Annotated in this window: 42 protein-coding genes (2 of these 42 cut by a window edge); 21 read left to right on the top strand and 21 right to left on the bottom strand. The window is 59.9% G+C overall.

What is annotated here, in order from left to right:
* From pgm to SOP95_RS18875, 4 genes are all read right to left on the bottom strand, one after another.
* Positions 1 to 685, bottom strand: the start of a protein-coding gene (gene pgm, locus SOP95_RS18890; RefSeq protein ID WP_323607913.1) for a phosphoglucomutase (alpha-D-glucose-1,6-bisphosphate-dependent). The gene continues 962 nt to the left of window position 1, outside the view; only the first 685 of its 1,647 coding nucleotides appear in the window; its start codon is at positions 683 to 685; its stop codon lies beyond the left edge, outside the window.
* 100 nt (positions 686 to 785) lie between these two features.
* Positions 786 to 2,186, bottom strand: coding sequence for an aminotransferase-like domain-containing protein (locus SOP95_RS18885; protein WP_274075797.1), 1,401 nt, complete (start codon positions 2,184 to 2,186; stop codon positions 786 to 788).
* A gap of 67 nt (positions 2,187 to 2,253) precedes the next feature.
* Positions 2,254 to 3,732, bottom strand: a complete 1,479-nt coding sequence (locus tag SOP95_RS18880) for a hypothetical protein (RefSeq protein ID WP_323607912.1) — start codon at positions 3,730 to 3,732, stop codon at positions 2,254 to 2,256.
* Between the two features lie 570 nt (positions 3,733 to 4,302).
* Complete coding sequence (locus tag SOP95_RS18875) at positions 4,303 to 5,325, bottom strand: zinc-dependent alcohol dehydrogenase family protein (RefSeq protein WP_274075799.1); 1,023 nt, start codon at positions 5,323 to 5,325, stop codon at positions 4,303 to 4,305.
* 269 nt (positions 5,326 to 5,594) lie between these two features.
* Between SOP95_RS18875 and SOP95_RS18870 the strand changes: the two genes are divergently transcribed.
* The gene (locus SOP95_RS18870) at positions 5,595 to 6,512 is read left to right on the top strand and encodes a LysR family transcriptional regulator (RefSeq protein ID WP_274075800.1); all 918 of its coding nucleotides are present in this window, start codon (positions 5,595 to 5,597) and stop codon (positions 6,510 to 6,512) included.
* A 43-nt stretch (positions 6,513 to 6,555) separates the two neighbouring features.
* Here the strand turns inward: SOP95_RS18870 and SOP95_RS18865 are convergent, their stop codons facing one another.
* The 8 genes from SOP95_RS18865 to SOP95_RS18830 all read right to left on the bottom strand — a co-directional run bounded on the left by SOP95_RS18865 (position 6,556) and on the right by SOP95_RS18830 (position 17,434).
* Complete coding sequence (locus tag SOP95_RS18865) at positions 6,556 to 7,815, bottom strand: type II toxin-antitoxin system HipA family toxin (RefSeq protein ID WP_323607911.1); 1,260 nt, start codon at positions 7,813 to 7,815, stop codon at positions 6,556 to 6,558.
* Positions 7,808 to 8,125, bottom strand: coding sequence for a helix-turn-helix domain-containing protein (locus SOP95_RS18860; protein WP_274075802.1), 318 nt, complete (start codon positions 8,123 to 8,125; stop codon positions 7,808 to 7,810). Before SOP95_RS18860 ends, SOP95_RS18865 begins: the two co-directional genes overlap by 8 nt.
* Positions 8,126 to 8,294: 169 nt before the next feature.
* Positions 8,295 to 10,196, bottom strand: coding sequence for an acyl-CoA synthetase (locus tag SOP95_RS18855; protein WP_323607910.1), 1,902 nt, complete (start codon positions 10,194 to 10,196; stop codon positions 8,295 to 8,297).
* A gap of 49 nt (positions 10,197 to 10,245) precedes the next feature.
* Entirely contained in the window at positions 10,246 to 11,658 is a 1,413-nt protein-coding gene (locus tag SOP95_RS18850; RefSeq protein WP_323607909.1) for an amidase, read from the bottom strand.
* 61 nt (positions 11,659 to 11,719) lie between these two features.
* Complete coding sequence (locus tag SOP95_RS18845) at positions 11,720 to 12,898, bottom strand: M20 aminoacylase family protein (protein ID WP_323607908.1); 1,179 nt, start codon at positions 12,896 to 12,898, stop codon at positions 11,720 to 11,722.
* 45 nt (positions 12,899 to 12,943) lie between these two features.
* The gene (locus tag SOP95_RS18840; RefSeq protein ID WP_323607907.1) at positions 12,944 to 14,248 is read right to left on the bottom strand and encodes an MFS transporter; all 1,305 of its coding nucleotides are present in this window, start codon (positions 14,246 to 14,248) and stop codon (positions 12,944 to 12,946) included.
* A 44-nt stretch (positions 14,249 to 14,292) separates the two neighbouring features.
* Positions 14,293 to 15,654 (bottom strand): DUF1329 domain-containing protein, encoded by a 1,362-nt coding sequence (locus SOP95_RS18835; protein WP_323607906.1) that lies wholly within the window; start codon positions 15,652 to 15,654, stop codon positions 14,293 to 14,295.
* A gap of 28 nt (positions 15,655 to 15,682) precedes the next feature.
* Positions 15,683 to 17,434 (bottom strand): DUF1302 domain-containing protein, encoded by a 1,752-nt coding sequence (locus SOP95_RS18830; protein ID WP_323607905.1) that lies wholly within the window; start codon positions 17,432 to 17,434, stop codon positions 15,683 to 15,685.
* A gap of 125 nt (positions 17,435 to 17,559) precedes the next feature.
* On the opposite strand from SOP95_RS18830, the gene SOP95_RS18825 reads away from it, so the two are divergent.
* The 4 genes from SOP95_RS18825 to SOP95_RS18810 all read left to right on the top strand — a co-directional run bounded on the left by SOP95_RS18825 (position 17,560) and on the right by SOP95_RS18810 (position 24,706).
* Entirely contained in the window at positions 17,560 to 18,498 is a 939-nt protein-coding gene (locus tag SOP95_RS18825) for a LysR family transcriptional regulator (protein ID WP_323607904.1), read from the top strand.
* A gap of 338 nt (positions 18,499 to 18,836) precedes the next feature.
* A complete protein-coding gene (gene mexE / locus SOP95_RS18820; RefSeq protein ID WP_274075804.1) occupies positions 18,837 to 20,090 on the top strand; it encodes a multidrug efflux RND transporter periplasmic adaptor subunit MexE in 1,254 nt (417 codons plus the stop codon).
* 15 nt (positions 20,091 to 20,105) lie between these two features.
* Complete coding sequence (locus SOP95_RS18815; RefSeq protein ID WP_323607903.1) at positions 20,106 to 23,285, top strand: efflux RND transporter permease subunit; 3,180 nt, start codon at positions 20,106 to 20,108, stop codon at positions 23,283 to 23,285.
* On the top strand, positions 23,285 to 24,706 hold the full coding sequence (locus tag SOP95_RS18810) for a TolC family protein (protein WP_323607902.1): 1,422 nt from the start codon (positions 23,285 to 23,287) through the stop codon (positions 24,704 to 24,706). Before SOP95_RS18815 ends, SOP95_RS18810 begins: the two co-directional genes overlap by 1 nt.
* A 209-nt stretch (positions 24,707 to 24,915) precedes the next feature.
* Here the strand turns inward: SOP95_RS18810 and SOP95_RS18805 are convergent, their stop codons facing one another.
* From SOP95_RS18805 to SOP95_RS18795, 3 genes are read right to left on the bottom strand one after another with little or no spacing between them, the layout of a single operon-like run.
* Positions 24,916 to 25,863, bottom strand: a complete 948-nt coding sequence (locus tag SOP95_RS18805; protein ID WP_274075807.1) for an efflux RND transporter periplasmic adaptor subunit — start codon at positions 25,861 to 25,863, stop codon at positions 24,916 to 24,918.
* Between the two features lie 4 nt (positions 25,864 to 25,867).
* Positions 25,868 to 26,068: a DUF1656 domain-containing protein gene (locus SOP95_RS18800; RefSeq protein ID WP_274075808.1), complete on the bottom strand. Its 201-nt coding sequence runs from the start codon at positions 26,066 to 26,068 to the stop codon at positions 25,868 to 25,870.
* Entirely contained in the window at positions 26,058 to 28,193 is a 2,136-nt protein-coding gene (locus tag SOP95_RS18795) for an FUSC family protein (protein ID WP_323607901.1), read from the bottom strand. Before SOP95_RS18795 ends, SOP95_RS18800 begins: the two co-directional genes overlap by 11 nt.
* Positions 28,194 to 28,340: 147 nt before the next feature.
* Between SOP95_RS18795 and SOP95_RS18790 the strand changes: the two genes are divergently transcribed.
* The 3 genes from SOP95_RS18790 (at position 28,341) to SOP95_RS18780 (ending at position 32,806) form a co-directional block, all read left to right on the top strand.
* Positions 28,341 to 29,396, top strand: coding sequence for a tetratricopeptide repeat protein (locus SOP95_RS18790; protein ID WP_274075810.1), 1,056 nt, complete (start codon positions 28,341 to 28,343; stop codon positions 29,394 to 29,396).
* A 240-nt stretch (positions 29,397 to 29,636) separates the two neighbouring features.
* On the top strand, positions 29,637 to 31,139 hold the full coding sequence (locus tag SOP95_RS18785) for an ATPase domain-containing protein (RefSeq protein ID WP_274075811.1): 1,503 nt from the start codon (positions 29,637 to 29,639) through the stop codon (positions 31,137 to 31,139).
* On the top strand, positions 31,136 to 32,806 hold the full coding sequence (locus SOP95_RS18780; RefSeq protein WP_323607900.1) for an ATP-binding protein: 1,671 nt from the start codon (positions 31,136 to 31,138) through the stop codon (positions 32,804 to 32,806). Before SOP95_RS18785 ends, SOP95_RS18780 begins: the two co-directional genes overlap by 4 nt.
* A 108-nt stretch (positions 32,807 to 32,914) precedes the next feature.
* On the opposite strand, the gene SOP95_RS18775 is transcribed toward SOP95_RS18780, so the two are convergent.
* The 5 genes from SOP95_RS18775 to SOP95_RS18755 form a co-directional block, all read right to left on the bottom strand.
* Complete coding sequence (locus SOP95_RS18775) at positions 32,915 to 33,292, bottom strand: response regulator (RefSeq protein ID WP_274075813.1); 378 nt, start codon at positions 33,290 to 33,292, stop codon at positions 32,915 to 32,917.
* A 77-nt stretch (positions 33,293 to 33,369) separates the two neighbouring features.
* On the bottom strand, positions 33,370 to 34,551 hold the full coding sequence (locus SOP95_RS18770) for a hybrid sensor histidine kinase/response regulator (protein WP_274075814.1): 1,182 nt from the start codon (positions 34,549 to 34,551) through the stop codon (positions 33,370 to 33,372).
* Positions 34,545 to 35,138 (bottom strand): chemotaxis protein CheB, encoded by a 594-nt coding sequence (locus tag SOP95_RS18765; protein ID WP_274075815.1) that lies wholly within the window; start codon positions 35,136 to 35,138, stop codon positions 34,545 to 34,547. Before SOP95_RS18765 ends, SOP95_RS18770 begins: the two co-directional genes overlap by 7 nt.
* Positions 35,135 to 35,968 carry a CheR family methyltransferase gene (locus tag SOP95_RS18760; RefSeq protein ID WP_274075816.1) on the bottom strand — a complete coding sequence of 278 codons (834 nt, stop codon included), beginning with the start codon at positions 35,966 to 35,968 and terminating at the stop codon, positions 35,135 to 35,137. Before SOP95_RS18760 ends, SOP95_RS18765 begins: the two co-directional genes overlap by 4 nt.
* Positions 35,968 to 39,456, bottom strand: coding sequence for a response regulator (locus SOP95_RS18755; protein WP_323607899.1), 3,489 nt, complete (start codon positions 39,454 to 39,456; stop codon positions 35,968 to 35,970). The genes SOP95_RS18760 and SOP95_RS18755 overlap by 1 nt, the downstream gene beginning before the upstream one ends.
* Before the next feature lie 261 nt (positions 39,457 to 39,717).
* On the opposite strand from SOP95_RS18755, the gene SOP95_RS18750 reads away from it, so the two are divergent.
* The 13 genes from SOP95_RS18750 (at position 39,718) to SOP95_RS18690 (ending at position 57,000) form a co-directional block, all read left to right on the top strand.
* On the top strand, positions 39,718 to 40,101 hold the full coding sequence (locus SOP95_RS18750) for a response regulator (RefSeq protein WP_323607898.1): 384 nt from the start codon (positions 39,718 to 39,720) through the stop codon (positions 40,099 to 40,101).
* 225 nt (positions 40,102 to 40,326) lie between these two features.
* Positions 40,327 to 41,649 (top strand): hypothetical protein, encoded by a 1,323-nt coding sequence (locus SOP95_RS18745; protein ID WP_323607897.1) that lies wholly within the window; start codon positions 40,327 to 40,329, stop codon positions 41,647 to 41,649.
* A gap of 115 nt (positions 41,650 to 41,764) precedes the next feature.
* Positions 41,765 to 44,722, top strand: coding sequence for a hypothetical protein (locus SOP95_RS18740; protein ID WP_323607896.1), 2,958 nt, complete (start codon positions 41,765 to 41,767; stop codon positions 44,720 to 44,722).
* Positions 44,723 to 44,867: 145 nt separating this feature from the next.
* On the top strand, positions 44,868 to 46,169 hold the full coding sequence (locus SOP95_RS18735; protein ID WP_274075821.1) for a glycosyltransferase: 1,302 nt from the start codon (positions 44,868 to 44,870) through the stop codon (positions 46,167 to 46,169).
* Positions 46,170 to 46,292: 123 nt separating this feature from the next.
* The gene (locus SOP95_RS18730; RefSeq protein ID WP_323607895.1) at positions 46,293 to 47,183 is read left to right on the top strand and encodes a phospholipase; all 891 of its coding nucleotides are present in this window, start codon (positions 46,293 to 46,295) and stop codon (positions 47,181 to 47,183) included.
* A gap of 66 nt (positions 47,184 to 47,249) precedes the next feature.
* Complete coding sequence (locus SOP95_RS18725) at positions 47,250 to 48,155, top strand: AraC family transcriptional regulator (protein ID WP_274075823.1); 906 nt, start codon at positions 47,250 to 47,252, stop codon at positions 48,153 to 48,155.
* A 245-nt stretch (positions 48,156 to 48,400) separates the two neighbouring features.
* Positions 48,401 to 49,711: an ABC transporter substrate-binding protein gene (locus tag SOP95_RS18720; protein ID WP_274075824.1), complete on the top strand. Its 1,311-nt coding sequence runs from the start codon at positions 48,401 to 48,403 to the stop codon at positions 49,709 to 49,711.
* A gap of 172 nt (positions 49,712 to 49,883) precedes the next feature.
* Positions 49,884 to 50,783 (top strand): carbohydrate ABC transporter permease, encoded by a 900-nt coding sequence (locus SOP95_RS18715; RefSeq protein WP_274075871.1) that lies wholly within the window; start codon positions 49,884 to 49,886, stop codon positions 50,781 to 50,783.
* A gap of 10 nt (positions 50,784 to 50,793) precedes the next feature.
* A complete protein-coding gene (locus tag SOP95_RS18710) occupies positions 50,794 to 51,624 on the top strand; it encodes a carbohydrate ABC transporter permease (protein ID WP_274075825.1) in 831 nt (276 codons plus the stop codon).
* A gap of 175 nt (positions 51,625 to 51,799) precedes the next feature.
* Complete coding sequence (locus SOP95_RS18705) at positions 51,800 to 52,903, top strand: ABC transporter ATP-binding protein (protein ID WP_323607894.1); 1,104 nt, start codon at positions 51,800 to 51,802, stop codon at positions 52,901 to 52,903.
* A gap of 15 nt (positions 52,904 to 52,918) precedes the next feature.
* Positions 52,919 to 54,391 carry a mannitol dehydrogenase family protein gene (locus SOP95_RS18700; RefSeq protein ID WP_323607893.1) on the top strand — a complete coding sequence of 491 codons (1,473 nt, stop codon included), beginning with the start codon at positions 52,919 to 52,921 and terminating at the stop codon, positions 54,389 to 54,391.
* A gap of 154 nt (positions 54,392 to 54,545) precedes the next feature.
* Positions 54,546 to 56,042: a xylulokinase gene (gene xylB, locus SOP95_RS18695; protein WP_323607892.1), complete on the top strand. Its 1,497-nt coding sequence runs from the start codon at positions 54,546 to 54,548 to the stop codon at positions 56,040 to 56,042.
* A gap of 13 nt (positions 56,043 to 56,055) precedes the next feature.
* The gene (locus SOP95_RS18690; protein WP_323607891.1) at positions 56,056 to 57,000 is read left to right on the top strand and encodes a carbohydrate kinase family protein; all 945 of its coding nucleotides are present in this window, start codon (positions 56,056 to 56,058) and stop codon (positions 56,998 to 57,000) included.
* Positions 57,001 to 57,136: 136 nt separating this feature from the next.
* Here the strand turns inward: SOP95_RS18690 and SOP95_RS18685 are convergent, their stop codons facing one another.
* A protein-coding gene (locus SOP95_RS18685) for an OprD family porin (protein ID WP_323607890.1) crosses the window boundary here: on the bottom strand, positions 57,137 to 57,671 show its final stretch. It continues 767 nt past the right edge of the window; the window shows 535 of its 1,302 coding nt (coding positions 768-1,302); its start codon lies beyond the right edge, outside the window — the gene reads right to left on this strand; it ends in the stop codon at positions 57,137 to 57,139.

Raw genomic sequence — 57,671 nt, 5'->3', positions numbered from 1 at the left:
TGGCATCACGGATGGCGTCGAAATCGATCACATTGATCAGGTCGGCGACATAGGTGTTGAGGTAGTCGTGACGATGGGTGGTACTGGCCTTCAGCGCCTGCTCGTAGCTGATGCGCTTGACCCCGGCGAGTTTGTTCGCCAACAGCTCATTGGCTTTGGCTTCGATCCACTTGGTGATGTGGGTATCGGCCGGGCCGCCATTGGTCGGGTTGTATTTGTAGCCCCCGCTTTGCGGCGGGTTGTGGGACGGGGTGATGACGATGCCATCCGCCAGGCCCGAGGTACGCCCGCGGTTGTAGCACAGGATCGCATGGGAAACGGCTGGGGTCGGCGTGTATTCGTCACCTTCGGCGATCATCACCGTCACGCCATTGGCAGCCAGTACTTCCAGGGCGCTGGCGCCGGCCGGCGTGGACAAGGCGTGGGTGTCGATGCCGACGAACAAGGGGCCATCGATGCCCTGGGCCTCGCGATACAGGCAGATGGCCTGGCTGATCGCCAGGACGTGCCATTCGTTGAAACTCAAATCGAACGAGCTGCCCCGGTGCCCGGAGGTGCCGAAGGCCACTCGCTGGGTCGAGATGGCGGCATCGGGCTGGCCGGTGTAATAGGCCGTGACCAGTCGCGGGATGTCTACCAACAATTCTGCCGGTGCCGGCTTGCCCGCAAAAGGACTGAGTGTCATGCGCAACCTCTGAGATAGAGTTCAGGAATTGGAACGGAGTTTACTGGCAGTTTGACCTAAGCGCGATGGAATCGATCCATCGGCATGATTTTACCTGGGCTCAATCAATGGCTTCCAGGCGCAAGGCGTCCCCCAGCAAGCCCAGCGCGGCGGCCAGGTCCTGATCGCTGCCAACGCCATGGCTCAAACGCAAGTGTTGCCCATGCAAGCCTTGCAGACTGAACAGCTCGCCGGGCGCAACCACCACCTGTTGCCTGAGCAAACGCTGGAACACCCGGCTCATATCGACCCGGCGCAGCGAACGCAACCAGATCGTCGCGCCGCCCTGGGGCTCGACGTACTGCAAGGCGTCGCCCAGTCGTTCCTGGAGCAGCCGGGTCATCTGGTCCTTGCCGTCCTTGAGGCGCCGACGCAATACCTGCAGGTGTTGATCGATGCGTCCGTTGCTGTACAGGCGAGCGATGGCTTTCTGGCGAATCGGCGACAGGCGAAAGGCTCGTAATAGAAATTGCCGCTGCAGCTCGCCGCTCATATGGCGAGACAGCAGATAACCGTAAGGCGCTTCCGGGCCGATGATCTTTTCGAATGCGGAAAACACCATCAGGCGCTCCGGGGCCAACAGCTCGCGAAATCGCAGTAGATCGGGCTCAAACCCGAGTTCGCCATAACTATCGTTTTCCAGCACCCAAGTGTCATGTCGGCCCAGCAATTGCGCGATCGCTTGCCGGTTATCATCGGGTGCCTTGCTGCCCCGGGGCATGTTCAGCCCGGACGACACCATCACCAATCGCACCGGCTGCTCTTCCAGCAGGTCCCTGAGGCGCTTGCAGTCCAGGCCACCGTCGCCCAGCAGCGGCCATTCGATCACCTTCACGCCGGCTGCCTGGAACAGGCGCAGGATCGCCCAGTCACACGGCGACTCGACCACCACCGTCGCGTCCTTGAGAGCCAATACGACGATCAGTATTTCCAGCACACCGCGTAGATCGGCGCCGATGTAGACATCATCGGCATGCCAGCAGCGCACCGGCGAGGTGGTATAGCGCGCCGCCAACGCGGTACGCAGCTCCAGTTCGCCGCAGGGCTGCGCAGACGGCTGCGGCTGGCGCGGGTATTGGCGCAGCAGCTCCCTTTCCAGCAGCAACAGCGGGCTGTCGAGCGGTTGCAGCAAGGCCGGTTCATCCGCGCTGAGGACCAGCATGGCGGGAAGACGGGCGTTGACATAGACGCTCTCGAGCAAGTCATTGCCATCGTACAGCGTACTGCTGGGCGCGACCGGTAGCGCGTAATAACCGGACTTGGCCACCGAATAGACCCGCCCCTCCTTTTCCAGAAGCGAATAAGCGTACTGGATGGTCGAGATCGACACGCCCAGGCGCTCGGACAGCTCACGCAAGGATGGCAGGCGTACGCGACTGTCACTCACGGGTTCGCTGATCAGGCAGGTCAGGTAACGGTAGACCGCCTGGTAGGCGAAATCGGTTTCACGCTGTCCTTTCATGACAAGGGGCCCCATCCGTGGCGGTGGCCGCCACGCACATCCGAAAGGGCCGGCAACATGCGCACGATCAACGTCCTGCCGACCATTGAGCGGTCATCGACGCCTCGTCGCTTGCCTGCACTGGCACCGAGGCCTCGCTCGCGGGCGGGTTCATCGGCCTGCCCTGCTCTGCCACCGGCCCCATGCGATACAACCTGCCGATCAGGCTCACAGGCAAGCCGCTGACATCGACCATCCACTGCAGGATCTGCTCCGCGACCGGATGCCCCTGCATGGCCCGGTGCAACTCGGGCAAGGCCACGAGCATGCCCGGGTGACATAGACGCAGGAAGCGCTCGAGGGCCGCGCCCTGCTCGACAAAAGGGGCAAACAGCAGGCACACCCATTGCGCCTCGTTCAGGCCGAAGTTCTGCTGCGCCTCCTCGGCGATGCGTGCGCGCTGGCCGGCCAGGGTCGCCGGGTTGCCGTACGCCTCCTCTGCCCGTTCGTACAAGTATTCCTCCAGTTGGTTACGACGCATCATCACCAGGGCGCGCTGCAGGTAGTGGGCAACACCTGCCTCATAGGTGCCGCCCTGGACGAAGCCGGCTTGCAATCCGCGCAGGTGCGCCGAGACAGCCACGCTGACGAACTGGTTTTCGCCAAGATGAACCGCCAGTTCATCGGCCTGGAAGCCGAGAAACTCGGTCAGCAACGGCCAACGATCTTCAAGGTGGCTGACCAGTACGTCGTGAATATCGATGTAGGTAGTACGACGACAGGCTTCAAACTGTTCAGCCGGACGCCAGGTCTCCTGGCCGTAGTCGGCATAAAACGCCTGGTAACAGTCACTGCCCAATTCATCGAGCAGCATGAACAACCCGCCGTAATCCGCCTCGTGACGGTTCGACGTCTCGAGACCTGCCTTGGCGGCCGCGCGCTTGAGCCCTTCGATAAAGCGCTTCTGCTGGCGCGGCGAGTCGCCACTGACCAAGGCATCGACACCATGATTCCAGCGGGCGATCTGTCCATGGAACTCGCCCGTGGCCAGATACCCGTCGTCCAACAGGTCAAGAGGTCCGTCCACGGCACGACGATGGCCGATCATCAGAAGGTTCGTCCGATTGGCTTCACGCCCGGCGCTGGACACCGGTGCCTGGTGATCGAACGGCAGTACCTCACGGTTATCCACCATCAACACTTCGACTCGGGGATCGTCGTAGAGGAACAAAGCGCTGTAGCTGCGATGGATGTTATCCAGCGCCAATTGGCTCATGCCATTGAGCCGCAGGGTCGCGACCCGCAACTGGAATGTCGCGGGCGCCCGACTGGCGATCGTCAGCTGCGCGGCACGCAGCAGTGCCAAGGTGTAGCAACTGTCACGCGAGCCACACTGGATGGCCAATACCTTGAAGCCACCGATCCGATCCATTCCTCCGGCGGCGACAGCCAGGCGCTGTATCAATAACTGCAATGCCGTGCGCTCGGCACGGGAAAAAAAACTCAGCAGTCGTTGCAGCACTTGTTGATAGACATAGTTCATCGCCTGATCATGGATATGGGTCATTTTCTATTTACCTGATATTCGTAAGTTCGACACAGCGCAAACAACTGCACGCACAGCGCAAAGGGATGCCTGAATGGGGATTAATTACTGGACTTTATTACCAAATGCTAACGCTAAAGTTTTTGGTCAACATTTGAAATAATTGATCGCCAGAAGCGAGACAGCCACGCAATGGCTTGCGCGCAGGCTCTTGGCCGCAGCTTGTGACGATTGCCTTCGGCATCCTAGGAAATGTCTGACAGCGTCCCACAGACATTTAATACAAATAATGAGGAAAGAAGCTTCTCGAAATAATGTGGCGACCGCACAACGATTCACTAGTTGTCGAACATGGGTCAACGACGCGCATTGAAAAGTTTCGGCTAGATACCTGGCCATGACTCATTCCTTGAGATGAAAGTAATCATGCAATTATCAGTACTTGGATGTTGATTAGAAGCTACAGATCGAGAGCAAAAACCGGTTCAGTTGCTGAACCGACCCACCTTCAGGCTGGTGGGACGTCTCATGTCGGGGGGAAAGGCGCTCAAACGCAAGAGTCCGTGCAGGCACGGACTCTTTGAGGGGGGATCAGGCAGGTTCGACTTGCAGGGCAACCCTTTCCCGGCATGGGCATTCGTCCATGTAGCGGTGCGCCTCGACAAACTCGGCAAACGGGAAGACCCGGGTCTTGAGCGGCAGCAATACGCGATCGGCAGTCATCTGGTTGATGTCGCGCAAGGCACGTTGCAGTGCGACCTGATCCTGGATGATGCCCAATTCCGGCTTGCCGGTGAAGTTACCGATGCAGTGCACGAAGAACTGAATGTTCTTCTGGAACGCCGCACACGCCGGGAATGGCGTCTGGTTGCCGCCTTGCAGGCCGTACAGCACCAGGCTGCCGCGAGGCGCCAGTACGTCGCCGAGCAGGGACATCTGAGGGCCACCCAAACCATCGAACACCACGTCGACGCCGCGGTTGTCGGTGATCTTGTTGATCCGCATCAGCAGGTCTTCTTCCTCGGTGACGATGACTTTCTCGGCACCCAGCGACAGCAGGTATTCACGCTCGTCCGCGGTCTTGGTCGCGGCGATCACTCGAACACCCAGGGCCTTGCCCAATTGTACGAACGAAGGGCCGGCGCAGTGACTGGCGTCGGTGACCAGGGCAAATTGCCCGGGTTTGACCCGCGCCAGATCAACGTAGCCAAAATAGGCAATCAACAGCGGCGTGTAATGCACGCTGGCTTCGATCGGGCTGAGCACGTCCGGGTAACGCGACAGCGACGAGCGCGGCAGCACGATCAGCTCGCCGTAGACCGGATAATCGTTCGGGCTCTGGGCCGGGAAACTGGCGACCTTGTCACCGACCGCAAGGTCATCGACACCCTCACCGACAGCGGTGACGATACCGGCCATTTCCTGGCCAATACCGGCTGGCAAGCGAGCGTGTGACGACGCCAGGTTCTGCCGCCAGAGCGTGTCGTACCAGCTGATGCCAATGGCTTCGACGCGCACCTGCACTTCGCCCGGTGCAGGCAGGGCCGCCGCATGCTCTTCGCATTTGAGCACCTCGGCTGAACCAAACTTGTGAAAACGGATCGTGCGGGACATCGCAAACCTCGCCAATTGAACCTCTAATGCCTTGAACTCTAGCTGGGCTTTCAACCCAACACTATCAGTGGCTATTAATAGTCGACATGCCTGTCATTGATTCCGCAGCTGCGGCGACATCGTCAAATGTCGCAAGAAACCGAAGCAGCCTTTTTGGGAAAACTGAATTACCCGGTGCAGAGTACCAGCCTTTGCCCGTAATATTCCTGCTGGCCATTGTTCCCATATGGCCGCTCACGTCAAGTTTGCTGACTCTGCCAGGACTCAAGATGAATCGTAATGACCTGCGTCGTGTCGACCTGAACCTGTTGATCGTATTCGAAACCCTGATGCACGAACGCAGCGTGACCCGCGCCGCGGAGAAGCTGTTCCTCGGCCAGCCGGCCATCAGTGCGGCGCTCTCGCGCCTGCGCGGGCTGTTCGACGACCCGTTGTTCGTGCGCACCGGTCGCAGCATGGAACCGTCCGCGCGGGCGGTCGAGATCTTCGCCCTGCTCTCTCCGGCGCTGGATTCGATTTCCACCGCCGTCAGCCGTGCCGCCGAGTTCGACCCGGCCACCAGCACCGCGGTGTTTCGCATCGGCCTGTCGGACGACGTCGAATTCGCCCTGCTGCCCATGCTGCTCAAGCGCCTGCGCGCCGAATCGCCGGGCATCGTGCTGGTGGTGCGACGGGTCAACTACATCCTGATGCCCGGCTTGCTGGCCTCCGGCGAAATTTCCATCGGGGTCAGCTACACCACCGACCTGCCCGCCAACGCCAAGCGCAAGGTGTTGCGCCGCAGCATGCCAAAACTGTTGCGCGCCGACACCGTGCCTGGCCCATTGAGCCTGGATGACTTCTGCGCCCGCCCCCATGCGCTGGTGTCGTTCGCCGGCGACCTCAGTGGCTTTATTGACGAAGAGCTGGAAAAGCTCGGGCGCAAACGTCACGTGGTGCTGGCGGTGCCGCAGTTCAACGGCTTGAGTACCCTGTTGAGCGGTACCGATATCGTCGCCACCGTGCCGGACTATACGGCCGATGCGCTGACGGCGGCTGGCGGGGTGCGGGCGGAAGATCCGCCGTTGCCGGTACGCAGTTTTGAATTGCATATGGCGTGGCGTGGGTCACAGGATAATGATCCGGGGGAGCGTTGGTTGCGGTCGCGGATTCAGATGTTTTTTGGGGATCCGGATAGCCTGGCGTAGGCGCCTGAGCGTCACCCGTGACGCTGGCCGAATTAAAACGGCGTTAGCTCAGCAACTCGACGTTCTCGTCGATTCGGCCTTGAATGGTATCAAGGGTGTCCTGGGTAATATCGCGCGGGTACATGTCCTGGGCGATGGCAACGAACTGGCTCGCGACGCGGCAAATGCTGTCAATGATGCCGCCAGCAATCTCCACTGAGACCTCTGCCTCATCTGCAAGCCTGATCATCGCGCCTCGATCAATCTCCAGGGCCTCGCCCATCACGTCCATCTGGTGATAACCGCCCGGTCCCTCGCAGAACGTCACGTCGTAGGCTGGCGTCAGCTGCCAAGCACCGGACCGCGACATGACGTAGGCGAAGTTTTTGGGGTGGTCGTCCCGGTTGTTGAACGCGACATTGAAGACGGCACGCTCGAAGGCGATAGCTTTCTCTCGTACGTCGTTGGTGCACATATGTGTCGCCCGCAAGAAGTTGACATAGTCCAGGGCTCCCGGCGACCTGTAGTCAGCCCCGGTAAAGGCTGCAAGGCTTTGCATGGGCACGCGCTGGCCGTCCAGGCGATCAAAGCGTTTACTCGCGAAGGCTGCCAGCCCATTGGGCAGATTGAAGTGCTGCGTGTCCGGGGTCTGGATGCCGCACCTGCGCAGGCACTCGGCATAGACCATTTCGATAGCGCAGACTTCAGGATGCTCTTCCTTTGCCGGGAACTTGATCAGCCAGGCTTCGAGGTCCGGCTTGGCGGCGGTGGTAAAAGCCCCCGTTTGAGGATTGCGATAGACCAACGCCTTTGGCCTTGCGCCTTGTGGCGAGCCCCCCACCAGAAGCAATGTCTGCAGGAATTCCCCGCCTTCACCCTTGAGAACTTCCTGAACTTCAGCCGCCAGCAACTCAAGGGGGATATGCGCTTGCGGCTGCTGCCCCTCGGGCGCTACGGGCTCGAACGACATTGCCCCCATGGCGTTGTTGCCAATAAAAGCCAGCCGCTCCAGAGGTCCTATGCGTGCCGTATTGAGGCCGCGGCGCCGGATCAACCGGTCCATCAGCAACATGCCCCAGCCGTCAGGCAGTGAGTCATAAACTGGCCCTGGCAGTGCCAGCTGGTGGGACGCAAAGCCTCGACGCAACTGGGGTCCCGCCAATGGAAGCGTGTAGGACGAAAGCTCCAGGCCTCTAGTCTTCGCTTCATTGCTGTACTCAAACACAATCTGTGGGCGACCGGTGATGGCAGTCGTAGACACGAGCGTGCCCCACAACCAACGCTCACCCCAACCATCGTAGTAGACGTCAACCTGCTCAAGCATGGTCGGTCTTCCTTTTGATCCGATGACGATTGACGGTGTTCTCGTAGCGGCGAATGTCTTCAATGCTGTCCAGCTTTGGCAAGAACAGTGCTTCGAGCTCCTTGGTTCGTCCAAGGACCATGGCCACACGAATCACGTTCTCCAACCCGACATTGCGCCCGGCTTCGAGGTTCGACACGGTATTGGTGCCGATACCGGCGCGACCGGCCACATCGGCTTGTGTCATCTGCTGAGCCAGCCGCTCCGTGCGCAGGCGCTCGCAGAGCCGCTTGACGATCTCATTCGGCTTACTGAAGCTTAAATCCAACATAACGGGTCTTCCGTCGATTTACGCGACTTAATACCCAAAATTATAGAATTATCATCCATCGAATTCAAGAAACATAATTCCCTTTAACTGTGGCTTATCTTCAAATGAACCGGATAAACCACAGAATTCAGGAATTAATATTACTTTGGGGTTCACCCTGCCGAATGGCTCACGCCGAATGCAGCACATAGTGCAAGGAGTAGCCTCCAAGCCGTTGCTCCAGCTGTTCGCGCTGCCCAGCATCCAGACCAGCCACTCGAATATCCACCCGCTGCCCATGGCGATCATCACTAAGCACTTCCACCTGGCCATCGGCTGCCACCTGCCAGACCTCCTCCTCGAACACCCGGCGGATCGCATCCAGGCGCAAGGCGGGCTTGAAGGTCTTGCCCACGGCCGTCAACGGGATCTGGTCGATCAGCCAGATATTCTTGGGGAGCGCGGCACGCTCGTGAATGTGTTGTATGGCGTGCTCCATCAACTCGGCTTCGCCCACCTGCTCACCGGCCTTGAGCTGGACGTAGACCACCGGCAGCTCGCCGGCCTTGATGTCAGGCTTGCCCACCGCAGCGGCCAGCGCGACCGAGGGGTGGTGATGCAGGGCTTCCTCGATCACCTGCGGGTCGATGTTGTGGCCGCCGCGGATGATCAGGTCCTTGCTGCGACCGGTCAGCCAGATGTAGCCATCCTGGTCGATGCGCCCCAGGTCGCCGGTGTTGAACCAGTCGCCGTCGAGCCACAGACCCTGGTTCTTGTCCGCTTGCAGGTAGCCCTTGAATACCGTGGGGCCGCGCAGGCACAAGGTGCCGGCCTCATCCGTCGCGGCGTCACGCAGGTAATGGCCGTCACCATCGAGCACGACGATCTTGACCTGGCAATACGGCAGGCGCAGGCCAATGGAGCCGGGCCGGCGCTCTCCGTCGCTGGGGTTGCACGCTGTGGCGCAGGTGCCTTCGGTCAAGCCGTAGCCTTCGATGATTTTCAGTCCCGTGCGGGATTCGAACTGACGGATCAGTTCCACGGGCATGGGGGCCGCCCCGCACAGGGCAAAGCGCAAGCTCGAGACATCGATGCCGTCGTTGGGGATCTGGGCCAGTGCCGCATAGATGGTAGGGACGCCGCTGAAACTGCTGACCCGGTATCGCTCCACCAGCTTCCAGAAATCCTTGATGAGGGTCGGATTGCGATAGCCCTGCGGACCGGCGAGCAAGACTTGGGCGCCATAGGCAAAGACGGCGAGCCCGGAGACCATCACCCCATTGACATGAAACAACGGCAACCCGCATAGCAGCACGTCATCGGGCACATAGCGACCGTGCAGGCCAATGATCTCGGCCATCGCCACCTCGTTTGCATGGCTGTGGGGTGCCAGCTTCGGCGTACCCGTGGTGCCGCCCGTGTGGAAGTAGGAGGCGATGTCGTCCGGGCGGATCACTCGCGCGCTTTCCAGATGGTCATCGGGGCAGGCAGCCAGCAGTTCGTCGAAGTCCAGCACACCTTCCGGCATGGCCGGGCGCTGGGCCTTCACGGCACTGCGTTGCGGCTCTGGCAGCAGGTTCGCCAGATCGACGGTCACGATAGTCGCCAGCTCTGGCAGGCTCTCGCGCAACGTGGCGACCTTCTGCCACAGGTCAGTACCGGGGAACGGCGCCAGGGTGACCAGCACCGTGGTATTGGAAGCGCGGATCAGTTCGGCGATGTGTTGCGGCTCCAGCAGCGGATTGATGGCATTGACGATCCCGGCCGCTTCGCCACCCCAGATGACAAAGTGGGTGTGTGGCAGGTTGGGTAGCAGGAAGGACACCGCCTTGCCTGGACGCACACCCAGGCGATGCAGGGCATTGGCGGTTTGCGTGACCTTGGCGAACAGCTCGGCGTAACTGATAGTCCAGGGCTGGTCCTCGATACTGCCGGTCGGCAAAAAGCTCAGGGCGGGCAGCTCGGCGTAGCGGCGTGCCGAACGTTGCAACAGTTCATAGGTGCTGGAAGGCAGGTCGCGCTGTGCCAGTGGCTGTTGTTGTTCCAGGGCTTCGATATCAATCAGCCGGGCGAGAGATACGGGTGCAGTCATGGTCTTGTCGTTCCGTCAAAGAAGGTCCGCAGGTGTCAGCCAGCTTAGGTCAGTTCCTGATTATTGGCGCCGGCGGATGCGTGGTTGGAAACGCCTGTTCAAAGGCCCGGCATACCCGCAGCACCTGATCATCGTTAAACCGCGCGCCAACCACCTGTAACCCGATGGGCAAACCTTCGCTGGAAAACCCACAGGGCACTGAAGCGGCAGGTTGCTGGGTCAGGTTGAAGGGATAGCTGAAGGGCGACCACTTCATCCAGTCATCAAGCCCGGAGCCTGGCGGTACATCGTGACCGGCCTCGAATGCGGTAATCGGCATCATCGGGCACACCAGCAGATCGTAACGGGCGTGAAAGGCGTTCATGTGCGCCATCAGCTCGGCACGTGCTTGCTGGGCGGCGGTGAAATGCGCCAGGGTGGTGTGTTGGCATTGTTCGGTAAAGCGCAGCAGGCCCGGGTCGAGCAAGTGCTTCTGGGCCTCGCTCAGTTGCCCGGCCAAACCGACGGAACCCGCATGGACCACCGTCTTGAACAGTTCAAACGGGTTACTGAAGCCTGGATCGACCGCCTCGACCTGTGCGCCCAATTGCGCCAGCCTTTCAACCGCCTGATCGACCACTCGCGCCACCTGTGGATCGACGTCCACATAGCCGAAATCCGCACTGTAGGCGATGCGCAGGCCACGCAGGTCGGTGTTTTGCGCTAACCATGGCGTATGCCGTGGAGCCCCCAACAGGGCATCTCTCGGATCAGGACGAGCGACGGTCTGCAGGAACAGCACCGCATCCTCTACGGTGCGGGTCATGGGTCCCAGGTGGGACACCAGGGTGGTGGCGCTGGCCGGCCACTGGGGAATATAGCCAAATGTCGGCTTGAAGCCGAAGGTGCCGGTGAAACTGCTGGGTATGCGAATCGAGCCACCTGCGTCGCTGCCCTGGTGCAACACACCCAGATTGAGCGAGGCCGCGACAGCCGCGCCACCCGAAGAGCCACCCGAGGTCATGCGGGTGTCCCAGGGGTTGCGTGTAATGCCGTAGATCGGGCTGTCGGTCACACCTTTCCAGCCGAACTCAGGGCTGGTGGTCTTGCCCACGATGACGGCGCCTGCTTCACGTAGAAAGCCGGTGATGGGCGCGTCGACATCCCACGGCCCTTCCTCGCCAATCAGCAACGATGCTTTGCGGGTGGGCATGCCACAGGTGGCCGTCAACTCCTTTATCGAAATGGGCAAACCGTCCAGGGCACCGCAAGGCTCACCCTTGAGCCAGCGTTGTTCGGCACCGCGTGCCGCCTCGAGTGCGCCTTTCGGATCGGTGTAGCAATACGCGTTAACCTGCGGATTGAAGCGCTCGATGCGGGCCAGTGTGTCTTCGGCAACCTCCACCGGCGACAGTCGTTTGGCACGGTAATGCGCGAGCAGCTCGACGGCGCTCATGTCCGCAATGGCAGTAGCCTGTGTCATGGCAATGATCCTTGTGTTGCGCAGCAGGGGGACAGCCCCCTGCCCTCGCCAGTCAGTGATGTCAGGACAGGTAATCTTCGACCAGCGCCACCCAGCAGGCAGCCCCCAACGGAATCAACTCATCGTTGAAGTCATAATGATCGTTATGCACCGAGCAGCCATTGAACTCACCGGTGCCGTTGCCCAGTCCGAAGTAGCAGCCAGGCACTTCGTGCAGCATCCAGGCGAAGTCTTCACTGCCCATGGCCTTGAGTCCGACTGCGTCCATGATATTGGCACTGCCCAGCGCTGACCGGGCCGCATTGAGCAGGTGTTGTGTCTCGGTGACCGTGTTCACCAGGACCGGCGCCAGCAACTGGTAATCGATCGTCGCCGTCACACCGAACGAAGCGGCCTGGCATTCGACCAGGGTGCGAATCCTTTGCTCGACGAAATCACGCAACTGGGGGTCGAGCGTGCGCACGCTCAACTCCAGCGTGGCCGTCTCCGGGATGATGTTGACTGCGGTCCCGGCATGCACCTGGCCAATACTGACGACCGCCGAATCGTTGACCCCGATGTTGCGCGAGACCACGGTTTGCAGGGCGCTGATAATGCCGGCCAACGCCGGAATCGGGTCAATGCTGCGCTCCGGCATCGCCCCGTGCCCGCCGCGTCCGGTGAGCGTGATGCAAACACGCTCGGATGAAGCCATGACGGCGCCGCTCTTGATGATCGCCTGCCCCACGGGAAACCCCGGCATGTTGTGAAAGGCATACACCGCATCACAGGGAAAACGGCGGAAGAGCCCGTCTTCCATCATGGCCTTGGCCCCGGTCAAGCCTTCTTCGTCTGGCTGGAAAATCAGGTTCAGGGTGCCGTCGAACTGCGCGTGCAACGCCAGTTGCTCGGCGGCGGCCAACAGGGTTGCGGTATGTCCATCGTGGCCACAGGCGTGCATGACGCCCTCGCGCCGGCTGGCCCAGGGCAGTCCGTTTCTTTCCAGGATCGGCAAGGCATCCATGTCCGCCCGCAGGCCCAGGGTTTTCGTGCCGTTGCCTCGGCGCAGCACCCCTACCACACCACTGCCGCCGATGTGGGTATGCACCTCGTAACCCCAGTCTTCAAGGAGGCCCGCCACCAGCGCGGCAGTGTCGCGGGTGTTTTGCCCGAGTTCAGGCTGGGCGTGAATATCGCGGCGAATCGAGACAAAACGTTCGGTGCTGGCGTGCAGTCGGGTTTGCAGAAGGGCTTGGTTCATGGCGCATTCCTTGTTCTTGGATTCAGGGCAGAAGAAACGGCGTGCTCAGGCACGCCCGGGGTGTTCGGGGTAGAACCACAGCGCTACACCACTCAACACGATGGCGGCGCACAGATACCAGGCAGGGACGAGCGCGCTGCCCGTCACAGCAATCAGCCAGGTCACGATCAACGGAGAAAATCCGCCGAACAAGGTCACGCCGAAGCTGTAGACGATCGACAGGCCCGTGACTCGCTCATCTCGGGGAAAGGCTTCCATCATCAGCGCCAGGCCTGCACCGCCACCGGCGGCCATTGGCGCAATCAGCAGCACCACGGCAAGCAGGCACAGCAGGGTGTTTTGCTGGTCGAGCAACATGAAGGCCGGATAGGCGAACACCAGTTGCAAGCCGCCCAACCAGTACAACAACGGCTTGCGCCGCAGCAGGCGATCGGCGAAGCGCGACGCCAGGGGCGGAATGACGGCCAGCAGCACACAGGCCAAGGCCACCAACGCGTAGGCGAAATTGCCGGGGTAGTGCAAGGTCCGGGTCAGGTACGTCGGCATGTAGAACACCACCACGTAGGAGGTTACCGTGGAACTTGCCATCAGCAACATGCCCAGCCCCAACGTCCTGGCATGGGTTTTCACGAAGTCGCGAAATGGCTGTGGGTGGTCGATCTTCTCGTGGGTTTCATCCAGGTGCTTGCGGATGTACCAACCCACTGGGCCGATCAGCAAACCGATGATGAACGGCACTCGCCAGCCCCAGCTGTGCAGCGCCTCCTGGGACAGGACAGTGGTCAGCACCAGCCCGGTCAGTGCACCCAGCAAGGCAGCGGCTCCTTGACTGGCCCCCTGCCAACTGACCATGAAGCAGCGATTGTCAGTGCGCCCGGACTCCATGAGAAAAGCCGACGCCGCCCCCACTTCACCGCCGGCGGAAAAGCCCTGCAGCAAGCGCCCCAACACCAGCAACAAAGTGGCGAAGATCCCGATGCTGGAATACGTCGGCGCAAACGCGATGATGCCTGTGCCAACGGTCATCAGGCTGATGGTCAGGGACAAGGCTTGCTTGCGTCCGTAGCGGTCGGCAAAGCGCCCGATCACTACCGCTCCCAGGGGCCTGACCAGAAATCCCAGGGCGAACGTCACCAGCGACATCATCAAGGATGCCAGGGTCGAGTTGGCCGGGAAAAACAGCTGGCCGATGATCACGGCGAAAAAACTGTAGACGGTGAAGTCGTAGATCTCCAGGCCGTTGCCCAGTGACGAAGCCACCACCACACGGCGCATCTTGCCGCTAGGCGGTGCGGCAAGGTCTGCGGGTGCGTAATCAAACGACGAGGAAGGAGCCGATGTGCTTTTCATGAATACGTCCCAAAAAAGTGGCGAGTGACAAAAAACACGCAGGCTCAACGCACCCCGGCCTGGCGCAAGGCATTCGGGGTGAACTCGGCCTCCACCGCCTTGACGTCAAACTGGAAGCTGCTCTTCTCTTCATTTTTCAGGCCCAACACCAGGTACCTGCCGCTGACCATGTCATTCAAGGTCTCGGCGGTGTAGAACGGCACCTGGTGGTTGTAGTAGGACTGCTGATGGGCTTCGGCGACGCGCCACAGGGTGTTGCGCCCGTCGTAGTGATCGATGACGGCGGCCTGCCACGAGTCTTCGTCGATGTAGAAGTCGCGCTTGGCGTACACGTGGCGCTGGCCCGGTTTCAACGTCGCGACCACATGCCATACGCGGTGAAGCTCATAACGCGCCAGCGCCTGATCGATATGGCCGGCTTTGGTGATGTCGGCGTATTTGAGCGTGGGAGCGTCGAGCTTGTAGCTGTTGTAGGGAATGAACAGCTCCTGTTTGCCCACCAATTGCCAGTCGTAGCGGTCCGGGGCACCGTTGAACATGTCGTAGTTGTCCACCACGCGCTGGCCATCGGTGCTGGCGGCCGGCCCGTCATAGGCCACCTGCGGTGCCCGGCGTACACGGCGTTGCCCGGCGTTGTAGATCCAGGCTTGGCGAGGTTCCCTGACCTGATCGAGGGTCTCGTGGACCAGTTCGACGTTACCCGCAAGGCGCGCCGGGGCGGTCACCGTCTGCTTGTTGTAGAACAGCACATTGCTCGCTTGGGACGGGTCGTAATCGGCCAGGCTTTCACGCAGTACGTATTGATGGTCGAAGGTCACCGGTGTCCCGACACCCCTGACGTCCGGGACAATCTGCACCATCTGGCGCTTCATGCTGTCGCCACGATAGCGAGCGAGGTGATTCCAGATCACTTCAAGGCCGTCCTTGGGAATGGGGAATGGAAACGCCTTGGTGAAGTTCTCCAGGCCATTGCCGCCGGCGACCAAGCGGGTATTCAGGGCATTTTTTTGCGCGGCCTCGACGATGCCCGGCGGCACGTTGGCGCTACGGTGGGTGGGATACACGTTCATCGTGTATTCGGGGTAGCGCTTGAACATGGCCAGTTGGCCTGGGGACAAGCGGTTTTTGTACTGGTCAGCGCTCTGCGCGGTAATGGTGAATAACGGACGCTCGTTGGCGAAGGGATCAGCCAGGAAGCCTTTACTGTCGATGGCCGCGGCGTTTTTCGGCAATCCCCCAGCCCAGGCTGGTATCGAGCCATCGGCATTGGCGCCCCGCTCGGCCCCTATCGGGGTCAATGTGGTGCCCAGCTTGGCGGCTTCCTCGGGCGGGACCGCCGCCAACGCGCAGGTACTGAACAGTAAGGTGAACGCACCGCCATGAAAAACCGAGTTCGAAAATCTCATCACTTGCTTCCCTGTTCTGATTGCGGGTTCAAAAGCTCACGCCGACGCTGAGCGCAACGAAGTCGCGATCCGTCGAAGTGTTGTAGGTGCCATCGAAAAAATCGGTGTACGAGAGGCTCGCGCTGTAGGTATTCCTGAGGTCGGCATCGAGTCCCACGCTGACGGCCTTGCTGCCCTCGTTGAAGTTGGGTCCGTACCCGTCCACATCGTGGGACCAGGCCACGCTGGGCTTGAGATTCACCCCGGCGAACACATTCGGGTAATCGAGATTGGCGCGGGCCCGGTAGCCCCATGAATTGGCGGTGTAGAAACCTTTGTCGTCGCAGTTTTGCGGGTTGACCGGGTTGGCGATGGTCGTGCAATTACGGTTATCGGGCAGTTCGCCGTTACCAAAGATGCTGTCGCGTCCGAATCGCAGGGCGCTGCCGTCGATATCGCCCAGATGGTTGAAGCCAACTTCGGAAACCAGGGTCAGCCGCTCGGCCGCCAACACCTGATCGAAAAATTGTGTGACGGTTACTTGAGCCTGGCTCACCGGCTTGCGCACATAGCCGTGGAATTCCTCGCCGGGCCGGGGCTGGGCGAACCCGCTGGTAAAAATCGGGCTGCCGAGGGCCGCCGCCATCGAGCCGGCGAGCGCAGAAATGGTCACATCGCTACTGTTGAGGGCCAACGGCATGTTGGGCCGGTAGCTGATTTCGCCCGCCACGGCGATCGCCCCTGCCGTCGTCGAAAAGCTCAGGCCGTAAAGCCGGATATCCTCCGGGTACTCGAGAAAGTACTCAGCCGTCGCCGCATGGGTGCCCGGCTTGATGGCAAAGGGGCTCACCCCCACCTTGCCACCCATGTAAGGCGCGCGGCTGTGATAGTTCAGCGCATAGGCGCCGAACTCGGTGTTGTCCAGCGCCTCGACTTGCCAGCGCAGGGCAATACCGAACTGGCCGCTGTCACGAGCGTCACGATCACTGCGGCGGGTGAAGTGGTACTGGCCGTTGGGGTCCGAGGGTGGCGAAAAGCCCATGCGGGTGTCACAGCCGTCTGCCAGCACGTCCGAGCCGAAGAACGTGCCGCAGTTGTCGACAACCGTCTGATCCCACTCCAGTTGATAGAAAACCTCGGCAGACAGGCTCTCGCCCAGGCCCTGAGACACATACACCATGTTGACGGGGATCAGCCCCTCTTTGATCTCCGCGCCCGGCCGGCGAAACGCGGCGACATCCGTGGGGTTGATCACGTTGATGCCGTTGCCGATGAAGGTGCTCTCCCCCCAACTGACCACTTGCTTGCCCAACCGCGCATTCCCCGGCTGATCGGCAATGAAGTAGTTGTGGTAGACGAAGGCGTCGAGCACTTGCGCGCCGGACGACTTGGCCGCTTCTTTGCGATTGTCGTCGCTGATCTGCAGGTAACGCCGGGTTTCATCCTTGAGTTCGAAGTCGTACCAGTACTTGCCCCGCAGGAACACACCGGTTTCGCCATAGCTGAGTTGCAGGTCGTGCACACCCTTGAAGATCTTCGAAAAGGTTTCACCCTTGCGAAAGTTCATGCGGCCATCGTCAGCACTTTGGCTGGAGGCGTGACCGCCATTCCAGGTACCGACGAAACTCGGGTCTGCATTGCGCAGCGCCCAACTGGTGCCGATGGATAACGAAGAATCGAAATGCCCCTGGACTTCGCCGACGTTGAAAGCGACGGCCTGGGCCTGGGTGCAAACACCGACCGCAAGGAGCGTGGTCAAGGTCAAAGACTGAAGCCGATCGAACTGGAACTGGTCTGCCATAAGCTTTCCCATCGTTTTTATTATTACTGGCAGTGCCTGTGGCCTGCCGGGCGATGTTGGCGCTGGTGAATCTTCTGGCAGCGTGATAAGAGTGTCCAATGCAAAGGTGAGCGGCTATTTATGCAATGAACGACTCAATCGATTTGAAACGGGTTCGCCATCTGGTCTACCTGAGTGAAGAACTGCACTTCTCCCGGGCGGCCGCGCGAGCGCACTTGTCACAGACTGCCTTCAGCCGCAGCATTCAGTCGCTGGAGGCGGATCTGGGGGTTCGGTTGTTCGATCGGGATACGCGCACGGTGCGGCTCACCACTGCGGGACAGCAACTGATCGGGCGGGCTCATGAGCTGCTCAGTTGTGCCAGTAAGATGTTGGCGCAGGCCAATGACCTGTCCGGCGCGGAAGGTGGGGAGTTGAGTTTTGGCGTGACCCCCATGGCCGCCAACCTCAACACGACCAGCGTGCTGGTCAAGCTAAGGCAGGAAATCCCCCGGCTGGTGTTGAACGTCCAGGTCAACTTCTGGGAGCATCTGTCCCATCAGCTGGAAACCAATCGGCTGGAGTTTGTGGTGGCAACCTTAAGGGCTGATCAGGAGTTTGATCCGCGCTTGTCCATTACTCATCTGCCGCCGCAACCGGCGTCGATCTTCTGCCGTCGCGACCACCCCTTGGCGCAACAGCGCCAACCGGTTTCACGTGCACAGATCCTGGAGTATCCGTGGAGCGGTGTCGTCGCCTCCACCGAGGCATCGGTGTACGCCTTGTTCGACCTGGAGCCAGGCACCCTGCTGCCCTGGACACTCAGCTCAAACGATCTGGATCTGCTGCGCGAAACCACACTCACCAGTGATTCGCTGCTGATGACCTGGCGCTCCTGGCTCGACAAGGACCTGCGCGACGGCCGCCTGGTGGACCTGATGCCTTTCATACAGCCGGGCTGGCCGGCGGATTTGCTGACGATCAGGAACGCCGTGGTGTGCCATGCGGGGCGAACGCTTGCGCCCATCGCTCAATTGGCGGTCGATCTGATTGTTGAGGATGCCCATAGATTGAGCTCCGTGTAGGAGCAGCCGGTCGACGCTCGATTGCTCGCGAAAAACCTGAGATCACCGCGGGGGGTCAGGCGACCCGCGTCATCGTTGACCTCCATCGCGAGCAAGCTCGCTCCTACAGTAGATCGGGTACAGTCGTGAGGGGATTGGTACAGGGGACCATTGCGAATCCGGAAACACACAATTTCCATCAACCGGGTTGATTGCCTCCTGACGCAAGGCGCAGGCTAGAGAGCTGCCCAGGCCTCTCCTATCATTCCGAATGATAGTTACCTTCGCCCCATTCGATTCGTGCGATACCACCCTGCCGAGCATCATTCGCCAATCTTAATACATTGGCGGATGCATCCATGGAACAGTCATTCAAACATTTGCGCTTGCCGTTGGCCCTGTTGGCCGTCGTGGTGATGAGCGCCTGCGGCAAGGCGCCAGAGACTGCCGCCAGCCTGCCCGCAGCCAAGGTCAGCGTGGCCAAGGTGCTGGAGCAACCGGTCAACGAGTGGGACGAATTCACCGGACGCCTCGAAGCACCGGAAACCGTGGAGATTCGTCCACGGGTCTCGGGCCAGATCGATGAAGTGGCCTTCACCGAAGGCGCCCTGGTCAAGAAAGGCGACCTGCTGTTCCAGATCGACCCGCGTCCGTTCCAGGCTGAGGTCCGTCGCCTCGAAGCGCTGGTCGCCCAGTCCCGCGCCAACGCCACTCGCAGCGAAAACGAAGCCCAGCGCGGCGAACGCCTGCGCACCAGCAATGCGATTTCCGCCGAATTGGCCGACTCGCGGACCAGCGCTGCCCAGGAAGCCCGGGCCGCCGTTGGTGCCCTGCAAGCACAGCTCGACCTGGCCAAACTGAACCTGAGCTTCACCCGTGTCACCGCGCCCATCAGCGGTCGCGTCAGCCGTGCGGAAATTACTGCCGGCAACCTGGTGACTGCCGATACCACCCCGCTGACCAGTGTGGTCTCCACCGACAAGGTCTACGCCTACTTCGATGCCGACGAGCGTGTGTTCCTCAAGTACACCCAGCTCGCCCGCCAGGGCAAACGCGGCGCCACCACCCCGGTGTACATGGGCCTGTCCAACGAAGACGGCAACCCGCACCAGGGTGTGATGAACTTCGTCGACAACCAGGTCAACCCGAAAACCGGCACCATCCGCGGTCGCGCCGTGTTCGACAACAGCGACGGCAGCTACACCCCGGGCCTTTACGCGCGCCTGAAACTGGTGGGCAGCGGCACCTACAACGCCATGCTGATCAACGATGAGGCGGTGGGTACGGACCTGGGCAAGAAATTCGTGCTGGTGATGGATGCCGACAACAAGACGGCTTATCGCGCCGTGGAGCTGGGTCCGAAAATCGAAGGCCTGCGCATCGTGCGCAACGGCCTGAACAAGGACGACACCATCATCGTCAAGGGCCTGCAGCGGGTACGCCCGGGCTCGCCGGTCACCCCTGAAGTGATCCCGATGGCCACCGAGCAAACCCTCGCGGCCCTGGCCCAACAACGACAAGCGCTGGAAGCCAGCAACCTGCCCCAAGTCGCGCCTGCCAAGGTCGCGCCGGGTACGGTTGTGAAAGTGGCTGCCGCGACTCCACGCGGTTAAGGGATAACGACTCCGATGAATTTTTCCCAATTCTTCATTTCACGGCCGATCTTCGCAGCGGTGCTGTCGCTGCTGATCCTGATCGCCGGTGCGATCTCGCTGTTCCAATTGCCGATCAGCGAATACCCGGAAGTGGTACCGCCGACCGTGGTGGTGCGCGCCAACTTCCCGGGTGCCAACCCGAAAGTCATTGGTGAAACCGTCGCCGCTCCCCTGGAGCAGGCGATCACCGGCGTCGAGAACATGCTGTACATGTCCTCGCAGTCGACCGCCGACGGCAAGATCACCCTGACCATCACCTTCGCGTTGGGCACGGACCTGGACAACGCTCAGGTACAGGTGCAGAACCGCGTGACCCGCACCGAGCCGAAACTTCCCGAGGAAGTGACGCGCATCGGTATCACCGTGGACAAGGCGTCGCCCGACCTGACGATGGTGGTGCACTTGACCTCGCCGGACAAACGCTACGACATGCTGTACCTGTCCAACTACGCGATCCTCAACATCAAGGATGAGCTGGCGCGCCTGGGCGGTGTCGGTGATGTGCAGCTGTTCGGCATGGGCGACTATTCGCTGCGTGTCTGGCTCGATCCGAACAAGACCGCTTCGCGCAACCTGACTGCAACTGATGTTGTAACAGCCATTCGTGAGCAGAACCGTCAAGTGGCCGCGGGTGCACTGGGCGCGCCCCCTGCCCCGAATGCGCAAAGCTTCCAGTTGTCGGTCAACACCCAGGGCCGTCTGGTCAGTGAAGAAGAGTTCGAGAACATCATCATTCGCTCTGGCGAAAACGGTGAAATCACTCGCCTCAAGGACATCGCCCGCGTCGAACTGGGTTCCAGCCAGTACGCCTTGCGTTCCCTGCTGAACAACCAGCCGGCGGTGGCGATCCCGATCTTCCAGCGCCCTGGCTCCAACGCCATCGAGATCTCCAATGAAGTCCGGGCGAAAATGGCCGAACTGAAGAAGGGCTTCCCCGAAGGCATGGACTTCAGCATCGTCTATGACCCGACCATCTTCGTGCGCGGCTCCATCGAGGCGGTGGTTCACACCCTGTTCGAAGCGCTGATCCTGGTGGTCCTGGTCGTGATCCTGTTCCTGCAGACCTGGCGCGCCTCGATCATTCCGTTGGTGGCGGTGCCGGTCTCGCTGATCGGTACCTTTGCCGTGATGCATCTGTTCGGCTTCTCGTTGAACGCCCTGTCGCTGTTCGGCCTGGTACTGGCGATCGGTATCGTGGTGGACGATGCGATCGTGGTGGTGGAGAACGTCGAGCGCAACATCGAACTTGGACTCACGCCGGTGGAAGCCACCAAGCGCGCCATGCGTGAGGTGACCGGCCCGATCATTGCCACGGCGCTGGTGCTCTGTGCGGTGTTTGTACCGGCCGCGTTCATCTCCGGGTTGACCGGGCAGTTCTACAAGCAGTTCGCCCTGACCATTGCCATTTCGACGGTGATCTCGGCCTTCAACTCCCTGACCCTGTCGCCGGCCCTGGCTGCCGTGTTGCTCAAAGGCCATGACGCACCGAAAGACCGTTTCTCCAAGGTCCTGGACAAGCTGTTTGGCGGCTGGTTGTTCCGTCCGTTCAACCGCTTCTTTGAAAAGGCCAGCCATGGTTATGTCGGCACCGTTGCCCGGGTTATCCGCTCGAGCGGCATCGCCCTGCTGCTGTACGCCGGCCTGATGGTGCTGACCTTCTTCGGTTTCTCCAGCACCCCGACCGGTTTCGTACCCGGCCAGGACAAGCAATACCTGGTGGCCTTCGCGCAACTGCCGGATGCCTCGAGCCTGGACCGCACCGAAGACGTGATCAAGCGCATGTCCGACCTGGCCCTGAAACAGCCAGGTGTGGAAAGCGCAGTGGCCTTCCCTGGCCTGTCGATCAACGGTTTCACCAACAGCCCGAACGCCGGCATCGTGTTCGTGACCTTGAAACCGTTCGATGAGCGTAAAGACCCGAGCATGTCCGCCGGTGCGATTGCCGGTGCCTTGAACGGCCAGTACGCGGACATCCAGGAAGCCTACATGGCGATCTTCCCGCCGCCGCCGGTACAAGGCCTGGGCACCATCGGTGGTTTCCGCCTGCAGATCGAAGACCGGGGCAACCTGGGCTACGAAGAGCTGTACAAGGAAACCATGAACATCATCGCCAAGAGCCACAGTGTTCCGGAACTGGCGGGCCTGTTCACCAGCTACACGGTGAACGTGCCGCAGGTCGATGCCGCCATCGACCGGGAAAAAGCCAAGACCCACGGCGTGGCCGTCAGCGACATCTTCGACACCCTGCAGATCTACCTGGGTTCGCTGTATGCCAACGACTTCAACCGCTTCGGCCGCACCTATCAGGTCAACGTCCAGGCTGAGCAGCAGTTCCGTCTCGAGTCCGACCAGATCGGCCAGTTGAAAGTGCGCAACAACAAGGGCGAGATGATCCCGTTGGCGACCTTCATCAAGGTCAGCGACACCTCGGGCCCGGATCGCGTCTCCCATTACAACGGTTTCGTCACCGCGGAAATCAACGGTGCCGCAGCCCCCGGCTACAGCTCCGGCCAGGCGGAAAAAGCCATCGAGAAACTGCTCAAGGAAGAACTGCCTAACGGCATGACCTACGAATGGACCGACCTGACCTACCAGCAGATCCTGTCCGGCAACACCGCGCTGTTCGTGTTCCCGCTCTGCGTACTGTTGGCGTTCCTGGTGCTCGCGGCGCAGTACGAAAGCTGGAGCCTGCCACTGGCGGTGATCCTGATCGTGCCGATGACCCTGCTGTCGGCGATTACCGGGGTGATTGCTTCGGGCGGCGACAACAACATCTTCACCCAGATCGGCTTGATCGTACTGGTGGGGCTTGCGTGTAAGAACGCGATCCTGATCGTCGAGTTTGCCAAGGATAAACAGCTCGAAGGCATGAACCCGCTGGCCGCGGTCCTGGAAGCCTGCCGCCTGCGTCTGCGGCCGATCCTGATGACCTCGTTCGCCTTCATTATGGGTGTAGTGCCTCTGGTGTTCTCCAGCGGTGCCGGTGCCGAGATGCGTCACGCCATGGGTGTGGCGGTGTTCTCCGGGATGCTCGGGGTGACCTTCTTCGGTCTGTTGCTGACGCCGGTGTTCTACGTACTGATTCGCAACTTTGTCGAACGCGGCCAAGCGCGCAAAGCAGCCAAGGCCAACTTGAAGCTGGAGTCGCACTGATGAGTTTGAAAGCTTTCCTGCCGAGCCTGCTGGCATTGGCGCTGAGCGCCTGTGCCGTGGGCCCGGACTACCAGACCCCAGCCACTGAACCGGCCCACATCACCACGGCCACCGACGGCGCTGCCGGCCAGAAGAACTTCGACCGCTCGCGATTCGAAGGTATCTGGTGGCAGCAGTTCGAAGACCCGACGCTCAACCAGTTGGTGACGGAGTCCCTGAAAGGCAACCGCGACTTGCGCGTCGCGTTTGCCCGCTGGAAAGCGGCACGGGCGATTCGCGATGACGTTAGCAATGACGCCATGCCGACCATCACCAGCCGCGTCAGCAGTGACATTGGCAAAGGGCAGATTCCGGGCGAGACCACCGACCGGGTCAATCAGGAGCGCTACGACCTGGGCCTGGACATGGCCTGGGAGATCGACCTGTTTGGCCGCATCCAGCGCAACCTGGAATCGGCCAACGCCGAGCAACAGGCGTTCGAAGCCGACCTGTACCAACTGCAAGTGACCATGATTGCCGAATTGGTCGATGCCTACGGCCAACTGCGGGGTGCGCAGCTGCGTGAGAAAATCGCCCTGGCCAACCTGCAGAACCAGCAGGAGTCGCGCAAGATCACCATCAGCCTGCGCGATGCCGGCGTCGGCGATCAGCTCGACGTGGAACGCGCCGACGCGCGCCTGGCCTCGGTCGAAGCCAGCGTGCCGCAATTGCAGGCCGAGCAGGTGCGGCAGAAAAACCGCATCGCGACCCTGCTGGGTGAGCGTCCGGACAAGCTCACGGTCGACTTGCGTCCGAAGGACTTGCCGGCCATTGCCAAGGCCCTGCCGATCGGAGATCCGGGCGAACTGCTGCAACGCCGTCCGGACATTCGCAGTGCCGAACGCCAACTCGCATCGGCCACGGCACGGATCGGTGTGGCCAAGGCGGATCTGTTCCCGCGCGTCAGCCTCAGTGGCTTCCTTGGTTTTACCGCCGGGCGTGGCTCGCAGATCGGTTCCTCGGCGGCCAATGCCTGGGCACTGGGCCCGAGCATCACTTGGGCGGCCTTTGATCTGGGCAGCGTGCGCGCCCGTTTGCGCGGCGCCGATGCCGATGCCGAAGGCGCTCTCGCCACTTACGAGCAGCAAGTCTTGCTGGCCCTGGAAGAGTCGGAAAACGCCTTCAGCGATTACGGTAAACGTCAGCAGCGGCTGATTTCGCTGATCCGTCAAAGCGAATCGAGCCGCTCGGCTGCCGACCTCGCCGAGATCCGCTACCGCGAAGGCACCGCCGACTTCCTCGTGCTGCTCGATGCCCAGCGTGAGCGCCTGGCCGCGGAAGACACCCAGGCCCAGGCTGAAGTCGACCTGTACCGCGGCATTGTCGCGATCTACAAGGCCCTTGGCGGTGGCTGGCAGCCGGAGACGGTCGCCAGCAAGTAACACGATTTTCTACAGAGCTCCTTTGGTTGGCCGCAACCAACCAATTTTTTGGCCCCGCGTCTCATTCGGTCGCGGGGCTTTTTTTTGCTTGCGCGGTGTTGAATCCACAACACCCCCTGTAGGAGCTGGCTTGCCAGCAAAGACGGAGGCACATTCACCATTGAGGTGACTGAACCACCGCATTCGCTGGCAAGCCAGCTCCTACAGGGTTAGTGGTGTTCCTGGACGGTGACGGTCGCTGTTGTTCCCGCCCGTAATTTCGCTTTACCGGCATAGTCATCATCGATCCTGATCCTTACCGGGACCCGTTGCGCCAGCTTGACCCAGGTGTAGCTGGGGTTGATGTTCGCCAGCAAGCGTCCACCCGGCAGGTTTTCCCGGTCGGCGATGGCGAAGGCGATGCTTTGCACGGTGCCACCGAAACGTTCGCCGCTCATCAACTCGATGTCGACCCGATCACCCTCCTCGATGCGCGGCAGCTTGGTTTCTTCGAAGTAGCCGCTGACATAAAACGAATCGCTGTCTACCAGTGCCACCAAGGGACCGCCTGCGGTGGCGTAGTCGCCCTGGCGGGTCAGCAGGTTGGTAACGTAGCCGCTGATGGGCGATTCGACCCGGGTGCGTTCCAGGTCGTGTTCGGCTTCGGCCAATGCGGCGCTCGCCAGTTGCACATTGGCCTGGGCAAACCCCAGGTTGGCCTGGTTGCGCAGCAGATCAGCCTCGGCCACCGCCACATCGGTACTGGCTTTTTCCCACTCTTCGCCGGAGATCGCCGAACGCTCCTTGAGCGTCCGCCGGCGACGCTCCTCGCTTTGCCGCTGCCTGAGCAACGCCTGGCTGGCGACAATGGTCGCCTGCGACTGCCCCAACGAGGCCTTCGACACTTCCACCGCGCGCTTGCCGTGTTCCACCGCCAGGGCATAACGCGAGGGATCGATTTCCAGCAGCAACTGGCCCTTCTCCACATGCTGGTTATCGTGCACGGCAAGTTTGACGATGCGTCCGGCGACATCGGCGGACAGGGTCACCACATCAGCCCGCACCCGTGCGTCGCGGGTCCAGGGGGCGCGGGTGTAATGCTCCCAGGCAAACCAGCCGAGCACGAAGGCCAGTAGTACCACCGCCAGCGTGGTGAGATGGGCAAGGATCTTCTTCACGGCATCAGGCTCCCATCACCAGGATCAGCGTCGCGCACACGCAGGCGTACAACGCGCCTTCGAACAAGGCTTCATGCCAGACGAACTGCAACACACCGAGGCGCCGCAGCAGCCAGTCCAGCACCAGGAAAATCGGCAGCCCCAGCAATAGCGCCTGGGCGATCGGCGGCAGGTAGACGCCGCCTATTTCCACATCAATGGGCAAGTTCAGGTACTCCTGGCGAGGGTTCGGGCTCAAAGTGGGCACGGTGGCGTTCGAGGAACGACACCACGATCAACAGGGCCACGCGCATGCGAAACACTGACCACAGGTGTTCATGGACACTGCAGTGCAGCGCGTCCAGTTCATCGCCCAGGCCGTGCAGGCTGTCGAGCACGCGATCGACGTCGATGCCGGGCCGCCCGGCGACCAGCCGACCGGTTTCGCGCACGGTGGCGGACAGTCGACCCTGCGTCTCGGGACTCAGCAGCGCGTTGCCCTGCCCCTGCTGCCGGAGCTGGTTCAAGGCGATGCCCAACGCCATGCAACCGAGACTGACTTCGAACAGGTCCCTCGTTGGCTTGTCCTGGATGGCCGGCAGCAGGCCGAGCATCGTGGTCAGGCGGTCGACGATGCGGCTTTCGAAGGCGAACTGGTTTTTATCGGTGGGCGGGGATTTCAACAACGCGTAGACCTGCTCGCAATTCTCCTGATGCAACCGGCGCAGGCGCAGGACCGGCCGGAACGGAAAGATCAAGGCATACACACTCAATGCCAGCGCGGCGGCGCAGGTGTAGGCACCGGCAAACTCGAACCACTGGATCGCGGTGTTTTGCCCCAGACCGGTGTTTGCCGGGCCCAGCAACAGGAAAGTCGTCAACCCCAGGCCAATCCCCGTGCCCGTGGTCGGCGGGCTGGACAACCCCACCGCGACGGCATAGAGCAACGGCACCAGCAGCAGGGCCAGCAGTTCGAAACTGCTGATCATCGGCACCAGCGCGAACTGCAGCACCGACGACACCACCAGCGCCAGGCCCAGCCCCCGGGCATAGCTCTGCACAGCCAGCAACGGCCGGGGAAACGTCGCCATCAGCGAGCACAGGATCCCCGTCACCACCATCCCGCCCCGCGCCCCGTCCCAACCGGTTTCGATCCAGATCAGGCCGGCGACCATCAGGGCGCACCAGGCGCGGATGGCGTTCATCGTCGCCAGGGTGAAATCCAGGTGCAGCGGATTGGCCTGGCCGCGAAACACGCTGCTGGCCTTGCGTCCGCTCTGGATCACGTCGCTCAGTTCCAGAATCGTTTCAAGCTGCTCGAGCATTCGCGCCTGTTCCCAACGCAATGACCAGGACAGTGAGCGCAAGGTCGCCTTCAAAGGCTCGGTCAGTTGCTCGGACCGGTAGGCCAGCGCATCGAAACGCTGCTGCAACGCTGCAAACTGGCGCCGCTGCTCAGCCGGCAGCGCACGTCCCTGGCGGGCCAGTTCATCGAGGAACACCAGTTCTTCGCCGAGCAAATGCTGTATTTCGCTCGGGATCTCGCCTTCCCAGCGCTCCAGCAGCAACTCGCGCTGGTGGCGCAAGGCGGTGAGTCGGGCGGTCAGCAGCAACAGTTGGTTGCCGAGCAATTGCACCAGGTCGTCGGCGCTGCGCAGTCGCGGCGCGTCGTAATACAGATGCCGGCGTACCCCCTCCAGCGCACTGATCTGCCCCAGCAGCTGCATTTGCCGACGGTGAAAGTCTGCCTCGCTTTCCTCGGTGCGGATGACGGCACTGGCATGGGTTGCCAGCAGCTTGATAACCTGATCGATCCTGTCGAAATACTCCTTGGCCACCGCCTCCGGGCGCGCGGTCAGCAGGCTGACGACGCAGACGCAGGCCACCGCCAGCAGCGTCTCGGTCACGCGGGTAACGGCGAGCATGAAGGTGCCGTCCTGGTCGGGGACCGCCAGCAGGCCCACGACCACCGCCGTGTAGCCGCTGAGGACAAAAGCCTGGGAGCTGGTGTAGCGCAACAAGGTGCCACCGGCGGTGCACAGCGCCAGCCACAGGGACAAGGTGATGAGGAAAGGCAGCGGCGCCTGGGGGAAGATCGCCATGATCACCACGGCCACCGCCGCCCCCAGGGTGGTGCCGATGACCTGGCCGAAACTGCGCGCCAGCACCATGCCGGCCAAGGGTTGGCTGATGATGACCACGGCCATGATCGACCACTTGGGCTGCTCGAGATCGAATACGAACGCCAGGTACAGGGTCAACAGCCCGGCCGCGATGGTGCGCAGGGCGAACAGCAGCACGCCGCGCCCGGGGTTGAGCATTGCCTTGAAGTATAACAACAGCGCTTGCATGGGCACGCCTGTCCAGTCCAATCCAGCAAGCGTAGTCACTGCGGCGCAGTCTCGACAGGTTTGAGTATCGCAGTCAGGGTTTGACTCCAGGCCGTGCCTGACCGAAGCTGACAGCTTTGCCCAAGCCTGCCAGCTTCCGGATTCTGCATGCCCCAGTCCCGCCGCTATCTGCTCATCAGCCTCTGTGTCCTGTTTGCCGTCGGCCTTGCCTGGATGTTCCTGCGCAGCAGCGCCCCGGTGGTGCCCGAAGCGATCAAGCGCGGCTACAGCGAAGCGCTGACGGCGGCCCGCAATGGCCAACCGGGGGCCGCGCGGGTGCTCTACCAGCAATTGGCCCGCCCGGACATTTCGCCCAAGCGGCGCGTCTGGCTGCATGCCGAACTGCCCAACTACCCCAGTTCCGTGGCGCTGAAACTGGCGGATGCAGACTTGCAGAATGAGGCGCCGCAGGTCCGTGTCGCGGCGATCAGGAGCATCAGCGGGCTGGTGCCCAGCGGTCAACGCAGCCTGTTGCTGGGGCCGTTGCTCGATGACGGCGAGCAGAGCGTGCGCTTCGCTGCCGTCAATGCGCTGCTGGGCTTGTCGCCGGATGATCTTGGCCTGTATTTTGGCCCGCTGGAGCAGGCCATCGATGCCTGGCAACAGGTACTGAAAAGCGCCCCGGAAAGCGCCGACAACCAATATCAGCTGGCCCGGTTGTACCTGCACAATGCCGAATTCAAGGAGGCCCAGCAGGCCCTTGAGCATACCTTGCGCCTTGCGCCAGACAACCTGCCGGCACTGGTGATGCAGATCGAGGTCCTGGACAAACTGGGCCAGGTCGACGCCGCCCGCCAACTGTTGGCCAAACAACTCAAGGCCCAACCCGATTCGGCCTATCTGCAACATGCGCTGGGGATGTGGTTGCTGCATCACGGCCAAAACGAGTTCGCCCTGCTGGGTTTGTCCAAGGCGGTGGAGCTGGAGCCGAACAACAGGGATTACCGCTACGACCTGGCCACGATGCTGCATGACGAACAGGAGCTGGAAGCGGCGCAGAAACAGCTGCAGGAAATCGTTCAGCGGCATCCGAACGATCGTCGGGCACGGGTGCTGCTGATCAATTACTGGAAGGAAAGCGGGCAGTTGCAGAACGTGCAGATATTGTTGGCGCAGCTGGAACAGATGAATCCGGATGATCCAGCGTTGCAGCAAGGGCTCTAGAAGACCCGTTACACAACACCATGCCATGTTTCTGCGCGCTTCTGTAGGAGCCCGGCTTACCGGCGAAGGCGTCCTTGAGATCGCCTTCGCCGGCAAGCCGGCTCCTACAATGGTTGCGAACACCCAACGCCATCTCCTTACAAAAAGTTGAACGCTCATTGCCGCCAAAGGTCAAGTGAACAGGTAGCCGGCTATGCTTTACGTGCTGCCTCGCTTCCCCTAGTCATGAGAGGGCATTTTTTGTCTACATCCAACGAGTTGATCAGCGTAAAAGCCGCCACAGGGATTGATGGTCTCGATGACATCCTCAATGGCGGACTGTCCCGCGGCCACGTGTTTTTGCTTGAGGGAGAACCCGGTACCGGCAAGACCACGGTCGCCCTGCACTTTTTGTTGGCCGGCGCCAAAGCCGGCGAGCGCTCGTTGTACATCACCCTGTCGGAAACCGAACGCGAATTGCGCCAGGGTGCGCGCTCCCATGGCTGGGAGCTGGACGACAATGTCCATATCTTCGAACTGACGCCCCCCGAAAGCCTGCTGACGGCCGAGCACCAGCAATCGCTGCTGTACTCCTCGGACCTGGAGCTGGGTGAGGCCACCAAACAGATTTTTGAAGTGGTCGAACGCGTCAGGCCAACCCGCGTGGTGCTCGACAGCCTCTCCGAGATTCGCCTGCTGGCGCAAAGCTCGCTGCGTTACCGCCGGCAGATCCTCGCCATCAAGCACTACTTCGTGCGCTACGAGGCCACTGTGCTGCTGCTCGACGACCTGACCACCGAATCCCTGGACAAGACCGTGCACAGCGTCGCCCACGGGGTGGTTCGCCTGGAGGAGCTGACGCCCAACTATGGCGCCGAGCGCCGGCGGGTTCGCGTGGTGAAGTACCGTGGCCAGAAATACCGCGGCGGTTATCACGACTTCACCATCATGGGCGATGGCGTCCACGTGTTCCCCCGCCTGGTGGCCGCCGAGCACCGGGGCGATTACCTGCGCCAACAATTGACCAGCGGCATCCGCGAAATGGATGCGCTGCTCGGCGGCGGTATCGAGACCGGCTCAAGCACGCTGATCCTCGGCCCGGCCGGCACTGGCAAGTCGTTGATCTCGATGATTTTTGCCGCCGCTGCCGTCTCCCGAGGCGAGAAAGCGGCCCTGTTCATCTTCGATGAAGAACTGGGCCTGCTGTTCGCACGCATGAAGAACATCGGCATCGACTTGAAAGTGCTGCAAGACACCGGCAATTTGCTGATCGAGCAAGTGGATGCTGCCGAACTCTCACCTGGCGAGTTTTCCCATCGGGTGCGGCGCTGCGTCGACGAGGGCGACATCAAGACCGTGGTGATCGACAGCATCAACGGCTATCAAGCGGCGATGCCCGAAGAAAACGCCCTGGTGCTGCACATGCACGAGCTGCTGCTGTACCTCAATCGCAAAGGCGCTGCGACTTTCATGACGGTCGCCCAGCATGGCCTGGTCGGTGACATGCAGGCCCCGGTGGACATCACTTACCTCGCCGACACGGTCATCCTGTTGCGCTATTTCGAAGCCCTGGGCAAGGTACGGCGAGCCATTTCGATCATCAAGAAACGCACCGGCAGCCATGAATCGACCATCCGCGAATACAAGATCAATGGCAACGGCATGACCATCGGCGAGCCGCTGGAAACCTTCCAGGGCGTGTTGCGCGGTGTGCCAACCTACCTGGGCGCGAGCAATCCCCTGCTCGGGGATGAAAGCCCGTGATCGTCCATGAAGCGACGTCCGAGCGAGCGATCATTCTTGCACCGCTCGGGCGCGACAGTCAGATCGCCATGATGCTGCTCAACGAGGCAGGCTTCGCCGGAGTCGTCAGCAACGACCTGCCGGGGCTTTGCCAGGAACTGGAGCAAGGCGCCGGCTTGTTGCTCATGTCCAGCGAAGCCTTGCTGCACAGCGACCTTGAGCCGCTGCTCGGGCTGATCGAGCAACAACCGGCCTGGTCCGATTTGCCGATCGTGCTGCTGACCCACCACGGTGGCCCGGAACAAAATCCGGCGTCACGCTTTGGCCCCCTCCTGGGCAATGTCACGTACCTGGAACGGCCCTTCCACCCGGAAACCTTGATCAGCATGGTCGCCGCCGCCCTGCGCGGACGCCGACGACAATATGAAGCCAGGGATCGGCTGGTGGACCTGAGCCAAAGCGAGCTGCGCCTGCAAAACACCCTCGAGACCCTGGAGCAGCAGGTCGAAGAGCGCACCGCACAACTGCGCCACAACGAGGAAGTGTTGCGTCAGTCGCAAAAAATGGAAGCGGTCGGCCAACTCACCGGTGGCATCGCCCATGACTTCAACAACATGCTGACCGGCATCATCGGCAGCCTGGAACTGTTGCGCCGACGCCTGGCCCGGGGGCGCACCGAGGATCTCGACAGCCTGATCGACCTCGGCGTGACCTCGGCCAACCGCGCCGCGAGCCTGACCCACCGGCTGTTGGCGTTTTCCCGGCGCCAGTCGCTCGATTCCAAGCCCGTGCAGATGAACACTCTGGTGGTGTCCATGGGCGAACTGTTGCAGCGCAGCATCAACGAAAGCATTCACCTGGACATGCAGTTGGACGAGCAGCTGTGGGTCGCCGAAGCCGACCCCAATCAACTGGAAAGCGCCCTGCTCAACCTGGTCATCAATGCCCGCGACGCCATGCCCAATGGCGGAAAACTGCTGGTGCAGACCTCCAACCGCCACCTGGACGCCGAATTCACCCAGCCCCACGGCAACCTCAAGCCCGGCGACTACGTGGTACTGAGCGTCACCGACAATGGCTGCGGCATGCCGCAAAGTACGATCAATCGAGCCTTCGATCCGTTCTTTACCACCAAGCCCATTGGCCAGGGCACCGGCCTCGGGTTGTCGATGATCTATGGCTTCAGCAAACAATCGGGCGGGCATGTCGCCATTCATAGCGAAGTCGGCACAGGCACCACGGTTAACCTGTATCTGCCGCGTTTTGGCGGAGACCTGCCCGAGGACCAGCCGATCGACACGGAACATCCTCCCTACGCGCAAAACGGCGAGACCGTGCTGATCGTCGAGGACGATCCGGCGGTGCGGCAATTGGTCAGCAACGTGCTGGGCGACTTGGGCTATGCCTTCGTCGAGGCCTGCGATGCCGACACGGCGATGCCGATCCTCGACTCGGCCCAGCGTATCGACCTGTTGATCAGCGACGTCGGCCTGCCCGGCATGAATGGTCGGCAACTGGCGGAAATCGGCCGGCAGCTGCGGCCGGACCTGAGGGTCCTGTTCATCACCGGGTATGCCGAGCACGCGGCGGTGCGCGGCGGGTTCCTCGATCCGGGCATGCAGATGATCACCAAGCCATTCACCTTCGACCTGTTGACGGCCAAGGTGCAGGAGATGATTCGCGCCTGATCCCGTTCAGAACACACCACTCCCTGTGTAGGAGCTGCCGCAGGCTGCGATCTTTTGATCTTGATCTATAAAAAAGCAAGGTCAAAAGATCGCAGCCTTCGGCAGCTCCTACGACAGCATTTCCTGCATCATTTCCTGCAATCGGTCGAGATCGAAGGGCTTCTCCAGAATCGGTGCCTTGCGCGTGATCGGGCTGTCCGTCTCGCGGATTTCCTGGGCGTAGCCGCTGATGAAAATCACCTTGAGCTCGGGCCGCAGCTTCACCGCGGGTTCGGCGATCTGCACGCCGGAGATTCCGCCCGGCAGGCGGAAGTCGGTGATCATCATGTCCAGGTGCGGCTTGCTGGCGAGGATCTCAAAGGCCTGCTCGCCGTTCTCGGCCTGCAGGACCCGGTAGCCCTCCCCCGACAGGTAGGCCGAGAGCACCATCAGGATAGAGGGATCGTCCTCGACGACGAGGACTACATCTTGTGCATCTTCACTCATGGGAAGCCTTTGTTCGGTCAATAGCTGCTGATACGACCGTGGGGTCGATCAGAGGTTGCGTTTATCTGGCTGTTTTCCTACAGCGGCAGACAAACGCGAAACAGGGCGCCTTCGCCAATCCGGCTTTCGACGGTAATGGTGCCGCCATGGGCGGCAACTATCTGTTCGGAAATAAACAACCCCAGGCCCAGCCCGGCGGCAACATGGTTGGCCGAGACGCGCTCGAATTGCTGGAAAATTCGCTGTTGGTTCTCTTCACTGATGCCGATTCCGCTATCACGGACTTCGACCCGTGCCTCACCGTTCTCACTGTACACCTTAAGGCTTATCGGGCTCTTGGCGCCATAACGCAAGGCGTTGGTCAGCAGGTTGGAAATCACCTGTTCAATGCGAAATTCATCCCAATCGCCCATCACCGGTTGCTCGGCGTCAAGACTGACCGACGCCTCGGCGGCCTCGATCTGCGGGGCGAAATTCTGTACCAAACCCCGAGCCAGCGCCGCCAGGTCGAAGTGTGTGGGGCGGATCGACAACTTGCCGGTGCGGATGCGTGACACATCCAGCATGTCTTCGATCAGGCGGATCAGGCTCTTGATTTGCCGTTCGTCGCGATCGACCATGGCGTGCATCTTGTCGAGGGTAAACGCCGCGGCGTTGTCCCGGGCCAGGTGCATCTTGCGCAACTGGGTTTCGAGAATCAGGCCATTGAGCGGCGTGCGCACCTCATGGGCAACGATGGACATGAAATCATCGCGCATGCGCACCGCCTGCTCCAGCTCCAGCTGGGTACTCTGCAACTGCTGGAGCAGCGCTTCCTGCTCGCGGCGGCTGCGCTCCAGCGCTTCGACCTGTTGTTTCATGGCCTTGCTCTGGCGGTAAAGGTCGACGAAGACGTTGACCTTGCTCTTGACCGCCTGGATATCCAGGGGTTTGTGCAGGAAGTCGACGGCGCCGCTTTCGTAGCCCTTGAACGCGTAGTTCAGTTCGCGACCGGCGGCGCTGACGAACACGATCGGGATGTTCCGGGTCTTTTCCGTACCGCGCATCAACTCGGCCAGCTCGAAGCCATTCATGCCGGGCATCTGCACGTCGAGGATGGCCATCGCGAATTCGTGTTGCAACAGCAGCGACAAGGCCTCATCGGCAGACAGCGCCTTGTAGACCAGACGGTCTTCACGGGCGATCAGCGCTTCGAGCGCCAGCAGATTTTCCGGCAGATCGTCGACGATCAGCAGTTTGGCCTGAATATTACTTAGCATGCGATTCTTTCCAGCTCGACAAGCAAACGGCCGATGCCGCGTAGGGTGAGTATGTGGTCGGGTTGCAGGATATCCAGCGCCGCCTGGGGCATGGTCGCGACCTGGGCGTCCTCCGGGTCCTGGACGATGGTCAGCCCGCCACGCTGCTTGACCTGGGACAAGCCTCGCGCGCCATCCTGGTTGGCGCCGGTCAGCAACACCGCGGCCAGGGTCGGACCGTAGGCATCGGCGGACGATTCGAACAGATAATCGATGGCTGGCCGCGAATAATGCACTCGGTCCTCCAGGCTCAAGGAAAAACTGCGGTCCCGTTCAACCGACAAGTGATACCCGGGCGTGGCGAAATACAGGGTCCCGGCTTCGACCGGGGTCTTGTCCCGGGCTTCCAGGACCGGCAGCGACACACGCCGGGCGAAAACTTCCGCCAAATGGCTGCGGCGCTCGTCCGGCAGGTGCAGGACCACGATGATCGGCAATGCGAACCCCTCACGCAGGGGTCCGAGGATGTTCAGCAGCGCCTCTACCCCGCCGGCCGACGCACCGATCACAATCGCTTCAATGGAAGGTAAGCCCGTTGCGCTGTTCATGTTTTGCGATAGATCCGTTCTTGTTTGACCAACGGCTCGAACTGGTTGCCGAAGGCCGAAAAATCCGGGGTTTCCTTGCTGCCCAGCACCAGGAAACCACGGTGGCAAAGCGACTCATGAAACAACCCGAAAGCGCGATCCTGTAGTTTTTTATTGAAGTAAATCAATACATTGCGACATGAAATTAATTGAGTTTCTGAAAACACACTGTCCGTTGCCAGGCTGTGATCGGCGAAGGTGACGTTTTCGCACAACGATTTGTCGAAAATCGCGTACCCATAGGCCGCCGTGTAGTAGTCGGCGAAGGAGCACTGGCCCCCGGCCTGCTGGTAGTTGGAAGTGTAGGCGCGGACATTTTCCATGGAGAAAATCCCCTGTTTGGCTTTTTCCAGCGAGCGCGGATTGATGTCGGTGGCGTAGATGATGGTGCGTTCGAGCAGGCCTTCTTCGCGCAGCAGGATGGCCATCGAATAGACTTCTTCACCGGTGCTGCACCCGGCGATCCAGATCTTGATCGACGGGTAAGTCTTGAGCAACGGCACCACCTCGCGGCGGATGGCGAGGAAGTGCGACGGGTCGCGAAACATTTCACTGACCGGGATCGTCAGCAGTTGCAGCAGCTGCATGAACGCCGTCGGGTCGTGCAGGACTTTTTCCTGCAACGCCGAGATGGTGTTGCACTCGAACTGGCTCAATGCATGCGCCACCCGACGCTTGATCGATGCGCCGGAGTAATCGCGAAAATCGTAGCTGTACTTGAGGTAGATCGCCTCGATCAACAAGCGCAGTTCGATTTCGCTGCTGCGCTCCCCTGAATAATCACGCTCCACTAAATGCGTTCCATCTTCGGTAACCACACACGAATCAGCGAAAACAGGCGATCGAGGTCGATGGGCTTGGCCAGGTAATCGTTGGCGCCGGCCTGCAGGCAGCGCTCCTGATCGTCCTTCATGGCCTTGGCCGTCACCGCGATGATCGGCAGCTTGCGCCAGCGCGGCTCTTTGCGGATCAAGGTGGTGGCTTCGAAACCATCCATTTCCGGCATCATCACGTCCATCAACACCAGATCGATGTCTTCGAATTCATTCAATCGCTCGATCGCTTCACGACCGTTTCGGCCGATGACCACGACGGCGCCCTTTTGCTCCAGCGCACTGGTGAGGGCAAAGATGTTGCGAACATCGTCGTCCACCAGCAGCACCTTGCGCCCCTCGAACACCTTGTCGCGGCTGCGGGCGGTCTTGAGCATCTTCTGCCGGTCATGGGACAACCGTGATTCGACTTTGTGCAGAAAAAGTGTCACTTCGTCCAGCAGGCGCTCGGGGGAACGCGCGCCCTTGATGATGATCGAGCGCGAATACTTGCGCAGTTCGGCCTCTTCGTCCCGGGTCAGGTTGCGCCCGGTATAGACAATCACCGGCGGGAACGAGCAGATGTCCTCGGTGGACATGCGCTTGAGCAGATCGTTGCCGAGCATGTCCGGCAGCTTGAGGTCGATGATCATGCAATCGAACACGGTGGTGCGCAGCAGTGCCAGGGCATCCTGCGCCAGGCCAACGGCGGTGATCTCTATGTCTTCATCGCCGATCAGCCGGGAGATGCTGTCGCGTTGCAGATCGTCGTCCTCGACCAGCAACACACGCTTGACCTTCTGGGTCAGCTTGGCTTCCAGGCGCCCAAACACCTCCTTGAGTTCTTCGCGGGTGGTCGGCTTGACCGCATAACCGATGGCCCCCATGTGCATCGCGGCTTCGACCCGGTCTTCGACGGAAATCACATGCACCGGAATATGCCGGGTCTCGGCGTGCTCCTTGAGGCGTTGCAACACGGTCAGCCCGGAATGGTCCGGCAGGCGCATGTCCAGCAGAATGGCATCCGGAACGAATTGCCGGGCCAGGTCGTAGCCTTCGTCGGCGCCGTGGGCCACCAGGCACTGGTAACCCAGTTCATGGGCGAGGTCATAGAGGATGTGGGCAAAATTCGGCTCGTCCTCCACCACCAGGATACAGCGCACGTCGAAAGGTGCCTTGAGACGGTCATCGTTGAAACGCGCGATCTCCTGGACCGGTGCCTGCGCTATCGCGACGGGCGCAACCCGGGTGCTCGTGTGGGTCGGCGAGGCACGCATCGGCTCGACGGGCTCCTCGCCCGGTTCGACATATTGCAGCGGCAGGATCAGGCTGAACGCGCTGCCCTGCCCCGGCGTGCTGGTGACGTTGATCGAGCCGCCGAGCAGCGCGGCCAGGTCGCGGGAAATCGACAGGCCCAGGCCTGTCCCGCCATAACGACGATTGGTGGTGCCGTCGGCCTGGCGAAAGGCTTCGAAAATGATTTCCTGTTGATCGTCGGCAATGCCGATCCCTGAATCGCTGACAATAAAGGCTATGCCGTTGTTCGGCGCCGCGCTCACGGTCAGGCTGACTCGGCCTCGCTCAGTGAACTTCACGGCGTTTGAGAGCAGATTCTTGATCACCTGCTCCACGCGCTGGCGGTCGGTATACATCATCAATGGCGCGCCGTCCTGCAACTCGACCGCAAACTCCAGTTGCTTGTCCGCCGCCAGGGGCTGGAACATGCCGCGCAAGCCGTCCACCAGGCGCGCAACGCTGGTGTTTTCCGGGCGTATCTCCAGTTTGCCGGCTTCGACCTTGGAAATATCGAGAATGTCGTTGATCAGGTTAAGCAAGTCGTTGCCGGCGGAGTAGATCGACTCGGCGAACTTGACCTGTTCGGCACTGAGGTTTTCCTGCGGGTTTTCCGCCAGCAACTTGGCCAGGATCAGCGAGCTGTTCAACGGCGTGCGCAGCTCGTGGGACATGTTGGCAAGAAATTCGGACTTGTACTTGCTCGAACGCTGCAATTCTTCGGCACGCTCTTCGAGCTGGGTCTGGGCCTGATTGAGCTCGGTATTCTTCAGGTCCATGGCGTCGCGTTGGTCGGCCAGCACCTGCGCCTGTTCGGCGAGCTGTTCGTTGGTCTGTTCCAGCTCGACCTGCTGGGTTTCCAGATGGGCCTGGGATTCCTTGAGAATCCTTGACTGCTCTTCAAGCTCTTCGTTGGCGGTCTTGAGTTCTTCCTGCTGCACCTGCAGTTCTTCGTTGAGCTGCTGGGTTTCGGCCAACACCTCCTGCAAGCGCTGGCGATAACGCGCGGCCTCGATTGAGGTGCCGATATTGCCGGCGATGAGCTCCAGCAGATCGATGTCCCGCTCGGTCAGCGGGCGCAGGAAGCCCAATTCGATCACGCCGTTGATCCGGTCGTCGTCGCTGGTCGGCACCACCAGCACGCTGCGCGGCAAGCCTTCGCCGAGACCGGAACTGACCTTGAAATAGTCGCTGGGCACATCGTCCAGGCGAATCAGGCGGCCCTGTTGCGCCACCTGGCCGACAATGCCTTCGTCGCTGTAGATCTGCTGCTCACGCTCCTGCTGCTCACGGGAAAACCCATAGGACGCCACGCGGCGCAGACCGCCGTGTTCTTCGCGTACATAAATGGCCGCCACGGCAGTGCCCAGATACTGCGCGCAGAACTGCAGGATGTTGCGCCCCAGCAGGTTCAGCGACAGTTGCCCCAGCACTTGTTCGGCCAGTTGGGTCTGGCCGTTGCGCAGCCAGGCCTGTTGCTCCAGCCGGTGGGCACTGGCCTGTTGCGCCGCCAGGGTCGCCGTGTAGCTTTGCGACAGATTGACCAGATCGCGACGACCGATGTACGCCAGCAATGCGCTGATAGCGGCAATGAACAACAGATAAAGGGTGATGCTCCAGATCGTGGTACGACGCACTTCCTCGTTGCGCGTGGCGCGCAACTGCTGCTCCATGTCGATCACGTCTTCGTACTGCTTGCGGATCTCATCGGTCAGGCGCTTGCCTTTCCCGGTCCTGACCGCCCCGCGGTAGTCACCGTTGGCGCGCTGCAGTTCGATCATCGATTGCGCGTAACCGGCCCACTCCTGCTGCAAGGACTCCAGCCTGTGCAAGCGGTCAGTCTGGACCGGGTTGTCGGCGGTCAGCTCGAGCAGGGTCTTGAGCACGACCTCGATGCGCGGCTTGGCCGTTTCATAGGGTTCAAGGAACTTGTCATCGCTGGTGAGCAGGAAACCGCGCATGCCGGTTTCCAGGTCGACCGTCAGCTTGACCGCCTCATTGGCGTTATTGATCACCCGGTCCGTGTGTTCGACCCACTGGATGGTCGACAGCAGATAGGTGATCAGCGACACGAAGAAAACTGCACTGATGGCGCCGACGCCCAGCGGCAGGCTGATGTTGCGACTCAGGAGCTTACGGAATCGCTGCTCATCAACCGAAGACTCAGAGGTCATAGTTAAGCCTTGTTGAACCGATGAAAACCAAGGAGTTTGCCCCAAAACTGACGTAATGATCGAATTTTCTCACAGCGATGGGCGCAAAATCCCACATTCCACTGCTGCCGCGCCTGCACAGCGGTTATCCTTTGCCCAGGCGTATGCCGCCATTCTTTTTATAGCCCATGGGGAACTTGTCGGGATCCGTCACTTACTCATGCAAGAGAGCCGGCGATTTTGATCGGCCGAAAACCTAACCACCCTTTCGAGAGCGCCATCATGATCACCAACGCCCCCACCATCCTGGTCGTCGAAGACGATGCCATCGTGCGCATGTTGATTGTCGACGTGCTGGAGGAGCTGGAGTTCAAGGTGCTTGAAGCAGATGGCAGCGAACAGGCGCTGGAGCTGATCAAGGACATGGGCCAGCACATTGACCTGATGATGACCGATGTCGGTCTTCCGGGCATGGACGGCCGCGAGCTGGCCATTGAAACGCGCACCCTGCGCCCCGCCCTGCCCATCCTGTTCGCCAGTGGATATGCAGAAAATATCGATGTTCCGGATGGCATGCACCTGATTGGCAAACCCTTTTCCATCGATCAGTTGCGCGACAAGGTTAAAGGTATACTGGCTGAGCCGCTTACAACCCTGCCCAAATGAATACCCCATTTATTTATAAGCATTGCCATAGCCGGCCAGAAACCTGGCCGCCTTGAAAACCAACTCCCCGCAAGAAACAAAAAGCACAACATACCCTCTGGCAAATTCAATATCGCCGGCCCTACTCTGCAACTGAACGATCACAAACACCCTGCAAACCGTCCTACCCGGTTATCTCCACAGACTCGCGCTCGCCTGCGAGATCATCAACAAAAGGATTTATTGATGAACACTCTTAAATATGATTTTCGCAAGACATCGACTATTGAAAATTTAAAATTCGACATTGATGCCTTGCTGGAGGCAAACAGGTTAGAAAAAAACCTCATCATTGAGTCGCTGGAGGGATATTTAAATGACCTCCCCGATGCAAACGTTGAATTCAAACTAAGCAACCTGCTTGTTTCTACCACCCCGGGAAGCGCTCTGGAGTTAGCTCAACGTGCGGGCCAAGCCAAACTGAACGACCTGTTGGAAAGCAACGAGTTCATGGGCCTGGAGGAGTTATCCAGCCTTCCCGAATCCGCCAGCTACGTGTGCAATTCGAACAAAGAGCTTCATGTCGTGATTGACGACACGCCCATGCAAATCGATGACCTTCTCAAGGAGAATGAAACTCTCAACCGACACCTGGATGAACTCAGTGAATACGCGAACAACGCGGGTGGCTCCATTTACAGCGCGGGCAAGATCTACGTAGAGCAGTGGATCAGATTTTATGGGTATCCTCTGCCCTCCACGGCCCAGCAACTTGCCCACCTGATGGTTGTTTTCCAGAAAGGACGCCCTGCATTATCTGGAACGGGAAAATATTACGAGATACTCAAGGACCCGCAAATCTCCCCGACTGCATTGTCTCTCGTTCAGCGCGAAACAATCAGGAACATAACGACAGCGTTTGGGCTGGGTGGCACAGGCCAACTCTTGAATAGCCTTTTCGTACATTACCAGAACACGCTGGTCAACGAGAAACTGGACTTGGCTGAATGTATTGACGCGTTCATGAAAGGCATGATCGGTATGAATGTCGCGCAGGACTGCATTGAAGCGTTAGGCTGGTACGGCAGCGACGTGGATGAGCCACCCTGCAAAGAGGATCTGCAACAACTCCTCATGGCAGCGATCGTTTTGAACATTGATCCGAACATAGGTGAGGTGCAAAGCAAAGGTCGCGTGCAGGGTTATGAAATTTACCAACCCAAAAATGCGGACCTGCACCCCACTCAAATCTTGCTGAACCTGGAAGAGCATCTTGTCGCCAATAATCTTATTCTCGTTAAAGCAGCGCCCCTTGCCGCTTATATTCTAATGGCTGACGAGGCACCTGAATTCCTTGTGAAAAATATTCCGGGCAGTATGACCATCAGCTCGCCTGGATGGGTCGCGCATAGTATTACTGTCGCAAAAATCGAAATCATTTCCCCGGGATCATCGCGGGACATGACCTATGACCAAGTACAGTCTTATGCCGACCTGATGCCCATCGACCAGTTGCTCGACAAGGTCAAAGGCGTACTTGCTGATCGACTTAAAGCCCCTCGCAGATGAATATCCAGCTGACCCTTTGAGCATCGAAACCCCAAAAACCTCCTGCAAAACAATTACCCAGCTATCTTCACAGACTCGCGCCCTGTTGTGAAATCATCAAAAAAAGGTTTTATTGATGAACACCCTTGAATACGACTTCCGCAAAACATCGACTATTGATAATTTAAAATCCGATATCGATGCCTTAATGACGGTAAACAAACTGGAAAAAAATTTCATCACTGAGTCGCTGGAGGGTTATGTGAATGACCTTCCCGATGTAAACGCCGAGTTCAAACTCTGCAACTTGCTTATCCCTGCCACCCCTGGAAGCTCTTTAGAAATAGCTCAACGTGCGGGGCAAGCGAAACTGAACGATTTATTGAACAGCGACGAATTCAATCGCCTGAATGAATTATCGAGCCTGCCCGAATCCGCCATCTACGTGTGCAACTCGCACAAAGAGCTACACGTCATGATTGACGACACCCCCATGCAGATCGATGACCTTCTCAAGGAGAATGAAATCCTCAATCGACACCTGGAGGAGCTCAGTGAATACGCGAAAAACGCGGGCGGCTTCATTTACAGTTCCGACGAAATCAACGTAGAGCAGTGGATCAGATTTTATGGGCATCCTCTGCCGTCCACGGCGCAGCAACTTGCAAACCTCACGGACTTTTTCAACAAAGAACGCCCTGCATTATCAGGCACAGGAAACTATTATGAGATTCTAAAAGACCCGGAAATTTCCCCGACTGCATTATCTCTTGTCCAGCGCGAAAAAATCATAAACACAACGGCAACGTATGAACTAAGTGAAACAGGCCAATTACTCAACAACCTGGTCGAGCAAAACAAAAATTCACAAGTCGATTTGAAAGTCGACCCGGATCGATACATCAACGAGTTCATGGAAGGCATGATCGGCATGAACCTCGCGCAGGACTGCCTTAATGCGTTAAAGTGGTACGGCAGCGACTCGGATGAACCCTCCAGTCATGAGGATCTCCGACAACTCCTCATCGCAGCTATCGTACTGAACATCGATCCGAATATAGGTGAAATTGAAAGCAAAGGTCGTGTGCAGGGCTACGAGCTTTACCAACCGGCCAATGCGGATCTACACCCCACTCAAATCTTGCTGAACCTGGAAGAGCATCTTGTTGCCAATAATATTGTTCTTGCTAAAGCATCGCCCCTCGCCGCGTATATTCTAGTCGCTGACGAGGCACCTGAATTCCTGGTAAACGAAATTCCGGACAGCATGACAATCAGCTCACCGGCGTGGGTCATGCATACCTTTGCTGTCGCAAAAGTTGAGATCATTGCCCCAGGTTCATCGCGGGGCATGACCTATGACCAAATACAGTCTTACGCCGACCTGGGGCCCTTCGATCAGCAACTCGAGCAACTGTTCGGGCTCGGCGTGATAACACACATGCTTAATTGGGGCGCAGTGAACGGCCTTTTTCCCTACAGTCCTGACGGTGAATACACCGTTGAAAACTTCTGCACCGCCGAGACTCATTACAACCAATACACCGAGGCCCTGGAGCAATGCAGCAATGCCATAAATACCCCCCTTCCTACGCGCGAAGAAGTCGCCTTGGCCGAACTTAAAAGAGCCTTGCCGGATGGTGAATACCTGACCGACAAACGTTACGGTCACAAGGACCTTCCAAGGAGCAAGGCAATATCGATTCATGAGTTGTTTATGTCGGGAGACTTGATGCATAAGGGCTGGACTGGAACCCATATGTCCGCAGACATCTTTACTCTTGACTACCATGACGGACTGAAATTAGCCCAACCTTATTTTTACATGCTTCAAAACATCCAGACTCTATACGCCAAGACATTCGACGACTACTTCAAAAAAATACAACAAGGAACATCCACAGCATTAAAGCTCGCCTTATCAAAAATCCCCGAGACAGATCGAATTCGCCTGGAATATGGTGCCCTGACCTTTTATACAGTCCGCGAAAAATTCTCCGATCACGCAACACATGAGACACAACGATTGAGAGACAAATACAGAGGGCGCTATGGCGTGATCATCTGCGCTGAACACGACTTTCAAAAATATTATTATGAACTATTTACCCTGCGAGCCGAATGCTACAGCCGACAGGATCTTGGCGATATTTTCCTGACTACTTCCATTGAATATTTCGAGCCTAGCATCAATACTGATAAAGACCGATTGCAATGGCAGACGCAAGCCCTTGATTGGCCTTTGGATATAAACGCCTATATCAAGGGCACGGCACCCGTTAAAAACGCCACCGGTAAATTGGTGGTCGAGAAATTATGGGAATCCAACGAAACCCCACAACACGCCCCGCAAACCAGGAGCCAACTTGAAACTTTCTTTTCGCAAAGAACAAGCAGCACTGTAGCGCGAATACTTTCACACTTCCCACCGGCCACATACAATGAACTTTTCGATGCCGGTTATGGCATAGCTCCCCTTGAAGCTGCGCGAAAGAATACAAAAGACAATATAGACCTGGTTCTCAATTTGATTATTCCGTTCAAGGGCTGTATCGAAGATCTGACTTCGGCTGACCCTGACCGTGAAGCATCCGGAATTTTTGGATGCGCACTGGACGCGCTGGCGGTTGTTGGCTCTGTAGCAGGCGTCGCCTCTAAATTTGCCAGCGTCGCTTTGAAGTCGGGTAGCCTTCTTTCAAAATCGGTAAAACTGGTCAGGCTCAGTGGCAATTTTGCGTTGAGTCTGATTAACCCACTGGATGGCATCCCGAGCCTCTTGAAAAAGGGCGGGAAGATTAGCAAAAATGGCGTGTTGCTCATCACGGGTCAAGGCATCAAGACCTCCGGCAAAGCCACCCGACAAATTCGATCCGTAAGCGGAACGCTCGATGCATTTAACGCGGCAAAGTCCTTGAATATTGCAGATGTGAAAGCTGCCCGCCTGGGGGATATTGGCGAGCTTTCTCAAGCAACGGATGTACTGATCTGCAACACAGCGAACAACTGGTACCAACTCTCACTTAATTCCAATCGGGCCAGAGGCGGGAAGATCACCAATTTCCGGGAGATAAGCGGAGTGAGTCAATACGTTTGACTTGACCCAACAGCGACGTCGACGGGCGGTGCACATCAAGGGCGCTGCCCTTCGTCAGCTCAGCTATCCGTCTCCTGTTCGCCGGCTGTGGTTTAATGCGCGCGTTTTTTCCCCCGCCCCTGGCCGCATCAAGGAATTCGCAATCATGAATCAGCCCCGCGCAACCAAAATCCTGGTCATTGGTTACGTCTGGCCCGAGCCTCGCTCTTCTGCGGCCGGTGGGTATGTGATGCAACTGCTCGGGGCTTTCCTGCAACAGGGCTGGGACGTCACCTTCAGCAGCCCCGCCGGGGCTGGCGAGCATCAGGAAGACCTGACGGTGCTGGGCATTCGTGAAGTACCGATCGAGCTGAACGACAGCAGTTTCGACCGATTCATCAGCGAACTGGCCCCGGATATCGTGCTGTTCGAACAATTCATGATGGAAGAACAATTCGGCTGGCGGGTCGAAACGCACTGCCCGAATGCCTTGCGCGTGCTGGGGACCCAGGATTTGCAAAGCCTGCGCCATGCCCGTCATCAACGGCTCAAGGATCGGTTGAAGGGCAGCGACGATGACAATGACTTCAACGATCTGTTCGCGCCGGCGCTGCGCCAGGAGTTCGAATTCATGGCCGTGACCGACGTGGCCAAGCGGGAAATCGCCGCGATCTATCGTTGCGACTTGAACCTGATGATCTCCGAAGTGGAGATCGAGTTGCTGGTCGAGCACTTCAAGCTGCCGCGCAGCTTGCTGCATTGGTGCCCGCTGATGGTGGACCTGCCCACCCATGCGCCTGCGCCGTTCGAAGACCGGGCGCACTTTATTCACATCGGCAATTTTCGCCATGCCCCCAATTGGGATGCGGTGCTCTGGTTGAAAACCACCATTTGGCCAATGATTCGCCAGCATTTACCCGCTGCACAGCTGCACATCTACGGCGCCTACACACCGCCCAAGGCCACCGCGCTGCATAACGCGGCACAGGGGTTTCATGTGATGAACTGGGCTGAAGACGCCTTGCAAGTGATGTCGGCGGCGCGGGTGTGCATGGCGCCGTTGCGTTTTGGCGCGGGCATCAAAGGCAAGATTGTCGATGCAATGCTCTGTGGCACGCCAAATGTCACCACACCCGTCGGCGCCGAAGCCATGCACGCAGACGAACCCTGGCCGGGGGCGATCACCCGCACTGCCCGGTCGTTTGCCGACAGTGCCGTTGAGCTTTACCAGGACAAGGCGCAGTGGCTCAGCGCCCAGGCCCTGGGCCTGGACTTGCTGGCGAGTCGTTATCAGCCACGTATTCATGGCCCGGCACTGATCGCACGGCTCGAGGATTGCCGCCGACACCTGGTGGCCATCAGAAGAGACAACTTTACCGGCAGTATGCTGCGTCATCATCAGCACAAGAGTACCCAATACATGGCGCAATGGATTGAAGCCAAGAATCGCCACAAGGCAGATAGCTGACAGCAAAAGACATTTCTTGCATCAAGCCTTGGTTGGTTGCAGCCGTTGAACATGGTTATAAATGGCTGCCATTTATTATTCTCCACCCCAAGGCAGGGGTGGAATAAACCACAAGGAATGACAATGACACAATCTGAAAGAGGGGCTCTGGACACCAACAGATGGATGAGTAACTGCCTCGAAATCGAACGCCTGAAACTGACTGACATTGTCTGGCCAGGCGCCCATAACGCCGGCATGGACAAACAAGCCCCCAACTACGAAGTCGTCGTCGGCAACTGGACCACTTGCCAAAACGATTCGTTTGCCTGGCAATTGTCAAAAGGCGCGCGGGTGTTTGATATTCGACTTGGCTATACCGAAGGTCTCGACCAACCAGTCTTCTACTTCCATCACAATGGTCACCAGTCCCATCGCACCCTCGATGAATTGATCGACGCAACAACAGCTTTCCTTGATCAGAATCCTGACGAGTTCATCGTGTTTGACTTTCATCAGTTGGGCGACGGCCAGAAGTATTTTGCCCATAAAAAGCTGAGTGACCTGCTGATAAGGCGTCTCGGACAACGCATCATCCCCCCTGGCGACGCCACTAAAACGGTGGCCGAGCTCATGCGCACCAGCACTCGACGCAGGGTGATATTGGCAGCACCTGTCGTCCGCGAGCTGCACGATGATTATTTCTGGCCTTCCATCACCCACAAGTGGAGCGGCATGTCCTTTGCCGATACCCGGGACCTGAAGCGCCACATCTCCAGCACGCTGGCATCCGTACCTTTCACATCCTTCCTCTGGTCGTTGTCAGCCACCAGCTATGGCTTTTTGGGCGGGCCGCAGAAGATCAAGGACGAGATCAACGACTGGTTCAACCCAACACGCGACTGGGTCACACGCTGCAGCATCATCAACCTCGACTTCTTCGAAGAGTCCAACATCGTGCGTTATTGCTGGAGTGCCACGAGCATGAAGGCCGTTTATGGCAGCGCCCTGTTGTCGCGACCTCTATCCACATAACGCCCTGGCCTATTCGCCTGTGAAAGAGGCATGATCGAGGTGCGATAACAATATAAGCGCCCCGACATGAGCCGAGCCACCCGCGTTACCGACCCTTCCTATGAACTGATGGACGACCATAACGGGTTGTCCATCATCTATCGCCAGCACGGATTCCCGTGTCCCCTGGTACGCTGGCATTTTCACAAGGAGTACGAGCTGCACCTGATCGTCGCCAGTTCAGGCAAGGTGTTCATCGGCGACTACATCGGTAACTTCCACCCGCAAACCCTGTTCCTCACCGGCCCCAACCTGCCCCACAACTGGATCAGCCAGGTGGCCGAAGATGAAGTGGTGCCCAAGCGCGACATGCTGGTCAACTTCACCGACGAGCTGTTCGACAGTGGCTATCAGGTATTTGCCGAGCTCAAGACCTTGGCGCCCCTGCTGGAGCGCGCGCAGTACGGCATCGAGTTTCGCTGCAAGCACACGATCGGCAAGGCGATGGAGTTGATGCAGCGCATCGCCGATACCCAGGGCGTGACCCGCCTCGGGCACTTTTTCATTCTGCTGGAACTGCTGGCCGCTTCTGACGATTACCAGTTGCTGTCCGGCGCCACGACGCCGCAGCTGGCCGACGAGCACAGCATCGACCGCACCAACCGCGCGGTGGATTACATCTTCGCCCACTACGCCCGCGAGTTGCCGCTTGAGGAAGTTGCCGGGCATCTTGGCATGAAGCCGACCTACTTCAGTCGCGTGTTCAAGCAGGCCACCGGGCGCTGCTTCATCGAGTTCGTCAATCGACTGCGCATCAGCAAGTCCTGTGAGCTGCTGGCCGATGGCGACAAACCCGTGACCGATGTGTGCTTCGAATCGGGCTTCAACAATATTTCCAACTTCAACCGGCGTTTTCAGCAGCTAAAGGGCATGACCCCTTCGCATTATCGGCGGTTGGTGGTGCAGCGGTTGACCGAGCAGAATCAGGGATAGCGCAAAGATCAAAAGATCGCAGCCTTCGGCAGCTCCTACATTGGAATGCATTCCCCTGTAGGAGCTGCCGCAGGCTGCGATTTTTGCTTTTGCAGGTGCAAAATAGTATCAGTCCAAGTGCGATGGATGATTTGTCTCGCCCGCCATTCAAGGCTGTAATCGCTGCACATTCTTCCAACCTTCGGAAGACACAAAAACAATAACTGTCCTTCTGTGGCCCTCCGGGTGCAGAAAAGGAGTGCACGATGCAACCTTCTGTAAAAGCCCTGCTCGCCCTCACCTGCATGACCCTCAGTAGCGTCAGCCTTGGCGCCCAGACCCTGACCATCGCCACCGTCAACAACAGCGACATGATTCGCATGCAAAAGCTGTCGAAAACTTTCGAGGCAGAGCATCCGGACATCAAGCTGAACTGGGTGGTGCTCGAGGAGAACGTCCTGCGTCAGCGCCTGACCACCGACATCGCGACCGAGGGTGGGCAGTTCGACGTGCTGACCATCGGCATGTACGAAGCGGCGCTGTGGGGCGCCAAGGGCTGGCTGGAACCCATGAAGGACTTGCCCGCCACTTACGATCTGGACGATGTGTTCCCATCCGTGCGCGAAGGATTGTCGGTGAAAGGTTCGCTGTATGCCTTGCCGTTCTACGCTGAAAGCTCGATCACCTATTACCGCACCGACCTGTTCAAGGACGCCGGCCTGACCATGCCCGAGCGCCCGACCTGGACTCAGATAGCCGAGTTCGCCGCCAAACTCACCCACAAGGACAAAGAACAGTACGGCATCTGCCTGCGCGGCAAGGCCGGCTGGGGCGAGAACATGGCCCTGATCACCACCGTGGCCAATGCCTATGGTGCGCGCTGGTTCGACGAGCAGTGGAAGCCGGAATTCAACGGCCCTGAATGGAAAAATGCGCTGAACTTCTACGTCGGCACCATGCAGAAGTCCGGCCCGCCGGGTGCGTCGAGCAACGGTTTCAACGAAAACCTGGCGCTGTTCAACAGCGGCAAGTGCGCGATCTGGGTCGATGCCAGCGTTGCCGGCTCGTTCGTCACCGACAAGACCCAGAGCAAGGTCAGCGACCACGTCGGTTTCACCTACGCGCCCCATGAGGTCACCGACAAAGGCTCGGCCTGGCTGTATTCCTGGGCACTGGCGATCCCCACCAGTTCCAAGGCCAAGGAAGCGGCAAAGACCTTCAGTGCGTGGGCCACTTCAAAGGAATACGGGGCACTGGTCGCGGAAAAAGACGGCATCGCCAACGTGCCGCCAGGCACCCGGGCGTCTACTTACAGCGAGGCCTACCTGAGCGCCGCGCCCTTTGCCAAGGTCACGCTGGAATCGCTCAAGGCGGCGGACCCGGGCAAGCCGACCCTGAAACCGGTGCCCTACATCGGCATTCAGTTGGTGACCATCCCGGAGTTCCAGGGCATCGGCACCCAGGTGGGCAAAGCGTTCTCGGCGGCGCTGATCGGCCAGACCACCGTTGACCAGGCGCTGGCAGCGGCCCAGCAAACCACTGAACGCGAGATGAAGCGCGCGGGTTATCCGAAGTAACCCCGTATTCAATGTGGGAGCGGGCTTGCTCGCGAAGAGGCCGGTACATCCGATGCATCTTCAGCGTCTGGAATGTTGCTTTCGCGAGCAAGCCCGCTCCCACAGTTGATCTTCATATGCCTGCCATTAATCGGTTGTGATCACCATGAATACGTCTACTGCCAAAGCTCACATGGAAATACCTCAGCCACTGCGCAAAAGCCGGTTGGCAAACCCCGGCTGGTTCCTCGTCAGCCCATCGGTAGCGTTGCTGCTGTTGTGGATGATCGTGCCGCTGGGCATGACCCTGTACTTTTCGCTGATTCGCTACAACCTGCTCAATCCAGGTGAAAACGAGTTCGTCGGGCTGGAAAACTTCAGCTACTTCCTGACCGACTCGGGCTTCATGCCCGGGGCTACCAATACCTTGCTGCTAGTGGGCAGCGTGCTGCTGATCAGTGTGGTGCTCGGCGTGTTGATCAGTGCCCTGCTGGAGGCCAGTGAGTTTCTCGGTCGCGGCATCGTGCGGGTCATGCTGATCTCGCCGTTTTTCATCATGCCCACGGTCGGTGCGCTGATCTGGAAGAACCTGATTTTCCATCCGGTGTCGGGGATTCTCGCCTACGTCTGGAAGCTGTTCGGCGCGCAACCGGTGGACTGGCTGGCGCACTACCCACTGCTGTCGATCATCATCATTGTCGCGTGGCAATGGCTGCCCTTCGCGATCCTGATCCTGATGACGGCGATGCAGTCCCTCGACCAGGAACAAAAGGAAGCCGCGCGCCTCGATGGCGCCGGGCCGATCGCGATCTTCTGGCACCTGACCCTGCCGCACCTGGCGCGACCGATCGCGGTGGTGGTGATGATCGAAACCATCTTCCTGCTGTCGGTGTTCGCCGAAATCTTCACCACCACCAACGGTGGCCCCGGCTACGCCTCGACCAACCTCGCCTACCTGATCTACAACCAGGCGCTGGTGCAGTTCGACGTCGGCATGGCGTCCGCGGGCGGGCTGATCGCTGTGGTGATTGCCAACATCGCGGCCATCGTCCTGATCCGGATGATCGGCAAAAACCTGACTGACAAAGCCTGAGGCCCGCGCCATGACCCTTCAACAATCCCGTCGCCTGCAAAGCCTGCTGCTGGGCACCCTGGCCTGGGCCATCGCGATCCTGGTCTTCTTCCCGATCTTCTGGATGGTGCTGACCAGTTTCAAGACTGAAATCGATGCCTTTGCCACGCCGCCGCAGTTCATCTTCACCCCAACCCTGGAGAACTACCTGCACATCAACGAGCGCAGCGACTACTTCAGTTTCGCCTGGAACTCGGTGGTGATTTCCTTCAGCGCCACGGCCCTGTGCCTCTTGATCGCGGTGCCGGCGGCGTACTCCATGGCGTTCTACGAAACCCAGCGCACCAAGGGCACGCTGCTGTGGATGCTCTCCACCAAGATGCTGCCGCCAGTGGGCGTGCTGATGCCGATCTACCTGCTGGCCAAGAGTTTCGGCCTGCTCGATACGCGCATCGCGCTGATCGTGATCTACACCCTGATCAACCTGCCGATCGTGGTCTGGATGGTTTACACCTACTTCAAGGACATCCCCAGGGACATCCTCGAAGCCGCTCGACTGGATGGCGCAACGCTGGCGCAGGAAATGCTCCGGGTCCTGCTGCCGATCGCCAAGGGTGGCCTGGCCTCGACCGTGCTGCTGTCGCTGATCCTGTGCTGGAACGAGGCCTTCTGGTCGCTGAACCTGACCTCCTCGAAAGCCGCGCCCCTGACCGCGTTGATCGCCTCGTACTCAAGTCCCGAAGGCTTGTTCTGGGCCAAGTTGTCGGCGGTGTCGACCCTGGCCTGTGCACCGATCCTGATCTTCGGCTGGATCAGCCAGAAACAATTGGTCCGCGGGCTGTCGTTTGGCGCCGTGAAATAACGCGATTTGCCGGCCCCACGCGATCCCCTGTAGGAGCGAACTTGCTCGCGATGGGCGTGAACGATGACGCGCGCTGCCTGAAAGAACTCATTGTCTGGATGTTTTTCGCGAGCAAGCTCGCTCCTACAGAAAACCGTCCGGTGTAACGAATAACAACAATCGGAGGCCCATGATCATGGCCAACCTGAAAATCAAGAATCTGCAAAAAGGCTTCGAAGGCTTTTCCATCATCAAGGGCATCGACCTTGAAGTGAACGACAAGGAATTCGTGGTATTCGTCGGCCCGTCAGGTTGCGGCAAATCCACCCTGCTGCGCCTGATCGCGGGGCTGGAGGAAGTCAGCGGCGGCACCATCGAACTCGACGGCCGCGACATCACTGAAGTCAGCCCGGCCAAACGCGACCTGGCGATGGTGTTCCAGACCTACGCCCTGTACCCGCACATGAGCGTGCGCAAGAACATGTCGTTTGCCCTCGACCTGGCCGGAGTGCCAAAAGCCGAGGTCGAGAAAAAAGTCGGTGAGGCGGCGCGCATCCTTGAACTCGGGCCGATGCTCGAACGCAAGCCCAAGCAACTGTCCGGCGGACAACGTCAGCGCGTGGCGATCGGCCGGGCGATCGTGCGCAACCCGAAGATTTTCCTGTTCGACGAACCCCTGTCCAACCTCGACGCCGCGCTGCGGGTGCAGATGCGCCTTGAACTGCTGCGCCTGCACAAGGACCTGCAAGCGACGATGATCTACGTGACCCACGACCAGGTCGAAGCGATGACCATGGCCGACAAGGTCGTGGTGCTCAATGGCGGCAAAATCGAACAGGTCGGCTCGCCGCTGGACCTCTATCACCAGCCGGCCAACCTGTTTGTCGCAGGCTTTCTCGGCACACCGAAAATGGGCTTCCTCAAGGGCCAGGTCAGCCGGGTCGACGGCCAGGGCTGCGAAGTGCAACTGGACGCCGGCACCCGCATCAGCCTGCCGCTCAGCGGCGCCAGCCTGAGGGTCGGCGGCGCAGTCACCCTGGGCATTCGCCCGGAACATCTGCAACTGGCCACGCCCGGTGACTGCACGCTGCAAGTCACCGCCGACGTCAGCGAACGCCTGGGCAGCGACACCTTCTGCCACGTGCGCACCGCGTCCGGCGAAGCGCTGACCCTGCGCGTTCGCGGCGACCTGGCCAGCCGCTATGGCGAGACCCTGAGCCTGCACCTGGACGCCAGCCACTGCCATTTGTTCGATGCCGACGGCGTGGCGCTGACCCGCCCGTTGCGCGTCGCCGCCTGACTCAGAGAGCCTGTGATGAAACTCGATAAAAACCACCTGCAGCGCCTCGCCCCCGAGGTGGTCCTGCCCGCCTACGCCCTGAGTGACACCCGCCAGGGCATTGCGCACATCGGCGTCGGCGGTTTCCACCGCGCCCACCAGGCGTATTACACCGATGCGTTGATGAACACCGGCGTTGACCTGGACTGGGCCATCTGCGGCATCGGCTTGCGCAGCGAAGATCGTCGCGCCCGGGATGACCTGCGGGAACAGGACTACCTGTTCACCCTGTTCGAACTCGGCGACAGCGACGACACCCAAGTGCGCGTCATCGGTGCGATCCGCGACATGCTGCTGGCCGAAGACGATGCCCAGGCGCTGATCGACAAACTCGCCAGCCCCGAGATCCGCATCGTTTCGCTGACCATCACCGAAGGCGGCTACTGTATCGATGACAGCAACGGCGAGTTCATGGCCCACCTGCCGCAGGTCCAGCACGACCTGGCGCACCCGAATGCGCCGACAACCGTGTTCGGCTTCCTGTGCGCCGCGCTGGCCAAACGCCGCGCGGCAGGCACACCGGCCTTCACCTTGATGTCCTGCGATAACCTGCCGCACAACGGCGCGGTCACCCGCAAGGCCCTGCTGGCCTTCGCTGCCCTGCGCGATTGCGATCTGCGCGACTGGATCGAGGGCCACGTCAGCTTCCCCAACGCCATGGTCGATCGCATCACGCCGATGACCAGCACCCAACACCGCCTGCAACTGGCCGACCAGCACGGTGTGGACGACGCCTGGCCGGTGGTCTGCGAACCGTTCGTGCAGTGGGTGCTGGAGGACAAGTTCGTCAACGGTCGCCCGGCCTGGGAAAAGGTCGGTGTGCAGTTCACCGACGACGTCACGCCCTATGAAGAGATGAAGATCAAGCTGCTCAACGGCAGTCACCTGGCCCTGACCTATCTGGGTTTTCTCAAGGGTTACCGCTTCGTCCACGAGACCATGAATGACCCGCTGTTCGTGCGCTACATGCGTGCCTACATGGACCTGGACGTCACGCCGCAGCTGGCGCCGGTGCCGGGCATCGACCTGACCGAGTACAAGAACACCCTGGTGGCGCGCTTCTCCAACCAGGCGATTGCCGATCAACTGGAGCGCGTGTGTTCGGACGGCTCGTCGAAGTTTGCCAAATTCACCGTACCGACCATCAACCGCTTGCTGGCCGATGGCCGGGACACCCGGCGAGCGGCGCTGGTGGTGGCGGCGTGGGCCTTGTATCTGAAGGGGGTGGATGAGAATGGCGATACCTACGCCATTGCGGACCCGCGGGCGGCGTTCTGTCAGGCGCTGGTGGTTGATGATGTATTGATTACCCAACGATTGTTGGCGGTTGAGGAGATTTTTGGTAAGGCGATTCCGCGCTCGCCGGAGTTTGTGGCGGCGTTTGAGTGGTGTTGCAACAGTTTGCGCGAGGTTGGGGTGACGCGGACGTTGGAGCGGATTCTGGTCTGAGCTCAGCGGTGAATTGACTGCCGTCATCGCGAGCAAGCTTGCTCCTACAGGTTTTGTGTCGTGCCACTTAGCAATGATCGACACAAAACTTGTAGGAGCAAGCTTGCTCGCGATCGGGCTAACCGAGATCAACCTGACACACCAAGGACCTGCCATGGCAAACCAACAATTATTCCTCGGCATCGACTGCGGCACCCAAGGCACCAAAGCCATCATCCTCGATGCGCTCAGCGGCCAGGTGCTGGGCCAGGGTGCCGCCGCGCATGAACTGATCAGCGGCGCCAACGGTCGTCGCGAACAGGACACGGCGCAGTGGCTGGACGCATTCACCCTCGCCACCCGTCGTGCGTTGCTGGCGGCGCAGGTCGACGGCCAGGACATCCTCGGCATCGGCGTTTCCGGCCAGCAACATGGCCTGGTACTGCTCGACGATCAAGGCCAGGCCCTGCGCCCGGCCAAGCTCTGGTGCGACACCGAAACCACAGCAGAGAACGATCGACTGCTCAAGCATCTGGGCGGCGAAAAAGGCTCGCTGGAACGCCTCGGCGTGGTCATTGCGCCGGGCTACACGGTGTCAAAATTGCTCTGGACCAAAGAGCAGCACCCCGAGGTATTTGCCCAAATCGCACACATTCTGCTGCCCCACGACTACCTGAATTTCTGGCTCACCGGTCGCCGTTGCAGCGAGTACGGCGATGCCTCGGGCACCGGCTATTTCAATGTGCGCACCCGCCAGTGGGATTTGCAGCTGCTGCGCGACATCGATCCCACCGGGCGTCTGCAAGCCGCGCTGCCGGAACTGATCGATGCCCATCACGCGGTGGGCACGGTGCTGCCGGGGATCGCCGAACACCTGGGCATCAACCCGCATGCGCTGGTATCGAGCGGCGGTGGCGACAACATGATGGGCGCCATCGGCACCGGCAACATCAAGCCTGGCGCCATCACCATGAGCCTCGGATCGTCCGGCACGGTGTATGCCTACGCCGAGCAACCGAAGATCAGCCCGGACACAACCGTCGCTACGTTCTGTTCCTCCAGCGGCGGTTGGTTGCCGTTGATCTGCACCATGAACCTGACAAACGCCACCACGGCTGTTCGCGAGCTGCTCGAACTGGATATCGAAACTTTCAACGCCCTCGTTGCCCAGGCCCCCATTGGCGCCGAAGGGGTCAGCATGCTGCCGTTCCTCAACGGCGAACGTGTCCCCGCGCTGCCCCACGCCACCGGTAGCGTGCTGGGCCTGACCATGGGCAACCTGACAAGGGCCAATCTGTGTCGCGCCGTGGTCGAGGGCACGACCTTCGGTTTGCGTCATGGGCTGGACCTGCTGCACCACAATGGCTTACAAAGCCTGCGCATCTGCCTGATCGGTGGCGGCTCGAAAAGCGCCGTGTGGCGGCAGATCGTCGCCGACACCCTGAACATGCCCGTCGTCTGCCCCGAGCAAAGCGAAGCCGCCGCCCTGGGCGCGGCGATCCAGGCGGCGTGGTGCACGTCCTCGGCAAACGGGCATGAGGACAGTCTGGCGGATCTGTGCGAACGCTGCGTGAGGCTCGATCCGGCCAGTGAAACCTGGCCCATTGCAGAAAACGTGGCCGCCTCCCAGTTGGCCTACGAACGCTATCAACGGCATGTCGCAACCCTTTAAAGAGCGATCAACTATGTATCTGGTGTGTGGCGAAGCGCTGTTCGATTTCTTCAGTGAAAACGAGGTCAGCGGCCTGGCTTCAAAAGTGAATTTCAAGGCAATTGCCGGCGGCTCGCCGTTCAACGTTGCGGTGGGTTTGTGCCGCCTGGGCGTGGACGCTGCGCTGTTTGCCGGGTTGTCCACCGACTACCTCGGCCGGCGTTTGCTCCAGGTGCTGGAGGAGGAAGGCGTATGCACGGACTATCTGGTGGATTTCGCCGCACCGACCACCCTGGCGATGGTCGCCGTGGGGGCCAATGGCTCGCCGCACTACAGTTTCCGCGGCGAAGGCTGCGCCGATCGACAACTTCAGCCCGGGCACTTGCCGGCGTTGGGACCTGAAGTGCGGGGTTTGCACATCGGTTCGTTTTCCCTGGTGGTGCAACCGATCGGCGACACGCTGCTGGAGCTGGTACGCCGGGAAAGCGGCAAGCGCCTGATCAGCCTTGATCCGAACGTGCGGCTCAACCCTGAGCCGAACATCGAGCTGTGGCGTTCGCGGGTGGCCACCCTGGTCGAACATGCCGACCTGATCAAGGTCAGCGATGAGGACCTGAGCCTGCTGTACCCCGAACAGGACCCGGCGCAGGTGATCGAGGGCTGGTTGCAACACCGCTGCCAACTGGTGTTCCTCACCCGTGGTGGCGAAGGTGCGACGGTGTTCAGTCGGGTCCACGGTTCGTGGTCGGTGCCGGCCTGTGCCGTGAAGATTGCCGACACCGTGGGTGCCGGCGATACCTTCCAGGCCGCGTTGATTGCCTGGTTGACCGAGCAGCGGCTGGACTCGGTCGAGGGGGTGCGGCAATTGAGTCGCCAGCAGATCGAGGCGATGCTGAGGTTTGCGGTGCAGGCGGCGGCATTGACATGCAGCAAGACCGGGCCGGATTTGCCATATCGGCATCAGCTGGATTTGCATTGAATGTGACGGCCCCTTCGCGAGCAAGCCCGCTCCCACATTGGATATCGGTGGACACGAATTTTGTGTTCAACACCGATCCAGTGTGGGAGCGGGCTTGCTCGCGAAAGCGGTATACCTCACACCGCCAAACTCAAGGTCACAACGCCGAGAAGTTGTAGCTGACGATCAACCGCGTCTCGTCCACATCCCGGGCGTACTGCGCGTAATTGCTGCGATAGGTCGCATTGCGCAACCGCAGGCTGACATCCTTGAACGTCCCGCCCTGCACCACATACTTGAGCTCGCTGTCGCGCTCCCACTCCTTGCCTTCCTGATCGCTACCCGGCACCTTGATGTGATCTCCGTTGACATAGCGGGTCAGGAACGTCAGGCCGTTGAGGCCGATGGCCTTGAAGTCATAGTCGTAGCGCAACTGCCACGAGCGTTCCTGCGCCGCGGCGAAGTCGTTGACCTGCACGTAGTTGACCAGGTACGGATTGCTGCCATCCAGGTACGGCATCGAGTTATCGCCGTTCATGCGCTGCCAGCCAGCGCTGAACGTATGGCCGCTGATGGCGTAGGCGAGCAAGGTGCTCAGGGCGCGGTTGTCGATGGAACCGGCGCGGGCCTCTCCGCTGTCGGCACTCTTGAGCAAACGCAGATCGGCCTTGAGCACGCCGCCAGCCAGCGGC

This window comes from Pseudomonas sp. YuFO8, from assembly GCF_035065025.1.
Taxonomy (GTDB): Bacteria; Pseudomonadota; Gammaproteobacteria; order Pseudomonadales; family Pseudomonadaceae; genus Aquipseudomonas; species Aquipseudomonas putida_AE.
Note: the sequence above shows the minus strand (reverse complement) of the source record. Positions and strands in the feature narration are given on the sequence as shown.

What these genes read in the sequence shown, in the direction of transcription:
- SOP95_RS18735 (WP_274075821.1), top strand. Translation starts at nt 44,868, where the DNA reads ATGAATCAGCCCCGCGCAACCAAAATCCTGGTCATTGGTTACGTCTGG.
- SOP95_RS18700 (WP_323607893.1), top strand. Translation starts at nt 52,919, where the DNA reads ATGAAACTCGATAAAAACCACCTGCAGCGCCTCGCCCCCGAGGTGGTC.
- SOP95_RS18795 (WP_323607901.1), bottom strand. Translation starts at nt 28,193, where the DNA reads ATGCAAGCGCTGTTGTTATACTTCAAGGCAATGCTCAACCCCGGGCGC.
- SOP95_RS18690 (WP_323607891.1), top strand. Translation starts at nt 56,056, where the DNA reads ATGTATCTGGTGTGTGGCGAAGCGCTGTTCGATTTCTTCAGTGAAAAC.
- xylB (WP_323607892.1), top strand. Translation starts at nt 54,546, where the DNA reads ATGGCAAACCAACAATTATTCCTCGGCATCGACTGCGGCACCCAAGGC.
- SOP95_RS18790 (WP_274075810.1), top strand. Translation starts at nt 28,341, where the DNA reads ATGCCCCAGTCCCGCCGCTATCTGCTCATCAGCCTCTGTGTCCTGTTT.
- SOP95_RS18835 (WP_323607906.1), bottom strand. Translation starts at nt 15,654, where the DNA reads ATGAGATTTTCGAACTCGGTTTTTCATGGCGGTGCGTTCACCTTACTG.
- SOP95_RS18765 (WP_274075815.1), bottom strand. Translation starts at nt 35,138, where the DNA reads ATGAACAGCGCAACGGGCTTACCTTCCATTGAAGCGATTGTGATCGGT.
- SOP95_RS18715 (WP_274075871.1), top strand. Translation starts at nt 49,884, where the DNA reads ATGGAAATACCTCAGCCACTGCGCAAAAGCCGGTTGGCAAACCCCGGC.
- SOP95_RS18710 (WP_274075825.1), top strand. Translation starts at nt 50,794, where the DNA reads ATGACCCTTCAACAATCCCGTCGCCTGCAAAGCCTGCTGCTGGGCACC.
- SOP95_RS18865 (WP_323607911.1), bottom strand. Translation starts at nt 7,815, where the DNA reads ATGCTTGAGCAGGTTGACGTCTACTACGATGGTTGGGGTGAGCGTTGG.
- SOP95_RS18885 (WP_274075797.1), bottom strand. Translation starts at nt 2,186, where the DNA reads ATGAAAGGACAGCGTGAAACCGATTTCGCCTACCAGGCGGTCTACCGT.
- SOP95_RS18860 (WP_274075802.1), bottom strand. Translation starts at nt 8,125, where the DNA reads ATGTTGGATTTAAGCTTCAGTAAGCCGAATGAGATCGTCAAGCGGCTC.
- SOP95_RS18840 (WP_323607907.1), bottom strand. Translation starts at nt 14,248, where the DNA reads ATGAAAAGCACATCGGCTCCTTCCTCGTCGTTTGATTACGCACCCGCA.
- SOP95_RS18730 (WP_323607895.1), top strand. Translation starts at nt 46,293, where the DNA reads ATGACACAATCTGAAAGAGGGGCTCTGGACACCAACAGATGGATGAGT.
- SOP95_RS18775 (WP_274075813.1), bottom strand. Translation starts at nt 33,292, where the DNA reads ATGAGTGAAGATGCACAAGATGTAGTCCTCGTCGTCGAGGACGATCCC.
- SOP95_RS18815 (WP_323607903.1), top strand. Translation starts at nt 20,106, where the DNA reads ATGAATTTTTCCCAATTCTTCATTTCACGGCCGATCTTCGCAGCGGTG.
- SOP95_RS18745 (WP_323607897.1), top strand. Translation starts at nt 40,327, where the DNA reads ATGAACACTCTTAAATATGATTTTCGCAAGACATCGACTATTGAAAAT.
- SOP95_RS18720 (WP_274075824.1), top strand. Translation starts at nt 48,401, where the DNA reads ATGCAACCTTCTGTAAAAGCCCTGCTCGCCCTCACCTGCATGACCCTC.
- SOP95_RS18705 (WP_323607894.1), top strand. Translation starts at nt 51,800, where the DNA reads ATGGCCAACCTGAAAATCAAGAATCTGCAAAAAGGCTTCGAAGGCTTT.
- SOP95_RS18875 (WP_274075799.1), bottom strand. Translation starts at nt 5,325, where the DNA reads ATGTCCCGCACGATCCGTTTTCACAAGTTTGGTTCAGCCGAGGTGCTC.
- SOP95_RS18825 (WP_323607904.1), top strand. Translation starts at nt 17,560, where the DNA reads ATGAACGACTCAATCGATTTGAAACGGGTTCGCCATCTGGTCTACCTG.
- SOP95_RS18850 (WP_323607909.1), bottom strand. Translation starts at nt 11,658, where the DNA reads ATGACACAGGCTACTGCCATTGCGGACATGAGCGCCGTCGAGCTGCTC.
- SOP95_RS18830 (WP_323607905.1), bottom strand. Translation starts at nt 17,434, where the DNA reads ATGGCAGACCAGTTCCAGTTCGATCGGCTTCAGTCTTTGACCTTGACC.
- SOP95_RS18870 (WP_274075800.1), top strand. Translation starts at nt 5,595, where the DNA reads ATGAATCGTAATGACCTGCGTCGTGTCGACCTGAACCTGTTGATCGTA.
- SOP95_RS18755 (WP_323607899.1), bottom strand. Translation starts at nt 39,456, where the DNA reads ATGACCTCTGAGTCTTCGGTTGATGAGCAGCGATTCCGTAAGCTCCTG.
- SOP95_RS18740 (WP_323607896.1), top strand. Translation starts at nt 41,765, where the DNA reads ATGAACACCCTTGAATACGACTTCCGCAAAACATCGACTATTGATAAT.
- mexE (WP_274075804.1), top strand. Translation starts at nt 18,837, where the DNA reads ATGGAACAGTCATTCAAACATTTGCGCTTGCCGTTGGCCCTGTTGGCC.
- SOP95_RS18845 (WP_323607908.1), bottom strand. Translation starts at nt 12,898, where the DNA reads ATGAACCAAGCCCTTCTGCAAACCCGACTGCACGCCAGCACCGAACGT.
- SOP95_RS18880 (WP_323607912.1), bottom strand. Translation starts at nt 3,732, where the DNA reads ATGACCCATATCCATGATCAGGCGATGAACTATGTCTATCAACAAGTG.
- SOP95_RS18750 (WP_323607898.1), top strand. Translation starts at nt 39,718, where the DNA reads ATGATCACCAACGCCCCCACCATCCTGGTCGTCGAAGACGATGCCATC.
- SOP95_RS18725 (WP_274075823.1), top strand. Translation starts at nt 47,250, where the DNA reads ATGAGCCGAGCCACCCGCGTTACCGACCCTTCCTATGAACTGATGGAC.
- SOP95_RS18855 (WP_323607910.1), bottom strand. Translation starts at nt 10,196, where the DNA reads ATGACTGCACCCGTATCTCTCGCCCGGCTGATTGATATCGAAGCCCTG.
- SOP95_RS18810 (WP_323607902.1), top strand. Translation starts at nt 23,285, where the DNA reads ATGAGTTTGAAAGCTTTCCTGCCGAGCCTGCTGGCATTGGCGCTGAGC.
- SOP95_RS18770 (WP_274075814.1), bottom strand. Translation starts at nt 34,551, where the DNA reads ATGCTAAGTAATATTCAGGCCAAACTGCTGATCGTCGACGATCTGCCG.